The organism is Ignavibacteriota bacterium, assembly GCA_019637995.1.
Taxonomy (GTDB): Bacteria; Bacteroidota; Ignavibacteria; order Kapaibacteriales; family UBA2268; genus JANJTB01.
In genome coordinates, this window is the sequence record JAHBUQ010000001.1 from 1,441,785 (window position 1) to 1,499,455 (window position 57,671).

The 57,671-nt window shown below is 34.2% G+C and carries 51 protein-coding genes, 2 tRNA genes and 1 pseudogene (2 of these 54 cut by a window edge); 30 read left to right on the forward strand and 24 right to left on the reverse strand.

All coding sequences use genetic code 11. The annotated features are described in order from the left end of the window. Window positions 1–271, forward strand: the end of a protein-coding gene (locus KF896_05725) for a hypothetical protein (GenBank protein ID MBX3043198.1). 851 nt of this gene lie to the left of the window's left edge; 271 of the gene's 1,122 nt are visible here — the last part of the coding sequence; its start codon lies off the left edge, out of view; it ends in the stop codon at window positions 269–271. Between the two features lie 154 nt (window positions 272–425). Here KF896_05725 and KF896_05730 read toward each other — a convergent pair. Beyond that, window positions 426–498: transfer RNA gene (locus tag KF896_05730), tRNA-Met, on the reverse strand. 89 nt (window positions 499–587) lie between these two features. Between KF896_05730 and KF896_05735 the strand changes: the two genes are divergently transcribed. From KF896_05735 to KF896_05750, 4 genes are all read left to right on the forward strand, one after another. Then, window positions 588–4,304 carry a UvrD-helicase domain-containing protein gene (locus KF896_05735; GenBank protein MBX3043199.1) on the forward strand — a complete coding sequence of 1,239 codons (3,717 nt, stop codon included), beginning with the start codon at window positions 588–590 and terminating at the stop codon, window positions 4,302–4,304. A 35-nt stretch (window positions 4,305–4,339) separates the two neighbouring features. Beyond that, complete coding sequence (locus KF896_05740) at window positions 4,340–5,326, forward strand: aminodeoxychorismate synthase component I (protein MBX3043200.1); 987 nt, start codon at window positions 4,340–4,342, stop codon at window positions 5,324–5,326. Then, window positions 5,310–5,900, forward strand: a complete 591-nt coding sequence (locus tag KF896_05745; protein ID MBX3043201.1) for a hypothetical protein — start codon at window positions 5,310–5,312, stop codon at window positions 5,898–5,900. Before KF896_05740 ends, KF896_05745 begins: the two co-directional genes overlap by 17 nt. A gap of 77 nt (window positions 5,901–5,977) precedes the next feature. Further along, window positions 5,978–7,333: a serine hydrolase gene (locus tag KF896_05750; GenBank protein MBX3043202.1), complete on the forward strand. Its 1,356-nt coding sequence runs from the start codon at window positions 5,978–5,980 to the stop codon at window positions 7,331–7,333. 85 nt (window positions 7,334–7,418) lie between these two features. Here KF896_05750 and KF896_05755 read toward each other — a convergent pair whose 3' ends face one another. The 5 genes from KF896_05755 to KF896_05775 all read right to left on the reverse strand — a co-directional run bounded on the left by KF896_05755 (window position 7,419) and on the right by KF896_05775 (window position 11,633). Continuing rightward, window positions 7,419–7,772, reverse strand: a complete 354-nt coding sequence (locus KF896_05755; GenBank protein MBX3043203.1) for a DUF86 domain-containing protein — start codon at window positions 7,770–7,772, stop codon at window positions 7,419–7,421. Next, window positions 7,765–8,055, reverse strand: a complete 291-nt coding sequence (locus KF896_05760) for a nucleotidyltransferase family protein (protein ID MBX3043204.1) — start codon at window positions 8,053–8,055, stop codon at window positions 7,765–7,767. The genes KF896_05755 and KF896_05760 overlap by 8 nt, the downstream gene beginning before the upstream one ends. Window positions 8,056–8,428: 373 nt before the next feature. Beyond that, window positions 8,429–9,631: a 6-phosphofructokinase gene (locus KF896_05765; GenBank protein MBX3043205.1), complete on the reverse strand. Its 1,203-nt coding sequence runs from the start codon at window positions 9,629–9,631 to the stop codon at window positions 8,429–8,431. 338 nt (window positions 9,632–9,969) lie between these two features. After that, window positions 9,970–11,160 carry an aminotransferase class I/II-fold pyridoxal phosphate-dependent enzyme gene (locus KF896_05770; GenBank protein MBX3043206.1) on the reverse strand — a complete coding sequence of 397 codons (1,191 nt, stop codon included), beginning with the start codon at window positions 11,158–11,160 and terminating at the stop codon, window positions 9,970–9,972. Window positions 11,161–11,315: 155 nt separating this feature from the next. After that, window positions 11,316–11,633 (reverse strand): MGMT family protein, encoded by a 318-nt coding sequence (locus tag KF896_05775; GenBank protein MBX3043207.1) that lies wholly within the window; start codon window positions 11,631–11,633, stop codon window positions 11,316–11,318. A 151-nt stretch (window positions 11,634–11,784) separates the two neighbouring features. On the opposite strand from KF896_05775, the gene obgE reads away from it, so the two are divergent. The 5 genes from obgE to clpX all read left to right on the forward strand — a co-directional run bounded on the left by obgE (window position 11,785) and on the right by clpX (window position 17,870). After that, window positions 11,785–12,789: a GTPase ObgE gene (gene obgE / locus KF896_05780; protein MBX3043208.1), complete on the forward strand. Its 1,005-nt coding sequence runs from the start codon at window positions 11,785–11,787 to the stop codon at window positions 12,787–12,789. A 161-nt stretch (window positions 12,790–12,950) separates the two neighbouring features. Beyond that, window positions 12,951–14,228, forward strand: a complete 1,278-nt coding sequence (locus KF896_05785; GenBank protein MBX3043209.1) for a Y-family DNA polymerase — start codon at window positions 12,951–12,953, stop codon at window positions 14,226–14,228. Then, window positions 14,212–15,906 (forward strand): glycosyltransferase family 39 protein, encoded by a 1,695-nt coding sequence (locus KF896_05790; protein ID MBX3043210.1) that lies wholly within the window; start codon window positions 14,212–14,214, stop codon window positions 15,904–15,906. Before KF896_05785 ends, KF896_05790 begins: the two co-directional genes overlap by 17 nt. 99 nt (window positions 15,907–16,005) lie before the next feature. Then, on the forward strand, window positions 16,006–16,614 hold the full coding sequence (locus tag KF896_05795) for an ATP-dependent Clp protease proteolytic subunit (protein ID MBX3043211.1): 609 nt from the start codon (window positions 16,006–16,008) through the stop codon (window positions 16,612–16,614). A 5-nt stretch (window positions 16,615–16,619) separates the two neighbouring features. Then, complete coding sequence (gene clpX / locus KF896_05800; GenBank protein ID MBX3043212.1) at window positions 16,620–17,870, forward strand: ATP-dependent Clp protease ATP-binding subunit ClpX; 1,251 nt, start codon at window positions 16,620–16,622, stop codon at window positions 17,868–17,870. 240 nt (window positions 17,871–18,110) lie between these two features. On the opposite strand, the gene KF896_05805 is transcribed toward clpX, so the two are convergent. From KF896_05805 to KF896_05815, 3 genes are read right to left on the reverse strand one after another with little or no spacing between them, the layout of a single operon-like run. Further along, a complete protein-coding gene (locus KF896_05805; protein MBX3043213.1) occupies window positions 18,111–19,577 on the reverse strand; it encodes a lipopolysaccharide biosynthesis protein in 1,467 nt (488 codons plus the stop codon). Window positions 19,578–19,624: 47 nt separating this feature from the next. Then, window positions 19,625–20,464, reverse strand: a complete 840-nt coding sequence (locus KF896_05810) for a DUF4249 family protein (GenBank protein ID MBX3043214.1) — start codon at window positions 20,462–20,464, stop codon at window positions 19,625–19,627. Between the two features lie 12 nt (window positions 20,465–20,476). Further along, window positions 20,477–22,795 (reverse strand): TonB-dependent receptor plug domain-containing protein, encoded by a 2,319-nt coding sequence (locus KF896_05815; protein MBX3043215.1) that lies wholly within the window; start codon window positions 22,793–22,795, stop codon window positions 20,477–20,479. A 184-nt stretch (window positions 22,796–22,979) separates the two neighbouring features. On the opposite strand from KF896_05815, the gene KF896_05820 reads away from it, so the two are divergent. Beyond that, a complete protein-coding gene (locus KF896_05820; protein MBX3043216.1) occupies window positions 22,980–23,915 on the forward strand; it encodes a YitT family protein in 936 nt (311 codons plus the stop codon). Between the two features lie 33 nt (window positions 23,916–23,948). On the opposite strand, the gene KF896_05825 is transcribed toward KF896_05820, so the two are convergent. From KF896_05825 to KF896_05850, 6 genes are read right to left on the reverse strand one after another with little or no spacing between them, the layout of a single operon-like run. After that, window positions 23,949–24,758 carry a ZIP family metal transporter gene (locus KF896_05825; GenBank protein ID MBX3043217.1) on the reverse strand — a complete coding sequence of 270 codons (810 nt, stop codon included), beginning with the start codon at window positions 24,756–24,758 and terminating at the stop codon, window positions 23,949–23,951. A gap of 17 nt (window positions 24,759–24,775) precedes the next feature. Further along, the gene (locus KF896_05830; protein MBX3043218.1) at window positions 24,776–26,278 is read right to left on the reverse strand and encodes an oligosaccharide flippase family protein; all 1,503 of its coding nucleotides are present in this window, start codon (window positions 26,276–26,278) and stop codon (window positions 24,776–24,778) included. Next, on the reverse strand, window positions 26,268–27,242 hold the full coding sequence (locus KF896_05835; GenBank protein MBX3043219.1) for a class I SAM-dependent methyltransferase: 975 nt from the start codon (window positions 27,240–27,242) through the stop codon (window positions 26,268–26,270). Before KF896_05835 ends, KF896_05830 begins: the two co-directional genes overlap by 11 nt. A gap of 27 nt (window positions 27,243–27,269) precedes the next feature. Continuing rightward, window positions 27,270–28,169 carry a 4-hydroxy-3-methylbut-2-enyl diphosphate reductase gene (locus KF896_05840; protein MBX3043220.1) on the reverse strand — a complete coding sequence of 300 codons (900 nt, stop codon included), beginning with the start codon at window positions 28,167–28,169 and terminating at the stop codon, window positions 27,270–27,272. Beyond that, complete coding sequence (gene cmk, locus KF896_05845; GenBank protein MBX3043221.1) at window positions 28,170–28,847, reverse strand: (d)CMP kinase; 678 nt, start codon at window positions 28,845–28,847, stop codon at window positions 28,170–28,172. After that, complete coding sequence (locus KF896_05850; GenBank protein MBX3043222.1) at window positions 28,844–29,554, reverse strand: HAD hydrolase-like protein; 711 nt, start codon at window positions 29,552–29,554, stop codon at window positions 28,844–28,846. Before KF896_05850 ends, cmk begins: the two co-directional genes overlap by 4 nt. Before the next feature lie 203 nt (window positions 29,555–29,757). On the opposite strand from KF896_05850, the gene trxA reads away from it, so the two are divergent. The 6 genes from trxA (at window position 29,758) to KF896_05880 (ending at window position 35,466) form a co-directional block, all read left to right on the forward strand. Beyond that, window positions 29,758–30,081 (forward strand): thioredoxin, encoded by a 324-nt coding sequence (trxA, locus tag KF896_05855; protein ID MBX3043223.1) that lies wholly within the window; start codon window positions 29,758–29,760, stop codon window positions 30,079–30,081. A 12-nt stretch (window positions 30,082–30,093) separates the two neighbouring features. Continuing rightward, entirely contained in the window at window positions 30,094–30,387 is a 294-nt protein-coding gene (locus tag KF896_05860) for a 4a-hydroxytetrahydrobiopterin dehydratase (protein MBX3043224.1), read from the forward strand. Between the two features lie 24 nt (window positions 30,388–30,411). Beyond that, window positions 30,412–31,698 carry a phosphopyruvate hydratase gene (gene eno, locus KF896_05865; protein ID MBX3043225.1) on the forward strand — a complete coding sequence of 429 codons (1,287 nt, stop codon included), beginning with the start codon at window positions 30,412–30,414 and terminating at the stop codon, window positions 31,696–31,698. 28 nt (window positions 31,699–31,726) lie between these two features. Continuing rightward, the gene (locus KF896_05870; protein MBX3043226.1) at window positions 31,727–33,127 is read left to right on the forward strand and encodes a phosphoglucomutase/phosphomannomutase family protein; all 1,401 of its coding nucleotides are present in this window, start codon (window positions 31,727–31,729) and stop codon (window positions 33,125–33,127) included. Between the two features lie 153 nt (window positions 33,128–33,280). Continuing rightward, complete coding sequence (locus KF896_05875) at window positions 33,281–33,832, forward strand: RNA polymerase sigma factor (protein MBX3043227.1); 552 nt, start codon at window positions 33,281–33,283, stop codon at window positions 33,830–33,832. Continuing rightward, window positions 33,829–35,466: a T9SS type A sorting domain-containing protein gene (locus KF896_05880; GenBank protein MBX3043228.1), complete on the forward strand. Its 1,638-nt coding sequence runs from the start codon at window positions 33,829–33,831 to the stop codon at window positions 35,464–35,466. Before KF896_05875 ends, KF896_05880 begins: the two co-directional genes overlap by 4 nt. Window positions 35,467–35,543: 77 nt before the next feature. On the opposite strand, the gene KF896_05885 is transcribed toward KF896_05880, so the two are convergent. The 7 genes and pseudogenes from KF896_05885 to nusB all read right to left on the reverse strand — a co-directional run bounded on the left by KF896_05885 (window position 35,544) and on the right by nusB (window position 40,189). Continuing rightward, a complete protein-coding gene (locus tag KF896_05885; protein MBX3043229.1) occupies window positions 35,544–35,786 on the reverse strand; it encodes a hypothetical protein in 243 nt (80 codons plus the stop codon). Beyond that, window positions 35,776–36,045: pseudogene (locus KF896_05890) on the reverse strand (BrnT family toxin). The gene KF896_05885 and the pseudogene KF896_05890 overlap by 11 nt, the downstream one beginning before the upstream one ends. Window positions 36,046–36,297: 252 nt before the next feature. Then, window positions 36,298–36,861, reverse strand: coding sequence for a molybdenum cofactor guanylyltransferase (locus tag KF896_05895; protein MBX3043230.1), 564 nt, complete (start codon window positions 36,859–36,861; stop codon window positions 36,298–36,300). Between the two features lie 51 nt (window positions 36,862–36,912). Then, complete coding sequence (locus KF896_05900) at window positions 36,913–37,227, reverse strand: carboxymuconolactone decarboxylase family protein (GenBank protein MBX3043231.1); 315 nt, start codon at window positions 37,225–37,227, stop codon at window positions 36,913–36,915. An 11-nt stretch (window positions 37,228–37,238) separates the two neighbouring features. Next, on the reverse strand, window positions 37,239–37,862 hold the full coding sequence (locus KF896_05905; protein MBX3043232.1) for a molecular chaperone TorD family protein: 624 nt from the start codon (window positions 37,860–37,862) through the stop codon (window positions 37,239–37,241). 322 nt (window positions 37,863–38,184) lie between these two features. Further along, entirely contained in the window at window positions 38,185–39,510 is a 1,326-nt protein-coding gene (locus KF896_05910) for a hypothetical protein (GenBank protein MBX3043233.1), read from the reverse strand. A 193-nt stretch (window positions 39,511–39,703) separates the two neighbouring features. Continuing rightward, window positions 39,704–40,189 carry a transcription antitermination factor NusB gene (gene nusB, locus KF896_05915; GenBank protein ID MBX3043234.1) on the reverse strand — a complete coding sequence of 162 codons (486 nt, stop codon included), beginning with the start codon at window positions 40,187–40,189 and terminating at the stop codon, window positions 39,704–39,706. 1,936 nt (window positions 40,190–42,125) lie between these two features. Here nusB and KF896_05920 point away from each other — a divergent pair. The 12 genes from KF896_05920 to KF896_05975 all read left to right on the forward strand — a co-directional run bounded on the left by KF896_05920 (window position 42,126) and on the right by KF896_05975 (window position 55,345). Then, window positions 42,126–42,635: an OmpA family protein gene (locus KF896_05920; GenBank protein ID MBX3043235.1), complete on the forward strand. Its 510-nt coding sequence runs from the start codon at window positions 42,126–42,128 to the stop codon at window positions 42,633–42,635. 71 nt (window positions 42,636–42,706) lie between these two features. After that, complete coding sequence (gene ruvA / locus KF896_05925; GenBank protein ID MBX3043236.1) at window positions 42,707–43,306, forward strand: Holliday junction branch migration protein RuvA; 600 nt, start codon at window positions 42,707–42,709, stop codon at window positions 43,304–43,306. Between the two features lies 1 nt (window position 43,307). Continuing rightward, window positions 43,308–44,051 carry a hypothetical protein gene (locus tag KF896_05930; protein MBX3043237.1) on the forward strand — a complete coding sequence of 248 codons (744 nt, stop codon included), beginning with the start codon at window positions 43,308–43,310 and terminating at the stop codon, window positions 44,049–44,051. Window positions 44,052–44,195: 144 nt separating this feature from the next. Beyond that, window positions 44,196–45,968: a molybdopterin-dependent oxidoreductase gene (locus KF896_05935; protein MBX3043238.1), complete on the forward strand. Its 1,773-nt coding sequence runs from the start codon at window positions 44,196–44,198 to the stop codon at window positions 45,966–45,968. Between the two features lie 31 nt (window positions 45,969–45,999). Further along, complete coding sequence (gene nuoH / locus KF896_05940) at window positions 46,000–47,055, forward strand: NADH-quinone oxidoreductase subunit NuoH (protein ID MBX3043239.1); 1,056 nt, start codon at window positions 46,000–46,002, stop codon at window positions 47,053–47,055. A 76-nt stretch (window positions 47,056–47,131) separates the two neighbouring features. After that, entirely contained in the window at window positions 47,132–47,629 is a 498-nt protein-coding gene (locus tag KF896_05945; protein MBX3043240.1) for an NADH-quinone oxidoreductase subunit I, read from the forward strand. 82 nt (window positions 47,630–47,711) lie between these two features. Further along, complete coding sequence (locus tag KF896_05950; GenBank protein ID MBX3043241.1) at window positions 47,712–49,421, forward strand: M2 family metallopeptidase; 1,710 nt, start codon at window positions 47,712–47,714, stop codon at window positions 49,419–49,421. Window positions 49,422–49,570: 149 nt separating this feature from the next. Then, on the forward strand, window positions 49,571–50,419 hold the full coding sequence (locus tag KF896_05955; protein MBX3043242.1) for a T9SS type A sorting domain-containing protein: 849 nt from the start codon (window positions 49,571–49,573) through the stop codon (window positions 50,417–50,419). Between the two features lie 172 nt (window positions 50,420–50,591). Beyond that, complete coding sequence (locus KF896_05960) at window positions 50,592–53,081, forward strand: AAA family ATPase (GenBank protein ID MBX3043243.1); 2,490 nt, start codon at window positions 50,592–50,594, stop codon at window positions 53,079–53,081. After that, window positions 53,050–53,730 carry a ribulose-phosphate 3-epimerase gene (locus KF896_05965; GenBank protein ID MBX3043244.1) on the forward strand — a complete coding sequence of 227 codons (681 nt, stop codon included), beginning with the start codon at window positions 53,050–53,052 and terminating at the stop codon, window positions 53,728–53,730. The genes KF896_05960 and KF896_05965 overlap by 32 nt, the downstream gene beginning before the upstream one ends. Further along, a complete protein-coding gene (locus KF896_05970; protein MBX3043245.1) occupies window positions 53,731–55,206 on the forward strand; it encodes a dicarboxylate/amino acid:cation symporter in 1,476 nt (491 codons plus the stop codon). It begins immediately after the preceding gene. A gap of 65 nt (window positions 55,207–55,271) precedes the next feature. Then, window positions 55,272–55,345: transfer RNA gene (locus KF896_05975), tRNA-Val, on the forward strand. Window positions 55,346–55,522: 177 nt separating this feature from the next. On the opposite strand, the gene KF896_05980 is transcribed toward KF896_05975, so the two are convergent. Next, window positions 55,523–55,804 (reverse strand): hypothetical protein, encoded by a 282-nt coding sequence (locus KF896_05980; GenBank protein ID MBX3043246.1) that lies wholly within the window; start codon window positions 55,802–55,804, stop codon window positions 55,523–55,525. Window positions 55,805–56,239: 435 nt separating this feature from the next. Beyond that, complete coding sequence (locus KF896_05985; protein ID MBX3043247.1) at window positions 56,240–56,674, reverse strand: hypothetical protein; 435 nt, start codon at window positions 56,672–56,674, stop codon at window positions 56,240–56,242. Between the two features lie 111 nt (window positions 56,675–56,785). On the opposite strand from KF896_05985, the gene KF896_05990 reads away from it, so the two are divergent. Beyond that, window positions 56,786–57,671, forward strand: partial view of a hypothetical protein gene (locus KF896_05990; protein MBX3043248.1) — the 5' portion only. Its footprint extends 323 nt past the window's final position; the window shows 886 of its 1,209 coding nt (coding positions 1–886); its start codon is at window positions 56,786–56,788; its stop codon lies off the right edge, out of view.

The following is a 57,671-nucleotide window of genomic DNA, read 5'->3' on the forward strand; positions in this document are numbered from 1 at the left end:
AGGTAGTATGGCAGGTGCTTTATGGCAAATGACGACAAAGAAAAAGCATATCAACATAATGCGTATTATTGTTCTCGGCGTTCTTCCACAATACCAAAGAACAGGAGTTGATGCCGTGATTTATTACGAATCCGGCGAGCGGGCACATCAATTAGGAATGGATATTGGTGAAGCATCTTGGATTCTGGAAGATAACGACATGATGAACAGAGGTCTTACTACAACTATGAGTGGCTATGTTTATAAAAAATATAGAATTTACGAGAGATAGAAACTGATATTTAATATTGCCAAAGTATGAATATGTGTAGATGCAAAAATATTTGTTACTGCGAGAAATCAGAAGTCTCTTTTATTCTATGAATTATTAATGATATGTTACAAAAAAAAAGCAGAAATAATTCTGCTTTAAATGTATGTTTTTGTAGCGGGACTAGGACTCGAACCTAGAACCTTCGGGTTATGAGCCCGACGAGCTACCAATTGCTCCATCCCGCGATGTTTAGAATACAAAAATACGCATTTTTTTTGACATAACAAAACATTATCTTAAATTATATTTTTGAAACTTACAATTTTTGAAAATAATGTTAAAAACTGACTTTACTTTTACAAAAGATCAAACTCTTGCATTAATGAGAGACAGACATCTGGTAGTTACTGCCAATGCAGGAAGCGGCAAGACCAGTGTGCTTGTTGAGAAGTATTTGGATTTACTCCTGCATTTACGAAAGAAGAAACCTTATGATGCTATTCGTTCAATTGTTGCAATTACGTTTACAAGACAAGCGGCTGGTGATATGAAAGCGAAAATAACATCAAAAATAAGCAAACGAATGATTGAGGACCCGGGCAATCTGAAAATGTGGAAGCAGCTTAGAGAACAAATATCTTCTGCTAAAGTTTCGACTATTCACAGTTTCTGCAATAGTCTGCTGAGAGATTACCCTGTTGAAGCTGAAATTTCACCGGTATTCAGGGAAATGGATGAATATGAAAGCAATTATTTTGCTGAATTTGCGGTGGATAGTATAATTGACGATTATTCATCTGCTCTGCAAAATGGTAACTTCGATGAAAACATTGAAAATTATGCCGAATTATTAACAAGCGTCAGTATATCCAAATTAAGACAATTTCTTGTACAAATTGTTAAGGAGCCGGTTCTGCTGAGGAGTCTGAAAGATTTTTACAATAATAATCCTGAAGAAACCTATCAGATTTACCTTACTATATTTAAAGAATATTTTAAGAATAACATTAATGAAATTGCAGAGATATTTAATAATTCACACGATGTAATTGAATCTTCTGTCAAAAATTATCATGAAATAAAAATTGCTATAGATACTTTTACAGACCATGTCAAAAATAAAGATTTCGATATTTCTCTTGCAATTATCTACCTGAAAATTATCCATAATCTTAAAGTTGGTAATAAGAAGCTGACAAATTTCATTGTAGATGCATATTTTTCAAATACTGCAAAAAAGACAGAGTATAGGGATAAAATAAAAGAGATATTGGAAATTAATATTAATTACTTAGATGGAAATGATGATAGTAGTCTTTACTTAAAAAATATTTACTCATTTGTCGAACTTGCTTTGGAAGCAGATGCAAGACTTTGGGAAATGAAACATGAGCAGTCTGCTTATACATTTGACGACTTGCTGATATTGGCACTTAGACTTATGGAAAATGATGAAGTCAGGGGCAAAATCATAAAAGATTTAGATTTTTTGATGGTTGATGAGTTTCAGGATACAAATCATATTCAGTATGATATGGTTCGCAGATTAGTTCCACAACTTGCGGATACTGACTATAAGGATAGTCCAAAAGTATTTATTGTAGGTGATGCGAAACAGTCAATTTATGGATTCAGATCAGCTGATGTTTCAGTATTCAATCAAGCACAAACAGATATTGAATCTTTTAATAGAGCAGCTGTCAACGAAAAAAGATTATCCAGAAGTCCATATATTTTTGATAAATTTCAAGATGTCAGCGATTCTCAGTCCTGGGGTAGAATATCACTTGCCGATACATTCAGACTTTTACCCGCTGTTGCTCATTTTACAAATGCAGTTTGTAGTAATCTCTTCGATAGTAAGAAATCCGGCATTTCTTACGAAAAGCTTGTTTGTGGCAGAAGTTTAATACACCCACTAACAAATGACGATATTATCACTCATGAAAATGGAGCCATTAAATTTTTAGTAGCTATAAAACCACGTAAGGATGAATCTCACGAGTCGGATATATATCCTTCTGAAGAAAATCTTACTGCTGATTATATACAAAATATTATTAAAGGAAAATCTGTTTTAAAAATTCATAATGGTTCTGAATATATCAATCCTAATTATAAAGATATTGCTATACTTTGCCGCAAGAAAAGCAGCATTCAAAAACTTTCAAAAGTATTTATCGAGAAAAAAATACCATATTCAATAGTATCGGGAAAAGGATTTTATCAAACTCAGGAAATAAGTGATTTCCTGTCGCTACTAAATTTTATTACTAATCAAAATGACGATATTGGTATAGCAGGTGTACTGAAATCTCCGATGTTTAATTTGAATGATGGCGAACTGATGAATATTGCACGCCAAAAAGGCAGCACATTTTTTGAAAAATTTAAATCTTATCAAACCGATGTTGCAGATTCGGCATTTTTTATCAATCGCGCCCGGATAATTCTACAGGAACTAATTGATATTTCTTCTGTTCTTTCGGTTTCTGAACTTATTATCAAAATCATTGAATTAACTGATTATTTCGGCGCTATAGAAAAATTCGATGCACGGGAACAGATTAAATCCAATATTTCGAGACTTATTGAATCAGCTCGTGAATTTGAAAGTAAAGGCTATAAGAGTCTTTATGAATTTATTCGTCGGGCATACTCACTTATTGATTTCTCAAGTGAAGCTGAAGCGGCGTTTATAAGCGATGATAATGTAGTCCGAATAATGACAGTTCATGCTTCAAAAGGTCTTGAGTTTCCTGTTGTAATTTTATTTGATTCCAATTCAAGAGGTTCTGCGGATTCAGGCATTATCAAAAGTAAAAATCTTGGAATATCTCTTCCAATGATGCTTCCTGCTAATTCAGGAGAAGGCGAAAAATTCATACTAAATAGCGCTGATACAGTTGTTCAGAAAGTAGTGAAAGATGTTAAATCTAATGACGATTTGGCTGAAGAAGCCAGACTGCTATATGTTGCTATGACTCGCGCTAAATACCATCTTATCATTTCAGCGACTTTGCGACAAACCCAAAAAAGCTATTCCTTAGAAAAAAAGTCATTTTTTGGACTTATAACTAAATCTATTGATAAAAGCATTGATTTATTTGCAGAGCAAGATAATATCACGATTACAGACATACTTGATTTCACCGAAGGAGAAAATTTAAATCTCATTCAAAAAATCGAAATTATTCGGGAATGCACAGGTTTTGATAATGTAAAGGTTATTTCTGATATCCAATTTGAAAACATTTTTGAAAATAATTTAGATTATTACACTAATAAAATTTGCCCGGAAAACAGATTTGATATACTTTCAGCAACCAAGTACAGTATTTTTTTGAATGATTTTGATTCGTTCAGTAAAAGATATATTTTAGGACTTCCAGATAAACCCAACTTTATAGCTGATTACGATACTCCGGATGAGAATGAAAAATTTGAAGAAGTTCAAAAGGCAGACGGAACTCTCTACGGCTCAATTATTCACCGAATTTGCGAGCGGATAAATGAGTGGTGCAGCGATGCAAAAAGTGAAAATTACAACTCTTTAGAACTTGTTATCAATCAAACTTTGGAGGAATTCAATCAAACTGATAATGATTCAATTATCGAACGTGCTAATAGGGAAAGTAATATGATTTTAAAAAATCATTTTATTCAAGAAAATTTTGACAATTTTCAATACTCTGAATTTGAAAAAGAACTTAATATGCCACTTGCCGGCTCAATTATTACGGGAAATATTGATTTACTTTTAAAAAATCACGATAACAGTATAATTGAAGTTTGGGATTGGAAATCAAATCATGTCACCGATAAAAATGATGCGGATAAATTGCTTGAGCACTATCGCCCACAGCTTGAGCTTTATTTGTATTTGATTTCCAAGCTATATCAGCAAAAAGAGCGATACACAGGAAGGTTGCTTTTTACAATGGCTGCAGATATAGATTACTTCATGACTGAAATTAGTTTATCACAAAAGGATATTGATAATTTCGAGAAACAATTTACTGAAAAACTATTTGAAATAAAATCTTATTAATATCGAATAAGAAATTTTAATTATAATTCAAATTGATGAATTTAAATACTGAAAAAAACGATTTTATAAATAAAATGAACACATATGGAGGCGATAAAACTCCTTTTTTGTTCATTATTGATTTTGATTCTATTAAGCCTATAATTATTCCAATTTCGGAAATTAATCCCGAAGAGATAATTTTTCAAACTGAAATCTTAGACAATTTCAATCGAAATGAAAAACAATACCCTAAAGAATTCACATTTGAAAAATTTCCTATTTCATATACTCAATATAAAAAAGCCTTTGACCGGGTTATGGACAATATTCTTTCAGGGAATTCTTACCTTCTCAATCTCACTTTTCCTACAAAAGTAGAGACTACGTTGACTCTTATGGAAATTTTAAAGTATTCCAAGGCAAAATATAAATTGTATTTCAAAAATCAATTTATTTGCTTTTCGCCTGAGATATTTATAAAAATTATTGATGGAAAAATTTTCTCTTATCCTATGAAAGGCACTATTGACGCTGCAATTGAAAATGCAGAGGAAATTATTATGAGTGATGAGAAAGAGTTTGCAGAGCATAATACAATAGTTGATTTAATAAGAAACGACCTTTCAATTGTATCAAAAAAAGTACGTGTCTCAAAATTCCGATATGCTGATTATATACGGACAAATAATAAGAATCTGATTCAAATCAGCTCAGAGATTTGTGGCGAGTTGCCAAAAGACTGGCATCATAATATTGGCAATATATTCGGGAAATTACTCCCTGCAGGCTCGGTAACCGGAGCTCCGAAACAAAAAACAGTGGAAATTATCAATCAAGTTGAGGGCTACAAAAGAGGTTATTATACTGGTATATTTGGTGTGTTTGACGGTGAAAATATTGACAGCGGAGTAATGATAAGATACATCGAAAATATTGACGGCGAATTATACTTCAAAAGTGGTGGCGGCATTACATCGCAAAGCAATCCCGAAGCTGAATTTCAAGAATTAATTGATAAAGTCTATGTACCTGTTTTTTGAATCAATTAAGTGCATCAATGGTAAATTGGATAATATTGATTATCATAATAGCCGTGTCAGGAAAACTCTTGCGGCGTTTTATAATGGCTCAAGTTTTGATCTATCCGAAATAATTGTGCCCGATAGGTACAAAGTCGGTTTATATAAATTAAGAGTAATATATTCGGACAAAATAGAAAAATTCGAGCTTCTACCCTATCAAAAAAGAGAGATAAAAAGTCTGAAAATTATTGAAACAAACGATATTAATTATAATTATAAATATTTTGACAGAACTCAATTAAACAACTTTTTTTCAATGCGTGGCAAGTGTGATGATATAATAATTTTAAAAAATGGACTTGCAACTGATTCATCCTACTCAAATTTGGTTTTTGATGATGGCATAAATCTCTTTACTCCAAAAACATATTTACTTAAAGGGACAAAAATCAGCAAACTTATTGATGATAGTATTGTGAGTTTAAAGGAAATTAAAATAAGTGAATTTTATAATTTCAAACAAGTTCATCTTATTAATGCCATGCTTGATATTGGAGATACGGTAATTCAAATTGAGAATATTATTCAATAATTTTACCCCAAAATTAAACCTATTGAACAATTATTTGTCAAAAATATACTTTTTTTATTTTTTTAATGAGAGAAAAATTGATTCGAATATTACTTCTTATAGCAATTATAAGTTACAACAGCTTGTCAATAGAATTTGATGAGCATCTGAGAAATGATTTTCAGGATTTTCTTGATAATTTTCGAGAAGTTCATAATATTAAAGGTGTTTCTGTTTGTGTAAAATCTAAAGATGATTTGTGGCTTGGAACATCAGGAATTTCAAACGAAGAACAGCCCGTTCTCTCTGAAATGCTATTTGGAATCGGCAGTATAACTAAGACTATGACGGCAACTGTTATACTTAAATTATGCGAGGAGGGAGTAATCAATCTTGACGAAAAAATCGGCAAATGGTTTGACGGACATGAGTTTATTGATAGCGATATCACAATCAGACAACTTCTTAACCATACAAGCGGACTTTATGATTACTCTGCTAATCCTGATTATCACAATGCAATATATCAAAATGCAATGAGAATCTTCTCGCCGCGTGAGCTGCTGCAATTTATTCACAAGCCACTTTTTCCAAAAGGGACTGACTGGCAGTATTGCAATACAAATTATATGTTAGCCGGAATAATCATTTCCGAAAGCACCGGCAAAAAGGTATCCGAATTATATCGTGAATATATTTGGGATAATATTGGCTTAAGTAATACTTATCTCGCAGTTGAGGAGGAAATGACAGGTATTATAGCAAATCGTTGGGTGAATGAAAACAATCTAAGCAATATTCCCATCAATGCAGCATTCAGCGGCGCCTGGACTTCCGGCTCAGTCTTTTCCACTGCTTATGAAACAGCATTATTTGTGGAGGCGTTAAATTCTGCAGGGATTATAAATAAAGAAAGCTTAAACGAGATGTTTGATTTTGTGGCTGCAAGTGATTATGGGCTCGGCATCAGCAAGAAAATCATTGATGGATCTGAAGTTCGTGGGCATACAGGTTCAATAAGGGGATATAATTCAATAGCACTGTATATTCCAAAATATGAAATAACCATTGTTATCCTTGTTAATTCATCTCCAGCATCTCCAGTATTTCTGGCAGAGCGAATAATCAGGCATCTGAATCAAAATTACCCTTCGTCATATTTCAAGAAAAATGTAAAAAGTATTTTAAGCATTTTCCCAAATCCCGCTACAGATTTCATCACAATACAACTCAGCAACAAAGGGCTTCAGCCCTTTGCAGCAGGAGATAAAGTGCAGATATTTGATATGCTTGGATTGGAAGTCATATCCACCCAGTCAGCTTCGCAGCCACCCACGGGTGAGGGGAATTTAAGAATTGATGTGTCGCATCTGCCGGCAGGTGTGTATTTCATAAAAATAAATTGTAGCAATGGAGCTTGCTCCATTGTTGAAAAATTTGTGAAGCAATTGTAGCAATGGAGCATGCTCCATTGTTTATGCAAATAGATGTCCTACACTTCGCAGTTGTAGCACATCATAAAGCTATTTTCAAAAAACTTTATGATTGGGTTTCAATATTTTCGTACAAGGTTTCAACTTTTTTTAGTAGTGGATTTAAATCATTCTGAATGATATGCCAAACTAATTCGAAATCAATTCCAAAATATTCATGAATAATTCTATTTCTCAATCCTCTTAAACGTGCCCAAGGTATATCGCTATGTTGATTTTTAAAATCAACATCTATTCTGTTTGATGCTTCTCCAATAATTTCAAAATTTCTAACCACTGCATCTCTTGTCCGTTCGTCTATCACAAAAGTATCAAAATCATATCCATAAACATAATTATAAATTTTATTACCGGATTCAAGAATATCTTCAAGTAACAATTTTCTATGACGTTTAGACATAAAGCAAATCTCTTTCAATTTCTTTGAAATATTTATCTTTAATAGCTTTTGATGAAACTAAATCTACATTTTTTCCAAGAATTTCTGATAATTCATCTGCAAGGTCAATAAACCTAATACCTATCTGCTCGTTGAAATCTACCAGGATGTCCACATCACTGTCAAGATTATTATCTTTTCGACTATAAGAACCAAATAATGCCATTTTGTTAATGGGATATTTTTCCATCAGACTTTTTTTATTTGTCTGTAGTAAAGATAATATATTTTCTCTTGATAACATTTCGCTTTAACTTAATGTATTGCAAACTTATTTTATGACTATCAAGCCGAATTTTTCTTGTAATTTTTATATAAAATAAATAATTAAATATAGTTAAACAACAAAGGGCTTCAACCCTTAGTGATAAGACTATGTAGCCAAAACAGATGAGGCTGTCTGATAAGTACAGCCTTCCATATTTTTAAAAATAAAAAAGCTACCTCAAGATTAGATAGCCAAAACGATTAGATAAAATTAGAAAAAGTATCAGACTCAGTATTAACAACTTATGACTTCGTGAAATACATCTTCAAAAACCGGATTATTACATAAATCTGATACATTTACTATTATTTCAAAAATGCTTATTAAATATTATTTTTCTGGCAGTTTTCTACATATACCTGTGAATTATGCCTTCCTGAAGATTGAATTTTGCTTCAAAACTAATTGGCTCACGTCCGAAACAAACTCCCAAAGATTCATGAAAAGCAATTTCATCGAGGTCAACATATCTTTGCTTTATAGCTTCTGAAGTAGGGTAATAAGTAACATCATGACCTTCGACACCAACGACAGTAACACCATAGATACCCTTTTTCATCAAAAGCATTGCCGCACCACCCGCCTGTTTTCCGAATGTAACATCATAAGCACTTGTCTGTCCGGCACGCACAAGATGTCCAAGCTGAACTTCGCGAATCTCAGGATGCATATAAATATTTTCAACATATATTCCTTCCCTTTTAAGGACAAATTCCCAGTATGAGTCTTGCTTCGCAAAATTTTCTAATTGCCTTCTTATGTAACTGCCCACACCTGAAAGTCTTTTATGACCAAAAGAATCAAGTCCTGAATCATCATCTGTGAAATATTTACCATCTTTATTCTTGACACCTTCGGCTGCAACTATAATATATGTAGAACCTTTCACATCGCTTGTCATCAGACGGTTAATATATGTAGTTTTGAAGTGATTATAAACAATTTCATAATCTACTTCGACTTCGGGAATCAAAATACAATCTGCATCTGCACCAATTCCTCCTCGAAACGCTGTATGACCGGCGTATCTTCCGAATACTTCAATAATCAGGGCGCGATTATGAGTCAGACCAGTTGTTCGAAGCTCGTCAGTAAATTTGGAAATTCTGTTAATAGTTGAATCGCCACCAACTGAATATGTCTGCAAATCCAAATCCATTGTTTTCGGGACGTGCACACAATTTATACCTTCCTCGATTAAGTCCACAACGACCGAGCCTGTATCGTCACCTCCTGCAATGATTAGTCCGTCAATATTATGTTTTTTTAATCCACTTCTAATTATATTATATTTATCAGGGTCTTGAATTTTACTTATTTTTACGCGTGAGTGACCTGCTTCAGAGCCTGCAACGCCAGAATGAATTTTATCGGCTCTTGCGAAATCAATTACAACAGGCTCTAAATTATTCAAATTGTACAAACCGGCATAACCATTCGGTATTAAACACGCTTCAACACCAAGAGTATAGCCCATTCTCGCCGCACCTGTAATTACAGCGTTCAGCCCACCACAATCACCACCACTTGTTATAATGCCTATCCTTTTTATGTCTGACATCCAGCACCTTTTATTTAAAGTAAAAAAAATATAATACAAAATTAATAAGATTTATCCTAATATTAGCATTATTAATAGAATTTCTAAATTTTTATAATATATTTAGTATTTTTTCTACTGATTGATTGATTTTTATGGATATAATTGGAACAAGGAGATAATAAAAATTTATCATGAGAAGTTTAGGAAGGTTCAGGCATATTATATAAAAAATGCCACACTTATGTAAGTGTGGCAAAATTGTAGAAAACATACTCTTTTACCTGTTCTCAATTAACTGATATATCTATTCAAGTAAATTTGAAGTTTTTAAAAGAGTAGAAAAAGAACTAAATTAGTCCAAGTTCCTTTCCGGTAATTTTGAAAGTATCGAGAATCATGTCAAGATGCTCTGTTTCGTGAGAAGACATATAACTTGTTCTCATCATACTCATATTTGGCGGAACTCCGGGTGGGATAAATGCATTTACAAAAACCCCACGGTCAAATAGTTTACGCCAAGTTAAAAATGCAGTTTCTACTTGACCAACAACAACCCCGACAATAGCAGTTCGGCTGTCAAGAATATTGAAGCCTAAATCTTTAAAACCTTTTCGCATATAATCTGCATTTGCAATAAGCTTGGTAACGAGTTCGGGTTCTTTTTCAAGAATATCAAGTGCGGCAAGAGCAGACGCACAAGATGCAGGAGTAGGACTTGCAGAAAAAATAATTGCAGGTGAATTATGCTTCAGATAATTAATAACTCGCTCAGGTCCGGCAACAAATCCGCCAAGTGATGCAAAAGTCTTGGAGAATGTTCCCATTACCATATCGGTTTGATCTGTAACCCCATAGTGACTTGCTGTTCCCCGACCACCTTCACCAATTACACCTACTGAGTGTGCATCATCAACAAGAACACGAGCACCATATTTTTTTGCTACTTTAATTAAATCGGGCAGATTCACAATTTCACCTGAAACAGAAAATACACCATCAGTTACAACTAATTTTCCTGCTTTTTCAGGTATAGTTTTAAGAACTGTTTCAAGGTCTTCCATATCATTATGTTTGTATCTTTTGAATTCAGCAAAACCACCTTTTGCAAGCATAGCGCCATTCATTATACAGGCATGATTTTCTTTATCCGAGATAATATAATCACCACGCAAAACTAAAGCAGATATAACTCCTAATGCAGTTTGATATCCTGTACTGAATAATAATACTGATTCAAATCCAAGGAATTTTGCTAATCTTTCTTCTAATTCAATGTGCAGGTCAAGTGTTCCGGTTAAATACCGCGAGCCGGAGCAACCACTGCCGTACTTTTTAATAGCATCGTAAGCTGCTTGTTTTACAAGAGGATGGGCAGTTAATCCAAGGTAATTGTTGGAGCCTGCCATTACCATATCCTTACCTTCTACTCTTACAACAGGACCTTCGTTCTCTTCAATCGGATGAAAATAAGGATATAAACCTACTTCTTTGACTTCATCGGCTCTGGTATATGAAAAACATTTTTCAAATAAATCCACTAATTAACTCCATCTTTACTAATAATAAACTATACATTAACTGTTTCAATACTTACTATTAAAAAATAAATATTGAAATTCGACAAAAGCAAGAGTGCAAAATAACACTTTATTATGAATTTTTATAAGAAAATTTTATCTTTGATATATTTTTCTTAAGGTTTCCAAAGATATTTTTTAATATCAACGGCTTTATCAATAAAAGTTATACCTTCGGATTCGAGAAGTTCACGCATCATAGTTGGTGTTGGGTAATATCTCGCGCCAGATAATTCACCCAGACGATTAACAACTCTGTGATAAGGCATTTCAAGATTTTGACGATCTGCATTAAGAGCCCAACCGACCATCCTTGCTCCTGACCTAAGTCCGAGATGCTCTGCAATCAAACCATAAGTTGTGACGCGCCCGTAAGGAATACGCCTTACGACTTCGTAAACTCTCTCAAAATATCCGACTTCCTGATTATTCATCTAATAATTTCTAATTACTTCCATTTTATTGAATGGACGTCATATTTAAAAATAAATTGAAATATTATACAATACTTTATTTAGTAAAATGTTAATGTAAAATTAGTTCTGTTTACAAGAACTTAATTTTGATGATTTATTTAGAAATAATATGAAATTTATTGATTTAGCAAATATTAGCGTTAAAGCCGGTGACGGCGGGAACGGACACATTAGTTTCAGAAAAGAAAAATATGTGCCGCTTGGAGGACCTGATGGTGGCAATGGCGGAAGAGGCGGAAATGTAGTTTTGGTAACCTCACCTCACATGAATACCCTTATTGACTTTAAACACAAGAGGCACTTCATAGCTGAAAATGGTCAGCACGGCGGAAAATCCCTCAAAAGTGGCAGATGGGGAAAGGATTTGCTGATTAAAGTACCGGTTGGTACAGTAGTCAAGGATGCCGAAGATAATATTATCGCAGATTTATCCGAAAAAGACCAGGAATTTATTGTTGCAAAGGGTGGAAACGGCGGTTTCGGTAATGCTATGTTTACTACATCTACTAATCAAGCACCAAGAAATGCTAATCCGGGACTTCCCGGAGCTGAGCTCGAAATAACCCTTGAGCTAAAATTGCTTGCGGATGTTGGGCTTGTCGGATTTCCCAATGCCGGAAAATCAACTTTAATATCTGTCATTTCTGCTGCTAAACCCAAAATAGCTGATTACCCGTTTACGACATTAATTCCCAATCTCGGCATTGTATCGCTTAGTCCAGGTAACTCCCTTACAGTAGCTGATATACCGGGCTTGATTGAGGGTGCCGCTGAGGGAAAGGGACTTGGAATACAGTTTTTAAGGCATGTTGAAAGATGTAGTGTACTAATATTTTTGATTTCAGCTGAAAGTTATGACCCTGAATCTGATTACATTACCTTGCGAGATGAACTGGAAAAATATAATCCTGATATGGCACTGAAAAAAAGAATTATTTGTATAAGCAAAAGCGATATTCTTGATACTGATAAAATCAAAGAATTAGGAAAATTGAAATTCGGCGAAAAAAATACACCGAAGCTTCTTATTTCAGCTGCATCAAGCATGAATATTGATAAACTGAAATATTTGATGTTTGATTTATTCGAGCAGGAAAGAAAATATTTAATTTAAAGCCTTAACTTTTTTGCAAACTTTATCCTAAGCAATTTTAAGAATGCAGAGAAGAAAAATAATATTGATTTTGCTCGTATCAGTTTATAATAAATGAAAACTATTTTATATTTATGATTAGCGATTTTCGAAATTATATTACTACAATAATATAGAGTAATTTGAAGAAAAGAGTACCCATAGCGATAGTTGACTGTAATAATTTTTATGCATCCTGCGAGCGTGTGTTTAATCCTAAACTTGCCGGAAGACCCGTTGTTGTTCTTTCTAATAATGATGGTGTGATTGTAGCACTTTCAAATGAAGCAAAAGCAATAGGTATTAAATCTTTCTCACCATTATTCAAAGTCCAGGATTTAATCCAAAAGCACAATGTCGCTGTTTTTTCTTCCAACTATACCCTTTATGGTGATATTTCACACCGAATAATGGAAACTCTGAAGCATTTTTCACCCGATGTTGAAATTTACTCTATTGACGAAGCATTTATTTATTTGCGTGGATTTGACAACAAAGATATAGTCGAATATTGCAGAGAAATAAAACATACTATAAAAAAATGGGTTGGAATACCAGTCTCAATTGGTATTGCTTATACCAAAACACTTGCCAAACTTGCTAATCGCCGGGCAAAGAAGAATCCAATATTTGATGGAGTACTAAGCTTAATTGATAATCCTGATACTGAATCTCATTTGAAATCAACTGATGTAGCAGAAGTTTGGGGGGTCGGAAGGCAGTATACAAAAATGCTTCACTGCCACAAAATTAATACTGCTTATGATTTGTTAAAAGCCAATCAGAAATGGATTAAAAAACGGATGACTGTTCAGGGACTCAGGACAGTACTTGAGCTAAACGACATACCTTGTATATCTCCTCAATATGTGCCACCCGATAAAAAGGGTATAATTTCGTCAAGGTCATTTGGAAGGTATATCACCGAAAAGTATGAACTTGCCGAAGCAGTTGCAAGTTATGTAACAAGAGCCGCTGAAAAGCTCAGGCATCAGAATTCACTTGCTAATGTCGTTTATGTTTTTCTCAGAACTAATCCATTTAAAGATACACCTCAGTACCACAACGGCTGCCAGGTATTATTTCCGGTACCAACTAATTTCACAAACGAAATGATTGTTTATGCCCTTAAAGCATTAGACCAGATTTACAAACCCGGATTTTTATATCAAAAAGCAGGAATACTCCTAACAGGAATAGTTCCAAAAAGTACAGAGCAGGTTTCACTTTTTGATGATATTAATCGAGAGAAATTTCAGAAAATTTCTAAAGCTATGGATAAAATAAATTTTGATATGGGCTCAGGAACTATTACTTTTGCAGCTACAGGAGTGAGACGTGACTGGAAAATGAAACGCGAATTGAAATCTCCGCAATATACAACAAGATGGAAGGAAATACCCAATGTTAAAGCTATATGACGAGAAACTATCATGGCAACAGGAAATCCGATACCGCGGATATTTTTTGCTTTTTGCAGGAATCCTATACGGATTGTTCATAGGTAATGTTCATTTATTCGATTGGGATGAAATCAATTTCGCTGAAGCAGCACGGGAAATGATTGTTACTGGTGATTATTTAAACGTAAGAATTGATTTTCAGCCATTTCACGAAAAGCCCCCTTTATTCATCTGGATGCAGGCGCTATCTATGAAAATATTTGGTATTAATGAGGCTGCTGCAAGATTTCCAAATGTGATAATCGGAATAATTACTTTGTCATTTTTATTTAAAATCGGAAGACAGATTTTCGATAAAAATTTTGGATATATCTGGGCACTTGTGTATTTTGGCTCATTTTTACCATTTTTCTATTTCAAGTCAAGCATAATTGACCCAGCTTTCAATCTATTTATGTTTGGCGGTGTATATTATTTATTCAGATTTTCTTCTGAAAGTATTGAGAATGGACATAGAAATCTCAAATTTATACTTTTTGCTGGACTTTTCACAGCAGCAGCATTTATGACCAAAGGTCCTGTAGGATTTATGCTTGTTTTTATCCCTTGGGCTATTTTTTGGGGATTAAATATTAAAAATTTCAAATTGCCCGTTTCTGAAATTTTGTTATTCTCAGCAATTTCATTCCTTCCTGCAGTAATCTGGTATACGGCAATATTTATACAGCAAGGTGGCGGATTGATAAGTGAATTTATCTCTTATCAAATAAGACTTCTAACAACAGGTGATGCCGGTCACGAAGGACCTTTTTTCTATCATTTTGTTGTAGTATTTTTAGGTTGCTTTCCTGCTTCAATATTCATTTTCAGAGCATTCAAAAATCAGAATTCAGATACTGATTCGCAAAAATATTTCAAACAGTTTAATATAATCTTACTTGCTATTGTACTCATAATATTTTCTATTGTTAAAACAAAAATTGTACACTATTCATCACTTGCTTATTTTCCTGTTACATTTCTTGCAGCATATACTATGCACAAAATTATTACAGGTAAAATAACTAATAAAATAAGTACGGCAATTGGTCTTTCAGTTATGGGAATTTTAATGGCATTGCTTTTTATAGCATTCCCTCTGTTTTTGATGAATGTCGAATCATTTCTGCCACAAATCAAGGATGAACTTACTCTCGCTGTGCTTCAGTCAGATGTAACCTGGACCGGTTTGGAATTGCTTGTTGGTTTATCAATGCTTGTCGGAGTTATATTATTTATTGTGTATAATAACAGAGGTCAGTACCTCAAATCTTATTTTGCAATATTCTATTCATCAGCAGTCGCAATATTTATGTTTATGACTGTGATGGCACCCAAAATTGAAGCCTATACACAGCGTGCTAATGTTGAATTTTTCCAATCATTGCAAGGACAGGATGTGTATGTTCATACTCTTGGATATAAAAGCTATGCTCCTTTTTTCTACCAGCAAAAAGATTATCAAAATTCAAAATATGCACTAAAAATGAATGGCAGAGAGTATGAAGACTTCCTTCTGACAGGTAATATTGATAAGCCTGCATATTTTGCTGCAAAAATTGATAAAATCAAGCATTATATTGAGTTGCAGCCTGATTTAATCGAAATTTATCGAAAAAATGGATTCGTTTATTTTAAGCGACTGCAGAAAGAATAATGAATGCTACTCAACACCTAATATTTAACTTAATATAACGTCATAGTGTAATTATATCAATATTATTAATAATTTTAAGTACATATAATGAATAACCATTTGGTTCCAATAGTTGTAGAACAGACCAGCCGCGGCGAAAGGTCTTATGATATTTATTCAAGATTGCTCAAAGAAAATATCATTTTCATCGGTGGTCCGATTGATGATTATATGGCAACTCTTGTCATTGCTCAGCTTTTATTTTTATCAAGCGAAGACCCTAAGAAAGATATAAATTTATATATTAATTCTCCCGGTGGTAGTGTCACCGCTGGTCTTGCAATCTATGACACTATGCAATATATCAAAAACGATATTTCTACTATTTGTATCGGTCTCGGTGCGTCAATGGCTCAGGTTCTGCTTTGTGCAGGAACTGAAGGAAAACGATTTGCACTTCCTAATTCAAGAATTCTTATGCACCAGCCATCAGGCGGTACACAAGGTCAATCAGCTGATATCGAAATTTACACCCGTGAAATTTTAAGAATGAGAGACAGTTTATACACCATTATTTCAAAACATACCGGTATTGATGTTGAAAAGATCAAAATGGATGCTGATAGAGATAAGTATATGACATCAATCGAAGCACTTGAATACGGTATAATTGACAAAGTTTTAGAAAATATCTCCGAAACTGAAGAAAAGAAAGAAAGTAACAGCTAAAGATTATGGCAAAAAAAGATAATATCGAAAGATGCGGATTTTGCGGCAGGAATTCTCACGAAGTTGAAGGTATGATTCAGGGCGTGAACAAAACTTATATTTGCAATTTCTGCGTTGACAGTGCAAAAGAAATTCTATCCGGTGCTAACAGTCAATATATGCCCGAGCATGGTCAAACAGATAAAAAGCTGCCTAAACCAAGTGAAATAAAGAAATTCCTTGATGATTATGTCATTGGGCAGGATTTCGCTAAAAGAGTAATTTCTGTTGCAGTTTACAATCATTATAAACGTATTAACAATAAAGCAAAAAATAAAGAAGATGTTGAACTTGAGAAAAGCAACATTCTATTTATTGGTCCAACAGGTTCAGGCAAGACTCTTATCGCAAAGACTCTCGCCAAAATGCTTAAAGTGCCATTTGCTATTGCTGATGCAACAACAATTACTGAAGCAGGTTACGTTGGTGATGATGTCGAATCCATTCTTCTCAATTTACTTCAGAATGCTAACTATGATGTAAATCTTGCTCAAAGAGGTATTATTTATATTGACGAGATTGACAAAATTGGAAGAAAATCCGAATCAACATCAATTACCAGAGATGTTTCAGGTGAAGGTGTTCAGCAGGCGTTGCTCAAAATTCTTGAAGGTACAAGAGCAGGAATTCCACCGAAAGGGGGAAGGAAACACCCTGAACAATCACTTTTATATGTTGATACCACGGATATTTTATTTATCTGCGGTGGTGCATTTGTTGGCATAGAAAAAACTATAGCACAAAGAATGAAGAAATCCACAATTGGTTTTAATACCGGAAGCCAGGTCTTGGTTGAAGAGAATCTTGAACTTTTACGTCATGTCGAGCCGGATGATCTGTTGAAATTTGGATTTATTCCTGAGCTTATAGGAAGACTGCCTGTAATAGCTTCACTTGAGGAGTTATCTGACGAAGCTTATCTAAAAATTCTGACTGAGCCGAAGAATGCTATTGTCAAGCAATTCCAAAAACTCGTAAATCTCGAAAATGTTGAACTTGAATTTGCTGATGATGCACTCAAGGCTATTGTCGAAAAAGCTAAACAAAGAAAAACAGGTGCCAGGGCATTACGCTCAATTGTGGAAGAAGTAATGCTTGATGTTATGTTTGATATTCCTGACTATAAAGACCTTGAAACAGTCATTATAAACGAGAATGTTGTTAATGGAAAAGAAAAGCCTGAGTTGGTTTTCTCCAAAAAAATGAAATCAGCTTAAATTTTAAGATATAGTGATATTGTTATTGCTAAAATAAATGATTCATCATTTTCTCCATTTAGCGGCTAACTGTCAAGTCGGAATTTGTTTTATCACAATAACTCTTTGTTGATAAAATCATATTCCGACTTGCAGATGAAGATTTACTTTGTTTAAAGCCACGAATCCATATCAGTATTTCCCAAAAAATATGCATTGTTAACAACGAATGCTTGACCGGCTCAGCTCAAATACTTAAGTTCAATCCAATTTTCTTCGTAATGCTAATTTTTCTAAGACAATTGATTTGATTATTATGAAAGCTTCAAATTTCAGAAAATGACCGGCTGATAAAAACAATACGATACTTATTGCAGTATTTGCAAGCAATTGAACTGCATAATTGAAATCACTCATTAAAATATTTGAGAAATAATTTATTAAATAAATAAATCCTGCAAGCCCTAAGTATGGAATGAAAATTTTGACCTGCTCAGAGAATGAATAGTTGATTTCTTTTTTTGCTATTAAGAATCCAACCAACATAAAAACTAATGACACAAAAAACTGACCAATGACAATTAGCTGCAAAGAGCTGAGTGTAAATATTATTACAACAGTCTGAAAAACTTTTTTTGCAAGCTCAATTTTCATGTATAACTTTGATTTATCACGTGCTATAAGGATGTTGCCTATAGATGTAAATGCGGGCATGAACATTCCTTCGATTGTCAAAACAGCAAAAAGCGGAACTGCATCTAACCATCTTTCAGTAAAAAGCAGAACAAATAATGCTTCCCCATTTGCGGAGAGAAATGCGAGAATACTAAAATTAAGAAAACCCACCATTAGGAACACTTTTTTTAAGGCTGATTTTAGTGATTCAATTTCATCTTGCAAATTGCTAAAAACCGGTAGCATTACCTTATTAAGCGTATAAGTAAATTGCAAGGGGAATATTTCAGCAGTCTGACGTGCACGCATATAATAGGCAAGTTTTTCAGCTCTGAAAATTCTGCCAATCAGCATATAGTAAATTTCCATGTAAACAGCATTTACAGTATTTATAACAAGCAGTGGATTCGAAAACTTAAACAGACTTTTAAATGACTCCAAAGAGAATTTCCAGCCGTGACCCCACTTTCCAAAAATCCATAATTGCACAGTATTTGCGGCATTCTGAATTAATTGAATATAAACAAGAGCCCATAATCCCATACCGTAGTATGCCATGATTATTGCAGTTATACCAGCAAGTAATAAACTTGTAAGATTAATTCTTGCCCATAGCTTATAATTTAGATTTCTGCTGATTATTGCCTGCTGAACTATTCCAAATCCTGCTACAAGTGCATTTAATCCGAATATACGAATAGCAAATGTAATAACCGGCTCATCATAAAATTCTGCTATTAGCGGAGCTGTTATAAAAATTAACAAGTAGAATAAAATTGAAATAGCAATATTAACTATCAGAACTGTAGAATAGTCTTCATCAAGTGGGTTCCGCTTTTGGATAATAGCAGTTGAAAGTCCACTATCGGCAAGGACATTGCCCATCACAAAGAATATCGTCATCATTCCGATTATACCGTAGTCAACAGGCGGTATAAGTCTTACAAGGATTAATCCGATAATGAAATGAAGGAAATAGCTTCCGCCATTTTCAAACAGACTCCAGAAAAATCCACTAATTGCTTTATTCTTTATGTGATTTGTTTCGTTCAATTAATTCACTTATTAAAAGAGTCAATTACGTAACAAAACACATAATATTAATTAAATTTAAATATTGTTCTGTTTCTGCCAATAAATAACCCAAGTCCGCCTTTTACATTCCACTGAATATTCAAGCCCTCATTACCAAAAATGCCACCACTCATTGAGCCGTTATATCTGGTGTTGTAATAATTTAGATATTGTTCATCATAAGAATCAATAAAATATTCATAGTTCTTAATCATTCTGATAATTGCATCATAATTATTCATTCCGTCGCTAAATCCAAAATGAGCAAAAACTACTTTCAGCTTACCATCTTTATCTCTTTGATTATAATTATAAATACTGAAATCTCTGAAATATTCAAAACCTCTTTCTAAAAACCCGGTAATGTAAACATTTTTTGGTTTTGCGTCAATATAAGCAAATACTTCAATTACTTTTTCAGAGAATCTTATTTCAAAATCATAATAGATTGTTGTAGTATCATATTGTAATTCTACATTTTCCATTTGTTCAGGTATAAATGTAGAAGCTCGTGGATTATGATTCTTCCATTTTACATCAAGTTGGTATTGCTTTCCTGCAAGAAATTGAATATCATTATTATTGTACACATCACCGTTGAAGTTAAGTTTATAACTTTGGTTATCACTAATTATATTTACTTCAGCATCTGAAACCAAAGCTTTATTATAATCGTACTCATCTAAAGGGTTTAGTGTTCTTGTCAGATGGATACCTTCAAATTTTCCATTTGGTTCAATTACACCCCTTACAACAATTTGCTCTTTATATGGAAGTGAAACACCTGTTATCGTCTCTTCGCAGGAATTGATGAAAAGTCCTGCTAAGAATATCAAAATCAGCAATGAAAATTTATTTTTTATCATATTTGTAATCCTCTAAAATTGAAAACTAAAACCAATTGTTGGTATGAACGGGAAAAGTGTAACTTGTTTAAGTTGTTTCTCATATTCGCCTGTATTTTCATTATAACCATCTGTAATATACCATGCAAATGGATTTCTTCGATTATATACGTTATATAAATTGATTGAAAATTCCATCGGATAATCACTCCACTTGAATTTATACATAAAATTCAAATCAAGCTTGTGAAATGCCGGTAATCTTGCGCCATTTCTGTCTGTATATTGATACAGGTCATTTCCTCCGAAGTAATTTTCTCCTATTGGATTAAATCTGTACATTCCCGTTGGCATTGTGTATGCCTGTCCCGTACCATATACCCACGATGCACCGATTTCCCAACTTTCTGCAATATTGTAAGTTAGCACAAAACTTACGTCGTGTCTTCTGTCGTATCTTGGAGAAAACCATCTGCCACCGTTAAGCTCATCAAATTGTCTGCGTGTCCAGGCGAGTGTATATCCAACCCAACCAGTAAAAGAACCAATTCTTTTGTTCAGAAAAAGTTCAAGACCGTATGCCTCTCCCCTGCCCGCAGTGAACTGGTCTTCAATTGGAATGCCAAATGTAAAAATACTCTCTTCCTTATATTCATACAGATTTTGCATATCTTTGTAATATATTTCTGCTGAAAATAAATATTCTCCACCTGCAAAAATATGCTCAAGACCAAGTACTCCCTGCCAGCTTCTTGATGGTTTGATATTTTCAGTTGATGGAAACCATAAGTCCGTCGGCAAAGTTATATCATTTCTTACTATAAGATGTAAAAATTGATGAGCAACCGCAAAACCACCGGTTAATGATGTTCTGTCCGAAAGACTATATGAAGCAGAAATTCTCGGTTCAAAAGCAAAATAATCTCCACCCTGAAAATAAAATAGGCGGCTTCCAATATTTGCATTTAACAAATCTGTAATTTTCCATTCATCCTGCACATAAATTGCAGCTTCTAATGATTGAATTTCTTTTTTTGTTAAATTATCAATAAATTCGTTAGTAAAATCAAACGATAAATCAGAACGAAAATTATGTAAAATCGCCTCCACGCCTGATTTAATTGAATGATTCTTTGCAGGAAAATATTCGGCTTCGGCTCTTAGCATAAAATCTTTGATATGTGATTGTGTATTAAAATTTTCACTAATATTTCTTTCATTAAAAATTTCAGTACCAAAAGTGTAATCAGTATAAATAAAAGAAAAATTTGTAAATAATTCAGGTGATACTATATGCATCCATCTGATATTAGCAGTAGCGTTACCCCATGAAATATCAAAATTCTCATTAGAGTTACTTGGTTCTTTAAGAACATCACGCCCAAAAAATCCACTAACAAAAATCCGGTCTGATTCAGAAAGCTGATAGTTTACTTTTGCATTCAAATCATAAAAGTAATAAATTGGCACATCATCATTTGAACCGCCCTGAGCAAGCCACGTCAAAATATCAAGATACATCCGCCTTCCTGATACCATAAAAGAAGAATTTTTATCTATCGGGCCCTCAAGTGTTAGTCGTGAGCTTATCAGACTTATACCACCGGCTCCGGAGAATTTATCCTTAGTACCTTCTTTCATTGTCATATCAAGCACACTCGAAAGTCTGCCACCGTATTGTGCCGGAAATGCCCCTTTGATTAACTTTACATCACGAAGTGCATCAGTATTGAATACACTTAAAAATCCACCCAGATGCGAAGGGTTATAAACAATAACTCCATCAAGAAGATTCAGATTCTGGTCCGGAGAACCGCCACGCACATAAAGCCCGCTTGAAAGTTCAGTTGATTGCTGAACTCCCGGAAGTAATTGCAATACCCTGAATAAATCCTTTTCACCACCTAATGAGGGCATTTTATTAACAAAATCTGTTGAAATACTAACCTGCGATATTCTTGAAGATGCCGGCTGATCTTTTTCAGCAGTTACAGTGATTTCCTGCATACGAACATCTTCAATTTCCATTTTTATATCCAATCGAAGCGGCTCGCCTTCGCTTACAATAATTTTCTGAATATATGTTGCATATCCGACACCTCGTGCTACAAAATAGTATTCACCCGGAATTACTTTTGCAATTGAATAAAAGCCGAACTTATTTGTTATAGCTCCATTAAGTGGCTTTTTATCAGTAAAAATTGAATCTTTATAAAGTGCTACACGAAGAGATATTACACTTTCACCTGAAAGAGATTCAGTTACTCTACCTGAAACAGTCGAGCTTGACTGATTCTGAGCAAATATTGTGAAACTAAATAGAAAAATGATTAATACAGATAATCTTAGCATAAAATTATTATTTTGGGTAAATTAATCTGTCAAAATTCAAATCACGTTAAAATATTAAAAGAATTGCTGATAATTTTATCAAAATTTTTAAATTTCAACTTTTTATGATAATTTTTATTTTAATTGCACAATATTATGTTATTTTTGTAACTTAATATCTTTGCAATTAAAAAAATATATTATTATGATGGATAAATTAAAAATCAAGTTTCCTGTTACCGATTACTTCTTTATAGCTTTAGGTGCTGCCTTAATGGCAATCGGAATAGGAGTGTTTCTTGTTGAGGCAAAAGTAGTACCCGGCGGTGCAAGCGGACTTGCAATGATTACTTATTATGTAAGCGGTGGAAAAATTCCGGTTGGTGTTGCTATCTGGGCAATCAATGTGCCACTTTTCGCATGGGGATATAAGGAATTAGGTAAAACATTCGGATTGAGAACGTTTTTCGGGTTTACACTTGTATCGTTTTTCATAGATTTTTTCAGGGGCGATATTCCTTTTTTCGGGTTCATCAGACTTCACGAACTCGACGCTATAAAGTATTTAGCCGAAAATGATTTCTTCTTTCTGATACTTTTAGGAGCAGTTTTATTAGGAGTAGGACTCGGAGTTATTTTCAAATTTCGTGGAACCACAGCCGGCTCAGACATTGTAGCAAGCGTAATCCATAAGCGTTACGGCATGAAGCCGGGAACAGCAATAATGCTGATTGATTTTTTTGTGATTTCATTAGCGGGCGTTGTTATTCAAACTCAGGGATTATCTCCCGATATACCGGCATTATCATTAACTTTGTATGCAATGCTTTTGCTGTTTGTTTCCAGCAAGTTAATAGATGTAATAATTGACGGATTTGATTATGCGCGCGCTGCGTTAATTATTTCAGACAAATTTGATGAAATAGGTCATGCGATAATGAACGATATGAGCCGCGGAGCAACTGCTATTAAAACAAGAGGACTTTACCGCAATATCGAACGCGAAATGATATATACGATTATAACAAGAAAAGAATTAGGTGCTTTAACTGAATTAATAAAAAAAATTGACCCGACCGCTTTCATAATTATAAATAATGTTCATGAAGTACTTGGTGAAGGTTTCAGAAGAAGAATATGATTAGTTTGAAGAATTTGATTGGTTAGATGTTTTTCACCCTAAAGCAACATCTAACAACATCATAGTAGCAAAACCTAACATAGCGCCAATTGTAGAGAAATCTGTTTCATGTCCGGTTTGTGATTCAGGTATCAATTCTTCTACTACTACAAAGATCATAGCACCTGCTGCAAATGAAAGAGCAAAAGGAAGCAGTGGTTCAATAATTAGAATAAGATAAGCTCCAATTACTCCTGATATGGGTTCTACTATTCCGGACAGTTGCCCATAGTTGAATGCCTTGAATCTTGATAAACCTTCTCTTCGTAAGGGTATTGAAACAGCTGCACCTTCAGGAAAGTTTTGCAATCCAATACCTATGGTTAATGCAATTGCTCCTGTAAGAACTCCTATTTCAGGGTTCGTTGCTAATGCTCCAAAAGCTATACCAATAGCTAATCCTTCAGGAATATTGTGGAGGGTAATTGCCATTAGTAAAAGCATACTTCGTTGCCATGATGTTTTGATACCCTCAGCTTTATCAATTGATAGACCTAAGTGTAAATGAGGTAAAATCTTATCAATAAGCAACAAAAATGCACCACCTGATAAAAATCCTGTTACAGCTGGTATCCAAGGAATGTTTCCACTTTTTTCTGCCATTTCTATTGCCGGTTTCAGCAAAGACCAAAAACTTGCTGCAATCATTACACCTGCTGCAAAACCAAGCATAGAATTTAGGAGCTTATTATTGATTGACTTGAAAAAGAATACCATGGAAGATCCGACTGCAGTAACAAACCATGTAAATAATGTAGCAACAAATGCTAACAAAACAGGGTTATAGTTTAACAATTCTTCCATTATATTTTCTTTTTATATTAAATTTTTAAATTATCAGACATTTTATCTGACTTTTTGAAAAAGTTTCTGACAAATGAAATTTCACCCTTTGTGAAGAATCCAAATATTCTAAGAAATAGCAGAAATAATCCAACTCCTGACAATTTAATAATAAATTGCAGAAAATCACTATCAACTAAATTTACAAATTCAGTGATTAATATATATATTGATGCTGATATGATTATAATAATTACAACCCTTTTCCATTCATATTCCACTTTGAAATATGAACGACTGAAAAAATAAATTATCAACATTGCAACAAAATATGCAAGAATTATCGAATATGCTGAACCAATATATCCTATTTCAGGCACTAATTTCATATTTCCTGCGATATTGACAATAACAGCGGAAATTAGTGCTATTGCCGTTGCATAAGTTTTTTTGCCGATAATGGCACCAATTGAGAAGTTTACGTACAAGCCATAAAAAAAGTAAGCAATTAATATAAAAGGGATGATATGAAGTCCTTGCCAATAGATACTATTAATCAGGCTACCGCCCGGGAATGGAATCCTTACAAGATACTCCAAAAAAAATGACAGAGTCAGGAATAACATACCGGCTATTAGAGTGTAATAGGTCAGGACTCTGCCGAATAATTTTGGAGAATCACTTTCTTCGTAATGCTTTAAATAAAATGGTTGCCAAGCAAAATCAAACACAGCAACAAAAATCAGCATTGGCACAGCCAGTCTGTAATTAACTTGATAAGTAGTGATTGCAATCTCTGAATCCGTCAGAATTTTTAGGATTGGTCTGTCGGCTACTTGCAGAAATACCGATGCAAGCCCGGCGGGAAACACAGGCAGAGCAAATCGAATCATATCTTTTATCAAGGATTTATCAAAATCAAATACGAGATTTTCCAGGATGATTGGTATAAGCACTATAAATGCAAATAGATTAGCAGTTATTTGTGACCATAACGCACCTTCTGCCTGCATATCGTAATTAATGAGTAAAATCAAATGAAGTATCAATGAAGTTACAACAACTAAGAGCTTGAAAAGTGATAATCTTACAGCTTTTCTAGTTACTCTAAGAAAATTAAATGGAATGTTGGATAACACATCCAAAAAAGGTATGAAAGCTGCAAGCATTATCATATTTGAAGCGTAGGGAATATGACTGTATCCAGCAATTTCTACGAGATAGTTTGAATTCAGGATAATCAATAGTGTGACTAAGAATGCTAAAATATTTATTGCAAAGTATGAAATTGAGAATGCTTGACGCGATTGAACCTCATCATCGTGCTTGAAAAAGCGAATATATGCTGCTTCCATCCCAACCGAATAAAATACAGCCAGGATAGCAGAAAAAGATAAAAGATAAATCAGAAAATCAAATTGCGATGTAGAGAGAAAATTTGAGTAAACAGGTGTCAGCAGAAATGTAAATAGCCTTATGATAACTGAACTCATACCATAAATTATAGTATCTCCGGCAAGATTTTTTAATTTACTGAGCATTTTTATAAATGCCAAACATCATTAAACTTTTCTTTTCTATATTAATTAGTTCATCTTCAATCATAAATAATTTCGTTAGAAGACTTTTTGTTTCTTCATTTTGTTCATAGAAATTGTGGGCAATATCTTTAAGAATATGCATTAAAAGATTCCCACCATAGAACTTTTCATAAATCGGTTCGAAGTATTTTCTCAAAGCAGGTAATATGTTTTCTGAATCCACAGCTTCCGATGGATCAGATACAAACATTCTTATCAATCCGGGACCGGTAAATCTATTTTTAATTGATTTAGTTAAATATCTGGTTCTAAATTTTTCGGGAATTTCTGCTAATGTATTATTTGTATAATTTATTTGTATATCACTCCATTGAAGTCTTTTTGGTCCGATATATTCATTGACAACTAAAAACCCGTTATTTTTCAAATATTTTGAAGTTATAGATGGAAGTAATTTTACGACATTTTTAAAATGATGTAGTGAATTATCAAATAATATTACATCAAATTTTTCTTGATTAATATTCAGATTATTTACATCATTACAAATAAAAAAAATGTTGTCAAGTTTATTTTCTTTTGCCCTTAAGTTGGCACTTTTGATTCTTGAATAAGATATATCAACTCCAGTCACTTTGCTGAAAATTGGATTTGAAGCCAAATGCATTTCACGAGTTCCTTCGCCACAACCCAATGAAAGTAGCGAAACATTAGTTTTTGAATCTAAGAATTTTTCAACAAAAAATTTTTCATAAGTTATTTCGGGGTTACCGGTTATTATTTCATTCCATCGTTTGTATACTAAAGGTACACTCCACCAACCTGACCTTTGCATATCGCTTGAAAAACTTGATATTGTTCTCTTACTTGGGAATAAATTTATTTTGGATAACAAAAAAGATGAACCTCTCTGACGTATCCTTAAATAAGTTTCGATTATATCATCATATGTTATTAAATTCACTTAAATTCCGATTAAGAAAAAGAAATTCTAATTAAATTTATTCTCAATACATGATTTTACATTTTCCATATACCATTGAGGAGTGCTGGTAGCACCCGAAATGCCTACGGTTTCAGCATTCTCAAACCAAGCCCAGTCAATTTCACTCAAATCTTCCACAAAATAAGTTCTAGGATTAACTTTAAGACATGAATTATATAAACTCTTACCGTTTGAAGAATTTTTACCTGAGACAAAAATCATCACATCATTAGACTTCGCAAAATTAAGGAGTGGCTCTTCCCTACTTGTAACAGCTCTACAGGTAGTATCTCTTCCGATTAACTTACTTTCAATTTCACCCAAATCTATCAAATTATTAATTTTGGACTCTAAATACCCCTTAACTTCATGGAATAAGTGTTTATCCATAGTAGTTTGAGACATAAAAATTGTTTGACGCTCGAAATCATTAATCTGCTTAGCTTCTTCCAGAGTTTTTATTACAGTGCACTCATCATTGCAAACACCTCTGAGACCAATAACCTCAGCATGCTCTTTTTTTCCGAAAATTATAATTTTATAACCCAATTCATAATACTTTCGGACTCTGTTCTGCAGATTTGTAACAAGCGGACAAGTGGCATCAATTACATTCATTCCCAAATCAGCAGTTCTTTTGTAAGTTGACGGAGGCTCCCCGTGAGCTCTTATGATAACCTTAGCATTCTTGTCATTTTTAGCAATTTCCTCTAAGTCATCGTGTGTTATAGTTGTCAGACCTTTTTCTTCCAACCTGCTTATTTCTTTGGGATTGTGAATAATATGCCCAAGTATATAGGTTTTTGAATCATTTTTAGCAGCAAGATTTAATGTTTCTTCAGCAATATCAACTGTCCGAACCACACCCCAGCAAAATCCTGCTTTTTCATCTATCGTAACTTTCATTTATCCTACCTTTAATAAATCATTAGCCAAATTTAAGATGATTGACGTTTGTTCTTCAATTGTAATATTTGATGTATCAATTTCGATTGCATCATCAGCCTTTTTTAAAGGACTTATTTCGCGACTGCTGTCATATTTATCACGAGCTTCAATCTGCGAACTAATTTCATCAATTGATGAATCATATCCTTTGAGCTTAAGTTCCTTCATTCTCCTTTCCGCTCTGGCTTCAATAGATGCTATGAGATAAATCTTAAGCTCTGCCTGAGTAAAAACAACAGTTCCAATATCTCGCCCATCCATAACAACACCACCGGACTGCCCCATTAATCTCTGTTGCTCGACCATTTTCTCGCGGACATAAGCCATAGCACTCACCGGACTGACCAGTTTAGTTACGTCCGGTCGCCGGATATCATCACTTACGTCCCGACCATCCAAAATAGTTCTTTGCCCTAAGTCGCTTTGTCTTAACTCGATTATTATATCATCAACAACTTTGCTGACAGATTCATCATTGATATCCGTATTTGCTTCAATGCACGCAAGTGTAACAGCTCTGTACATAGCTCCTGTATCAATATAAATATATCCCAATTTTTCAGCTACAATTTTTGCCGTTGTTGATTTTCCCGAGCCTGCAGGTCCATCAATTGCAATAATAATTTTTTTCATCAATTTGAATTTAACAATGAATAAATAGTTTTCAATGAATAACTAGTATCTCCAAGGTCATTTAAAACTGCATCAGGAGCTTGAGAGTTCAACTCTTCATTCGTAAATCCGCCTGTTGCAACAGCAATTACTTTAATTCCGTTCTTTCTTGCACATTCGATATCTCTGTGCGTATCCCCGATTATAATAGTATTATGAGATGCAAATAGCTGTGTATTATAATGCTGATTGATTCTCATGATTGCTATGGGTGGCAGCATATTTCTGTCTTCAGAATCGCAACCGAAAGCACCGGTTGGAAAGTATGAGTCAAGCCCTGCAATACTTAATTTTAAATATGCATTTTCTAAAAAGTTTCCTGTTATAAGACCTAATCTGACTTCGTCATTTTCGCTAAGGGTTTTTATTAAATCAGGAACACCCGGTAGGACAGTAACATTTTCAGGTAAGGAATGCTGCTGAAACATAACAAGCATCTTTTTCCATATTTGAGGAATCAGTTCAATTGTATCCTGATATGAAATGCCAATATTTTCACTTATACTTCTTATTATCTGGAGGTCTGTCATACCGTGGAATTGAGGTATTGCTGAGTCCGGAACATCACGACCAAAAAGCTCTTTGAGCATTTCAGCAAATAACTGCTTGGCTATTCCATGCCTGAAATTTAAAATTGTACCATCTATGTCAAACAAAACAAGATATTTCATTATTTGAAAATTGTAAGAATTAAATAATGCATAAGACGTCTTAGTTTAACTAAGTATTTTTAATATTGAAAAACTTATAATATTTATGTTCATAAAAAAAGTTTGATTTATTTTCAAATATTATCAATTTTTATAAAAGAATTAGATTAATATTTTATATTTTTGTATATGTAATTTTTATGATTTTAAGGAGTTATTTTATAATGTCAAAACCACATCATCTCACAGATGCAGAATTTGAAAATGTAGTAATTAAATCAGATATTCCAGTATTAATTGACTTTTGGGCTGCATGGTGCGGACCTTGCCGTTTGATTGCACCAATAGTTGACGAAATGGCTGGAGAATATGAAGGCAAAGCCAAAATTTGCAAACTTGATGTTGATAACAACACCCAGGTAGCAAGTAAATATGGCATCCGCTCAATTCCTACTATTCTCATTTTCAAAAACGGTGAAGTAGTTGACCAGATAGTAGGTGCTGTTCCTAAAGCCCAAATAGTTGACAGATTGCAATCTCATTTATAATAAGGTTTAGAAATGTTCCGACCTGAATTATTGAAAGATGACGAAATCGCCGATTTATTGTCGGATTTCCCTTTTTGGAAAAAGGAAAATACATTAATTGTAAAAGAAATAGCCGCGTCTAACTTTGCCGCGGCTATCGGTATTGTCAACTCTGTAGCTGTTCTTGCAGAAAAAGCCGACCATCACCCTGACATACTAATTTACGGATGGAACAAAATTCGTATAATGTTATCTACTCACGATAAAGGTGGTCTTACAAAATTGGACTTTGAATTAGCTAAAAAAATTGATGAATTAAATTTTTAATAATATAAAAAATTGGAAAATAGAATGAGTTCTTTAATAACTGATGTCTATGCACGTGAAGTGCTTGATTCTCGCGGTAATCCGACTGTAGAAGTTGAAGTTTTACTTGAAGATGGCTCGATGGGACGAGCAATTGTTCCTTCAGGAGCAAGTACAGGTGAGCATGAAGCCCACGAGTTACGAGATGGCGACAAAGGCCGCTACCTCGGAAGAGGGGTGCTTAAAGCCGTAGATAATGTAAATGAGACTATTGCAGACGCCTTAGAAGGTATAGATGCTGCAGAGCAGTCGCAAATTGATAATATTCTCCTCGAACTTGACGATACTGATAACAAATCGAATTTAGGTGCTAATGCTATATTAGGTGTGTCACTTGCCTGTGCAAAAGCTGCTGCCGAGTTTCACATGCTTCCTTTGTACAGTTATATTGGTGGTATTCGTGCAAATACACTTCCTACTCCTATGATGAATATACTCAACGGCGGCAAGCACGCCGATAATACAGTTGACATTCAGGAATTTATGATTATGCCTGTTGGTGCAGAAACTTTTTCTGAAGCATTAAGAATGGGTACTGAAGTATTCCATAATCTGAAAAATGTTTTAAAATCTAAAGGTTACAGCACTTCAGTTGGAGATGAAGGTGGTTTTGCCCCATCACTTAAATCAAACGAAGAAGCATTTGATGTCATACTTGAAGCTATTGAAGCAGCCGGTTACAGACCTAATGATGATATTTTGCTTGCAATTGACACTGCCGCAAGTGAAATGTATGAAGATGGCAAGTATAAAATGTTCAAATCATCGGGTGATTTGCTTACTGCTGATGATATGATTAATTGGTATGTTGAACTTGTTAACAAGTATCCGCTAATATCTATTGAAGACGGTCTTGGCGAAAACGACTGGGAAGGCTGGAGCAAACTTACTCTCGCTCTTGGTAATAAAATTCAAATTGTTGGCGACGACTTATTTGTAACAAATCCAAATTTCTTAGGTCGTGGCATTTCTGAGCATATAGCTAATTCAATATTGATTAAAGTTAATCAAATTGGTACTTTGACTGAAACACTTGATACTATTAGTCTTGCACAAAGATACGGCTATTCAAACGTAATTTCACACCGTTCAGGCGAAACAGAAGATACAACAATTGCAGATATTGCTGTTGCTACAAATGCAGGTCAGATTAAAACAGGAGCTCCAAGCCGCACAGACAGAGTTGCTAAATATAATCAGTTACTCAGAATTGAAGATATGCTTGGACCTGAAGGCATTTATGCAGGCAGAAGTATTTTTAACAGACAATAATATATGAATAATTAATTAGAGTAAGAGAATGATTAAATTTGGAACAGACGGCTGGCGCGGACTTATTGCAAGAGATTTTACTTTTGAAAATGTTCAGAAAGTGGCATTAGCAACTGCCCGTTATCTGAAGAATAAATTCGGTGAGGATAATTTGAATGTCGTCATTGGGTATGATACAAGATTTCTTTCACGGCAGTTTGCAGAAGAAACCGCTTTAGTACTTGCTTGGCAGGGCATTAAAGTTCAGTTGACTGATGGAGTTTCATCTACTCCTCAGGTTTCTTATCATACTAAACAAAAGAATGCTTCTCTTGGAATTGTAATTACCGCAAGCCATAACCCTCCTATTTATAATGGTTACAAGGTTAAGGCTAATTTCGGTGGTCCTGCTAAACCTGAAGATATTACAGAACTTGAAGTTGAACTCAAAAAACTCTGGAATAAACCGCCTCAGTTTAAAATGAAAACTTTGAAAGAGTATATCAAACTGGGTTATATCAAAATTTTTGATGCAAAAGAATCTTATCTGAGATACATCAAAAAGAAAATTGATATTGAAGCTATTCAAAATTCAGGTTTCAAAATTCTTTTTGATCCCATGCACGGAGCAGGAATTGACACTATTCATAAACTTCTGCCTGGCGCAAGTGAAATTCATGGTGAATACAATCCATCTTTCGGTGAAATTGACCATCCTGAACCTATTGCTGAATGTTTGGGTACTTTGGCAGCGAAAGTTGTCGAAGGTAAATTCGATATTGGTGTTGCTTTAGATGGTGATGCTGACAGACTTGGGCTGATGGACCACGAAGGTAATTTTGTTGATTCGCATAAAATCTTCATGATTATGCTAAAATATCTTTATGAAGTCAAAAAGAAACGCGGTGCTGTTGCCAAGACTGTATCACTCACTACAATGGTAAATCTGTATTGTGAAAAGAAGAAGATTCATCTTTTTGAAACTGCTGTAGGATTTAAGCATATTGCAAAACTGATGGTAGAGGAAAAAATCTTAATTGGTGGTGAAGAATCAGGCGGATTAAGCTCGATTGTTCATATACCTGAACGTGATGGATTATTCAATTCTCTGATGATACTTGAAATTATGGCTGTCCGCAAAAAATCTTTGAAAGAGCTGTGTGATGAGCTTGACGAAGAATTTGGCGTTCACCGTTTCAGCCGCAGAGATGTAACAGTTACAGAGGAATTGAAAGAGCAGATTCTGAAAGCGGCGGGCTCTAATCCAACACAATTGGGTAAATATCCTGTCATCGGTACAAATTTCACAGATGGTTTTAAATTCTTTGTGGATAAGGGCTGGCTTTTGATTCGTGCATCCGGCACCGAGCCATTGATAAGATTCTACGCTGAAGCTGATTCAGTCACCAAAGTTGAAGAACTTCTTGACTCCGGAATGAAACTGAAGTAATTCATTCCATTATTTAATGCATATCAGACTCCGAACTTTTCTATTTAAGGTTCGGAGTTTTTTAAAATATGCCTATTTAAAAAACAATTTGCAACTTATTTCAATCTTGTGCATCTATTTGTTTGGACAGAAAATTACAGGACAAAAATTGTTTTGAATTCCAAAGAAAAACAGGAAAAATTCTTAGAGTTGTTTCATGCTTTAAATGATTCACTCTATATGTATGCACGGGCTTTGGCAAAGAATAGCGAAGACGCTGAAGACCTTGTTAGTGATACTATTCTTGTCTGTTATGAAAAATTTGATAATCTTAGAGATTTAACCGGATTCAAAGGATACGTTTTTAAGACAATCAGGAGCTTACACAGGCAAAAATACCGCAGGTCGTGGCTTTTTGGATTCTTCGATGAAAAAAGTTCTGATAATATCGTTTCTTCAGAACCGGCACCTGATTTACCATACGATATTGGCATTTTATACAAAGAAATAAACAATTTACCCGAATTGCAAAAGGAAGCGGTGGTATTATTTGAAATTTCGGGGTTTTCGATTAGGGAAATCATGCAAATACAAGGTGGTACTGAATCAGGAGTGAAATCAAGAATAAAACGAGGAAAAGAGAAGCTAAGGTCATTGATGATGGTTCACCATTCTGATAAGGATTTTTTAGTATTTGCTGAACGAAGCGAAGAGGTAGAAAAATGAATTTTAATAATAAATCTTTAGAAAGCTATTTTAAATCTGCAAGGAATCATAAATCACCGATTACCGATGAGAAAATGCGACATCTTATCGAAAACAGTGATAATTTTCCTTCATCGAATTTTATTAACAAACGAAAAGGAATCCTGACTATGACTTTATCATCATTAATTATTGCCGGACTGATTTATTTCGGTCTGAATACCACATCTTTTGAGAATATTTCAAATGTTCAATCAAATATTGAGATAACTTATGACCATAATATTAGCAACAAACTGAATGTGGAACATCAATCAGCAGCTCATTCAGAAATACCAATTGAATACGAACAAACTACAAATGACGCTACTAAAACTTTGCAGAAGGAATACAATCAAAACGATAAAATTCAGGGATTAAATTCTATAACTTTAAATGAAGATTATTTAGAAGTGTTTGGTGTTTCAATTGATACAAAAAATCAAAATGGAGAAATAATTACAGGTATTGGATTCAGCACAAAAATGAGTCCAACAGCTGCGATTTATTCAGTGTACACACTATCTCACGGCTCTACACACAGATTTGACAAAATTACTGAAAATGATACAACAAAGCATATCAGATTGGCTCCTGAAGCATTAACAAACTTTAAAGGAGGGATTTATTTATATTCAAGTAATATTTTTATCGAGAGTAATGAGTTAGACGAGTTTTTTCCGTTTAGAAGTGAGTTTAATGATTTTATGAATATTAACTTTCATTCTTCGATAAGTGAATTTATAATTCCGGAAAATATTAAATTGAATTTAAGTAAATTACAAAGTATTTTCAAAGAATTTTCTTTTAAGAATGACGGTCAAGATGAAATCAACAATGAAATAAAATTACTGCTCACCAAAATGAATGAATATTTCCAAAAAATCAAAGTGGATTTATCATTCAAGGATACGAGTTCAACTTCAAAACATGATATGACATTTACATTTTTTAAAGATGAATCCAACAAAGACAGTTTGTCAAATGAAGATATCAAATACTACGATGACTTAGGTAGCAATGTTCAATTTGTTCAGCATCCGGTTAGAATGATTGATTTTCTGAAAATTGATTATCCCGTACTTTCGGCTAAAGTTGAATTAATTAATGAGCAGTTTCAAAATTACGTTTTCTCCAACAAAATGGTAGCTATCGAAATTCCCACAAATAAAGATAAAACAGAAGGTTTTATATTTTGGTACAAACCATCTCAGGAGCTTATTGAATTGCTACCGGCTAAATACAGCAAACAACTCGCAAAGGAATTTAAATTACTTGAAAAGGAAGAAGCTATATGCGGTGCTGATATTAACGTAGAAGAAACATACCTTGATATTTGGAGAACTTGTAGTGGTTCAATTGAGAATTTGAGAGTTTTCCCAAATCCTGTGGAAACTGAACTCACAGTCAAGTTTGATTTAAAAGAATCAAGAAATATTCAAATTTCAATATATGATTTGGAAGGTAATAAAATCATGGATTTGAAAAAAGCCGGCTATAATTCTGGGATTAATACTGAATTTCTTGACTTGACAAAATTAGTTCCGGGAATTTATATAATAGCTGTTCAAAGTAACAATAATGAAATTACAATGCAAAGAATCATAAAAAAATAACGAAAGCTTCTGAAATATAAAACAAAAAAAAAAGCCCTCATCATAATCCGGTGAGGGCTTTTTCATTAAAAAATATTTTATCTTATTATAGCAAGTGATTTAAGTTGAAGTCTTAGAAATTGATTTAACTGCTTAGAATTTTTGAAATGGTATGCTAAATCACTGTCCAAATTGATGGGAACTGTTTTTCGTAGAGGATTATCAATTTGTTTCAATTTGGAGAAATCAATTTCCAATGGCAACTCATCATTCAAATCCACATCCTGTTCAATGTTTGGATTTGAATTTTTTTGTATAATCTTTTTGGAATTATTTTTCATGATAATTTTTCTCCTTTTTTGTTGCCTTTCTTGAACTTATAATTCTAACCTTTTGTTCTCTCATAGTGAAATTGACGATAAGCAAAGTATTTGATTTTGAATAACCTCTAACAATATATCTCAATTCATTTTGGGAATGGAAAATATCCTAATATACTGCGAATGGGTCGTCAAATACAGTAGCGGCATCTACAAAGCTAACTCCATGCTTGTTGAAGTTTGATTCAGCTTTCGCTATATCCCATTCAAATTCGTACAATTATCCACCCAAAAATATTAAAAATAAACATTTTCATGATAATAACAAAATTATTTGAAAGAATATAGGTTTTGAATGATATGTTTGGATTATCCAATATTATATATTTTTGCTTTATAGGGTTATTTCAGTTTTCGGAGTTAATGTCTTGGATTGTGCCATTAATCAGTATTTTTTGCAAGCCGACTTTATTGCCATAATTGCAATTTTGAGCAAGTAATATCTAAAATGGGAAAGAAGCTGTTGGATATTTCAGCTCAAATTTCTAAGGATTAGTTGGGCATCGGCATAATTTTCCGCAGTATTTATATTATAGAAAAAGTGCGGATGATAGAATGGCAATTCAGTAATTTCAACAACCTTTGAGTTTGTATTCTCGAGCAAATCCCGCATAGATAATTTTACTTTTGGCTTGTCATCAATTTTTACATCATTAACCATTTGCTCAATTTTGGGAATTATTTTCTTTGAATAGAATCCAAACAGATATTGATTTCTTCCATTTTCAGAAAAAATAATAATATCATGCTGAAACAAATTATCTTTCAAAAACATGATTGCATCAGGATTGAAAAACGGGATGTCGCCACCAATAATAAAGCTATTGTATGTTTTGGAATTTGAAAGTGCGGAATGTATCCCTGCAATTGGTCCTATTGATTGAATTATATCTTTATATACTTGGCAATCCGGAATATAGACATTTTTAGAATTGCTGATAATTAAAATATTCGAAAAAATTTCAGAAATTTTAGAATGAATATACTCCGGTAAGTTGCTATTAGCGAAAGGTAACAGCAACTTATCGGTTTTCATTCGGGTGCTTTTCCCGCCTGCAATAATAAAGCAGTCAAAATTAAGCATTGATTACTGATTACCTAAAATATCGTCAACCCATGTCATTGCCATCATCATAGCAGGCATTCCAAGAGTTGGAAGTGCAAGAAGGACAGTCTGACGGATTTCTTCGGCATTACAGCCGGCTGTTAACGCTTTTCTTACGTGGGCATGAACTGCACCTTCAAGACGACCACCAATTGCAAGAGAAAGCTTAATCAAACTACGGGTTTTATTATCCAAAGGTCCCGCATTGTGAACGGATGAACCAAGCTCTTCATAAGCTTTCATCACTTCAGGGTAATTTTTGCCAAAATCTGTGAATTGTTTTGGAATAGTATCCATAATGTAATTCCTTAATTATTAAATGGTTTATATATTTTGTAATCGTTAACAAAATGTTCCAAACATTTTGCAAGTTCTGTATAAAAGTCATTAATTGGAAATTCGTATATTTTTTTGCAGAAAATTGGAATCCAAACTGCAAAATGTTTATTGAAAAATTCAGTTTCACGCTCGTAGAAAAACTTCATTTGCTCTAAATCATTATTATTGATGCTTTCAAGCAAATGAAAATTGAGATGATACAAAAATTCTAATTCTATAACTAAATGGTCAGGCATATCCTTCATTTCTTCGTCATAGCCGACACCTGTTTCATTATAAAATCTGAGAACCCATTCGGTAGTGTCATTCATTAATGTTCTCTCGCCAAAATATACAGAACTATAAGGATGAGCTATTGCCTCAAATGGTCCCATGAAAATTTTTGTATAATCAGCAAGATTTTCTATTTCACTTTTTTGATTATAAAGTTCATTTAGTTTTGTAGCACTTTCAAATGCATTATCCGAAAAGTCTTTTAGTGCATTTTGAAGGTGTATATAAATATCTTTACCGGCAAGAATATCATTTTCGGGCTGACAGAATAATGCTGTTAGGATATTTATTGCCTGAATTTTTTTTGTGATTAATTCCATAATCAATATTTTTATGAATAAATAAAAAACCGTCAAAGTCATTTGCATACTTTGACGGCATTCAAATGAAATATTGTTATCTTGAGATTACAATATTTACTGTTTCAGTATGCGAGCCGGCTCTGCTGCTAAATTTCATAATCCAATGCAGTTACAAGAGAGTCATCAGTTTCAGGAATTAGGGTAATCAATCGTGACCATTTAAAGTTGTATCAGGTAAGAATTGGGTCAACAACCTAAAGAAGTAGATACTTAACATTATCGAAGTCATAATCCCTACATTTGAAGTATCTTTATGTTTAAATTGTACTTCCTTTCTCAGCTATGGAGTAAGCACAATAGTAACTTTTGTCATATCGGTAATTGCATCATAAGATATCATATTCTCTTTACTTTTCTTAATTGGATAATTATTTTCAAAATCCCGATTATAAACTGAAACAGAATAGTTATAAGTAAATGAAAAATCATCCTTTGTCAGAATAAATTCTGCTTCCAACTCACCTGTTACAGGATTTATTTTGTAAGGAATTCCTGTTTCGGTTTTGAAAAACAAATTCAGTTTATTATATACTCCAAAGCTATTAGAACCAATAGACTTTTCCTCTGATAACTGATTTATATGTAATGTATTGGTAGCTGAGTGAATTATAAAAATTGCTGCAAATCGTGAATAATATGGAGCATATTTATCTCCTGTCAAAATAACTTTGCAAAATTTAACAAGATTATTAAAATTAATTTCTTCATTACATTTACTAACAAATGGAGGCGACGCGTTATCAACAGCAAGTATAAATTCTAAATTTAAATTCTTTTCTAAATCATTCGTATCAATTCGCTTGATGGTATAATCGGGATTATACCACTCAACAATTTCGTTGGTTCCAATTTGCAGATTTTCAATTTTCACATTACCTGTCCGAAAATTAAATTCAGCATTATCTTTGAAAAAAAACTCGATAATTTCAATATCGTTTAATGATTCCACTTCAACAGTATCAGGAATATGCGCCAATGTAAATGGATGTGCTATAAAACGAAAACCTCCATCAGAACTAAAGATTTGAGGTGTTTCACTGAAATTATTATTAAATGGTTTGCTTAAAAATATCTCGTTATTAAACATAATAAATGGATATTTAATGAATTCTGAAAAAGCATTTTTTTGTATCAAAATAACATAAAATCCGTCTGATAAACTTTTAACAGGCAGATTCAAATTATTAACACCATCTTGAAGATTCAAATTATTCTTTGCAATTTCTTTGCCGCCAATATCTACGATAATGAGCCTGCCCAAATTTATGCCGGTATTATAAATAGTTAGATTAAAACAACTTTGAGAAAAATTTATATCCATCAAATTCAAACCATTTTTGATTTTATTATCTTGTTTAATACTTGTTAAAATTAATTCTTCTTTATTAATCACATTATTAAAAAAATCAAGCGTATATCCGGTTTGATAATTAGTTATTTCCAACTTCTTTATTGATTTTGGTATTTGATTTGAATGCGATTTAGCTCTGTAAGAAAAACCGTTGAATTCTATAAGCTCACTCTGTGAAAAGAGATTATAGGAAAAAAAGCATAAAATCAATATAACAAAACAAATATTGGAAATCATTTTTTTTGACTTTTCCATTTTCATTTCCATTATTAATTGTCAATTATCAAAAGTAAGTATTTTTCTTGTAATAAAAAAAAAGAATAGTTGAAAATCATAATATTTAAAAATGATTATTATTAATTTGAATAATATAATGCGGAAACCGGCTATTTTATTTAAATTGCCGATACAAAAAAGCTCTAATACTTGTGAGTACTACAGTAAAACTCTATTTTTCAATTAGTCCTCTACCTTTTTTTATAATCAACTCTTCGTTTTTCAATTTGATGAATAAAGCATCTAAAACACCGTTGACAAAATAACCGCTTTTGTTAGTAGAGTATTTCTTGGCTATATCAATAATTTCGTTGATGGTAACTTTGGGAGGAATTTCTTCAAAATACTGAAATTCGGCACGTGCAATATGAATTAAAATTCTGTCAATTAGATTTATTCTTTCCAACTCCCAGTTATTCGACATACCTTTGATTCTTTCGTCAGTATCCATTGATGAAATCAGGACTTTTTCAATCAAATTCTTTAGGAAATTCAGGTCACCGGATGACCATTTAATTGGAATATCTGCTTCGAGTTCAAATACTTCCTCAGGTTTGAGAATTTTATCTTTAAGAATTTCTTCAACTTCATCTCCAAAATTGAATTCTCTGTCAACAGAGTGGGATATAATGGTTTCGAGGTCAGACTTGGATAGCATGTATGCAAAAAGAATTTGCAGAACTTTTTCTCGGGCAAGCCTTCTGCTGCCTCTGACAACTTTCGTCTTACTTAATGGATATATATTCGATAAATCTTCAGTCACTTTATTCGTTTTATGTTAAGGAACACCAAAATTTTAAACACGAATATTCATTGATAATAGTTTGTATATCATGTTTATTTAAATATTTATTTATTTTTTTTAATGTAAATAAGTGATTATATTTGTAAATTCTTAATTAAGTATTTGAGATTTTTATTTATAGAAAATTCATTAAGCAATATATATTTGAGAAATCATGAAAAAACTTGTACTTGTTATGTTTATATTCTCAAGCTTAGGTTTGCAGTCTGAGTCCGATAGTCTTAAGAGCACTTACGGATTTTACATTAATTTTTTGCTTAATCTTCATGATGCTGATTTCAGCCGCATTCCTGACTGTCCCAGCTGCTCTCCGGGCTTCAGGACAGGTTTGGGCTTTGGTCCGGCTTTTGGTCTGCTATACGAGTACCCGCTTAAAAGAAATTATTCCATAGGAGCAAGAGCATCATTCCAAAATATAAGCGGACTTCTGAAAGCAAGTGAAATTACAACAGTTATAGTTAATAGTCAGGATGTAACAGGGGAGTTTGAGCATACAATTGACGGTAGTTTGACTATTGCGGGACTTGAGCCTTATTTTCTGTACAAGCTCAATGATAATATTAGCCTTTCATTAGGATTAAATTTTTCGACATTAATTTCAAAAGATTATTCGCAGAAGGAACAGATTGTTCGCCCAGCAAACATAGGAACTTTTGTTGATGAAAATGGAAACGATACATTCAGCCGGACAAGAAACGAGTTTTCAGGAGAACTTCAGGCTGCCTCAAGCATCTTCATAGCACCTGTTATCGGAGTTTCATACAAATTCCCATTAAATAATAAAGGTACATGGAATGCTCATCCTGAGTTGAGTTATCAACTTGGCATAACTAATATTGTTGATGACCCGCTTGTAAACCGCTGGACTGTAAACTCGCTCAGAGCAGGTATTGCAATAAAATATACGCCTGAATACCGCAAACCCAAAATTAGGCAATATGAAAAAATTGAAAAAATTGATACTTTATACTTAGAAAATGAATTAATAACATCTAACCAATTTAAATCGGGACAAGCACTTTTAACAAAATCAGTTGATGAAAACGATGATTTTATAATTGAAACTGAAAAAATATTTCGTACTGATACAATTTTCAGTCCACGTAGTTATGCTCTTTCTGCAACTATATCTGCTGTTGGGCTGACAGATGATTTTGAAGAAGTGCCTAAACCAAAATTTGTTATTGAGGAATTTTCTACTTCAAGACTTCAACCGTTACTGAATTACATTTTTTTTGATTCTCTGAGCAGTGAAATTAATCCAAGATATTCACAATTAAGTAAAAACGAAGTCAGCAGATTCAGTATGGATTCATTATTTGATTCGGATGTTATTAGCACATATCACCAACTCCTGAACATTATCGGCAAGAGAATGATTGAATTCCCTGAAGCAAATATCACTCTCATTGGTTGCAATGACGGCTTGATAGAAAAAGATTATGGCGATTTGTCAGCACTCAGAGCTGAATCTATAAAAAAATATTTAACTGAAATATGGAATATTTCTGATAGTAGAATTATGATAACAGCACAGAACTTACCAGAAAAAGCCTCAACCCCTATAACTGATCATGAAAAAGCGCAGGAAAACAGGCGTGTTGAAATTAATTCCAATAATCCTGAAATAACAAAACCAGTTTTTGCGACGTATAATTTTAGGACAACAAGTATTCCGGGAATTAGATTCAAGCCGGATATTAATTCCGAAGCCGGTTTGAAAAGCTGGGAAATTGATGTAACTCAAGATAATTTCACACTTAAAAGATTTAATTTTGGGGAAGGATTTATGGAAAGTGTTGACTGGATGCTTGACGAAGACAAACGTAGTATTCCTGTTTTGGATAAACCTCTTGAATTTACTCTTACTGCATACGATATTAAATCAAACAAAGCAGTATCTGACAAGGGCATAATCGAAATTGAGCAAATTACTGTTCAGAAAAAACGAACTTCAGGTGTGGCAGATAAACAAATTGACAATTATAGTTTGATACTTTTTGATTTTGATAAATCTGATATCAGCTTCAATAATAAAGAGATTATTGGTTTTGTTAAAAGCCGACTAAACGCTGACTCAAAAGTTGAAATTACAGGCTATACTGACAGAACCGGAGATGATACGTACAACAAGCGTCTTTCAGAGCGTAGAGCCTCTACTGTGAATGGAGAACTGAAACATAAGGGAAGCACATTCAAGGGCATTGGAAAAGAAATTCTCCTTTATGATAATGATTTTCCAGAAGGCAGATTTTATTGCAGAACTGTAAATATTAGAGTAGAAAACGAAATTAAGTGATTTATCGGAAATATTTTTATATTTTTGTACCGGTTGCTTTGATACATTATTTAAAACTATAAAGATATAAGATGATAGCAAGTTTGAACGGTAAATTAATAAGCAGAAGTACCACTGCTGCTGTCGTAGAATGCGGCGGTGTAGGGTATTTTGTAAATGTGTCAATAGCAACATCCGATAAATTGCCTGAAATCGGACAGAATGTTTTTTTACTTACAGTTTTCCAAATGCGGGAAGATGCAGTAAACCTGTATGGATTTTCATCAGAAAGTGAGCGTGAAGCTTTCAATATGCTGACTTCAGTATCAGGTATAGGTGCAAAAACATCATTAGGAATACTTTCATCTGTATCACCCGAATCACTTTCAAATTTCATAATTAACCAAAATCTGCCGGCACTTCAGAAAATGCCAGGTATTGGTAAAAAAACAGCTGAGAGACTTTGCTTTGAGCTTCGCGACAAAGCAATTAATCTCTTAGGTTCCGACAGTTCAATTAGTCCGGTTACCCCGAATCAGGCAATTGTCAATGAATCAGTTGCTGCTCTGATTGCTCTCGGATATAACAAAAATACTGCCGAAAAAGCTGTGAAATCTGCTCAAAGCTCAATTTCAGGCGAACTTAAAATTGAAAATCTTATAAAAGTTGCTTTAAAATATACGATGAATTAATATGCTTATAATTCCATCATTTGAACTCGAAAATGGCGTTTGTACGCAATGTATCAGCGGTGAACCCGGCACCGAATCGTTATACACAGAATTGCAGCATAAACCTGAAGAACTTATCAAGCTACTTCGCAGAGAAAATTTTAAAGCACTGCATATAATTGACAAAGACTCACTTATCCATGGTAAAGAAATTGATTTTGGACTAATTCAAAAAATTACCAGTGCTGTTGATATTCCGGTTGAGCTTCATGCTGATTTCAAAAGCCTGACCGACTGCAGTCTTGCCTTCGAAGCAGGGCTTTACAGGCTTGTTTTGAGCAATGAACTTCTTGCAGATGTGGAATGTTGTCGTGAAATTATAGCTGAATTCAAACCTTCCAGAATTTGTTTTGCCGTAATTATAGAATCAGGTAACCTTTATAACGAAAAATTACGTAATATTTTTTCTCCACAGGAATTATTGGAAAATCTTCAAAAATCCGACGCAAAAAGGATACTTATAGGTACGAATGAAAGTATATACTTACATTCTGATTTTGACAGATCAATTTTTGATATTATTGCAAATAATCATAATATCAAATTTACTTTGTATGGTGGTATAAATACACCTGAATTACTTTGGGAAATAAATTCTAAAAAAACAGTCAATATTGACTCTGTAATTATTGGTCAGGCAATATTCAGCAATGCTTTTCCATGTCAAAAAATATGGCGTTTGATAGAAGCTGAATTAGAAAAATAATAAAAATCTTACTTTTTCGATAAATCATTTTTATTACCAAAGATTTTTTTCGTATTTTGCAATGTTTTTTAGTGCAAAAAGAGAAAATCTAAATTTTTTTTGTATTTTTCAATTTGAAATTAATTAGTATTGGAGCTTAACCTGATGCCTCATATTTTCATAGATGGTAAGAAAATTGAAACAAAGCCGGGTAAAACTATCATTGAAGCAGCCTACGATAACGGATTTCAGGTGCCGCACTTTTGTTGGCATCCGGAGCTTTCTGTTGCAGGGAACTGCCGAATGTGCCTTGTCGAAGTTGGTATGCCGAAGAGACTTCCCGACGGTTCGAACGAAGTTGACGACAATGGTAATCCCGTAGTTACTTATTTCCCTAAACTTCAGATTGCTTGTGGAACTCCGATTACTGATGGTATGTATGTAAATCTTAATAAACCAAAAGTAATCGAAGCTCAGGAAGCTGTAATGGAATTCCTTTTGATTAATCACCCGCTGGATTGTCCTATTTGTGATGAAGCCGGAGAGTGTAAACTTCAGGAGTACGCTTTCAACCATTCTTCCGGTAAGAGCAGATTTGAAGAAACAAAAAATCACAAAGATAAACGCCAGAAATGGGGTCCAAACGTAATGTATGATGCTGAGCGTTGTATTTCTTGCTCACGCTGCATACGCTATGCTAAAGAAGTAGCTAAGCAGGATGTTCTTACATTCGTACAGAGAGGCGACCATGTTACTATTAAGCTTTCCGAAGGGACTGAATTTGATAATCCATATTCAATGAATGTTATTGAAATATGTCCTGTTGGTGCTCTAACAAGCCCTGACTTCAGATTCAAATCAAGAGTTTGGGATATGAGTTTCAATGATTCGATATCTTTTGCAGATTCAACAGGAAGTAATACAAAATTAGGCGTTCGTAATAATGAAATTCTCCGCGTTCAGCCACGGACCAATATGTTTATCAATAAATATTGGCTAAGTGATGATGCCAGATTAAATCATTACGAATTTGTCAATAAAAACAGAATTTCCGAGCCTTCAATCAAAGTTGATGGTTTGAATCAGGTCGTTTCGTGGCAGGAAGCATATCAGGAAACTGCCAAAAGATTAGGGAAATTCAAATCAAATGAAGTATTTTTCTTGTCTTCTGCTAAGGCTACAAACGAAGATAATTATATATTTCAGAAATTTGCCCGTCAGATATTTAAATCTTCTAATATTGACTTTTTAACGCATATTGACAAATCTTTTGAAGATAAGTTCCTTGGTGTTGCCGACAGGACACCGAATACAAACGGTGCTATCGAAACCGGTGCAAAATCTATTGAAGGAAGCCTTAAAGCTGCTGACCTTGCCGAATTGATTGACAGCGGCAGAATCAAAGCATTATTTGTAATGGAAGAGGATTTCAGAAATCACGAGCATATAATCGGACACCTTGAGAAATTGGATTTATTGGTTGTGATGTATTACAACAATAATAAGATTACTGAAATTGCCGATATTGTGCTTGCAGCTTCTACCTATGCAGAAATTGAAGGTACCTACACAAATAAAGACAAGCGTGTTCAGCACTTAACACCTGCACTTATTACGAAAGAAAATTTGCGGTTTATGGGTATGAAAATGAGTCGCTTGGATAAATTCGGGGCTTTCAATGACAGGTGGACACAGCATGAAGCCAGAAATTGCAAACAATCATGGAGAATTATCGCCGGAATTGCAAATGCAATGGGAGCAGCATGGAAGTATGCAAATTCTGAAGCCGTATTTGACGAAATTGTTGAAAAAATTCCGTCATTCAAATATATGAGTTATGATAAATTAGACTTACATCAGGGATTGGTTTTAAACAGAGCCGACAGACCTGACAATGTTATGCACATTTATGAATCTCATGTGATGAAACCAGATTAAGAATATTAACAATAAATTTTTATAGAATAATATGCCCGAAATACTTTGGATTGTAATTGAAGCATCAGTCAAAGCGCTTGCATTAGTTGCAGGTATTCAGCTTATGGCTGCTCTGAATGTATATCTTGAGAGAAAAATTTCTGCATTTGCGCAGGGACGTATAGGTCCAAATCGTGTAGGACCTTTTGGAACTTTGCAACCTTTTGCAGATGTATTCAAATTATTTATGAAAGAAGATATTGTGCCAAAAAATGCTGATAAATTTTTTCATGCATTGGCACCTGTTCTTTCGTTAAGTATAGCTATTGCAGTTTGGGCTGTGATTCCTTTTTCAAGCTATATTCAAATCGGTGATAGAATCATATATTTAGGTATAGCACCCGATATAAATATCGGTTTACTTTACATACTGGCTATGACATCAGTTGGTGTTTACGGGATTACACTTGCCGGCTGGTCGTCAAATAATAAATATTCGCTTTTGGGTGGACTACGTTCAGCTGCACAGATGATTTCTTACGAACTATCTATGGGGCTTGCTTTAGTCGGAGTTGTTCTCATTACAGGTTCTCTTGCAATGAATGATATTGTAAATGACCAGGTAAACAACTGGGGTGGCTGGAGATGGAATATATTCATACAGCCTGTTGGTTTTATAATATTCCTCATTGCATCATTTGCGGAGACAAATCGTGCTCCGTTTGACCTTCCTGAAGCAGAGCCTGAACTTGTCGGTGGTTTCAATACTGAATATTCCGGTATGAAATTCGGTATGTTTTTCCTTGCTGAATACGCAAATATGACAACTTCGGCTGTTCTTATCGTTTTGATATATCTTGGCGGTTGGGCATTACCTGTACCCCCTGAAACTTTAGGACTTGAGCAGGGCTCAATTCTCCTTGCAGCAGCACATTTTGGAGTATTCTTTGCAAAAGTGCTATTACTACTTTTCTTCTTCATTTGGGTCAGATGGTCAATTCCAAGATTCCGTTATGACCAGCTGATGAATTTAGGTTGGAAAGTATTGCTACCACTTGCATTGTTGAATGTATTAGTAACAGCACTTGGAGTAATTTTTCTTAAATAATTAATATTTAACAAAAACGGTTGAATCAGAACAAACCGAAAATAAGTTAAGTTAAATAAATGGAAAAGGTTGTGTTATGAATAACACTAAAAATACAGAATCTGAAAGAATGAATTTTTGGGAAAAATTATATATTCCCGAGATAGCACGTGGCCTTGGCTTGACTTTAGCCGAGATGTTCAAACCCAAGTTTACAAGACAGTATCCTGAAGAACGTTGGGAGCCTGAAGGTTCTTACCGTGGAAGACCTGTTCTAGTAAATGAAGAATCCGGCGAACGTTGTGTTGCTTGTGGATTGTGCTCCAGAGTTTGCCCGGCGCTTGCTATTGAAGTGCAGGCAGGGGAAACCGAACGTGAAAAAGAAAGGTTCCCTACTAAATTTGAAATTAATATGCTCAGATGTATTTATTGCGGATTCTGCGAAGAAGTTTGCCCTGAAGAAGCAATTGTTATGAGCAAAGACTACGAACTTGTGTTCCAAAGTCAGGATGATGCAATTATGGACAAAGAAAAACTTCTTGTACCTGTTGCACAACTTCAGGACAGACTTGAGTTTCTAAGACAATACAGATAATAATATTTTTGGAAACTTCACTTTTGAACTAATAATTTAGGGTGAAGTTTTTAATATTTCTAATAAATCAATGGAGTTTGTGATGAAAATCAGAAACATAATTCTATTTTTTGCGGCTGCTTTTTTATTAAGTTCGTGCAGCGAAACCAATCAGGATATTTCAAAGGATGTTACAGCTATGGATACCGAATACAAAGCTTTTTACGATGAAATAACGGGTGAAATCAGCAAGGCATATACAGATATGGCTCTTGCTTATTTTGATGCATCTACAAACAGTAACCCTGAGAATTGGGAAAAAGTTAATCAATACGATGTTGCTTTGAATGCGATTCTTTCAAATAAAGATACATTTGAAAAAATTAAATGGTATAAGGATTCTGCTACTATTAAGGATGAACTTCTCAGTCGCTCTTTGGATTTAATTTATCTTGATTTCTTGTCAAAACAAATTGATACTGCTAAACTCAACCAACTGTCAAAAATGCAGAGCGAAATTGAGCTTAAATACTCAGGTTTCCGTGCTAAAGTCGGCTCTAAAGTTTATGATGACAACCAAATTGAAGAAGTATTAAAAACATCATCAAACCAAAAATTACTCAAAGATATTTGGGAAGCTCATAAAAATATTGGACCACTTGTTAAAGATGATATTATAAATCTTGTCAAACTTCGTAATGAAGTTGCCCGAGAGCTCGGTTTCAATAATTATCATGAAATGTCACTCAAGTTGTCAGACCAAAATCCTGAAGATATTTCCAAGCTTTTCGACGAATTAGATGCTTTGACAAAAGATGAGTTCATGAAGCTCAAAACTGAGATTGATGCTATGCTGACAGCTAAGCACAAAATTCCAGCCGAAAAGTTAATGCCATGGCACTATCAGAACCGCTATTTTCAGGAAGCTCCAAAAATTTATGAAGTTGACCATGATTCATTCTACAAAGAGCGCGATGTAGTTAAGCTTACCGAAGATTATTTCCGCTCAATCAATCTTCCAATTGAAGATTTAGTTGCTAAAAGTGATTTGTATCCAAGAGAAAATAAAAATCAGCATGCTTATTGCATCAATATTGACAGAGATAAAAGAGATATTCGTGTGCTTTGCAACGTAACAAATAATGCTCGTTGGATGGAAACAATGCTCCATGAGTATGGTCATGCTCTTTATGAAAATCATTATGCAGACGACTTGCCTTGGGGACTTAAATCTCCTGCTCACATTTTTACAACTGAAGCTGTTGCGATGATTTTTGGCAGATTTGCTCTAAACCCAACATGGATGCAGGATATGCTCGGTATTTCAGATGAGCAGAAAGAAGCAATTGCAGAGGAAAGCCGCAAGATGCTTAAACTTCAGCAACTTGTATTCAGCCGTTGGTCACAGGTTATGTACAGGTTCGAAAAATCTATGTATGCCGACCCTGACCAGGATTTGAATAAATTATGGTGGGATTTGGTCGAGCAGTACCAAATGATTAAGCGTCCCGAAGGTCGCGATATGCCTGATTGGGCTACAAAAATCCATATTGCAACTTCACCTTGCTACTATCATAACTATCACCTTGGAGAGCTTCTGGCTTCTCAGCTATTTTTTACAATCAGCGAGAAAGTTTTGAATGTTGACCCTGCTTCTAATCCAAGTTTCCATGGAAAACCTGAAGTCGGTGATTTCTTCATAAAGAAAATATTCAACCCCGGAACCCGCTACCAGTGGAATGATATGATTGAACGTGCTACAGGTGAAAAACTTACTGCTAAGTATTACGCTAAGCAATTCGTAGAAAATTAAATTGTAAATAATTTGCATTTACTTCGCTCCAAATAATTGAAACAAGGATTTCATTTCTTTTGGAGCGATTTTTTTTTTATTAATCGAAACTATTATTTTTTATACACGTATATGATTTATTGGTGATTAATTAATTTAAAGGTTTAAACATGAAAAAAGTTTTTTTTCTTATGATTGCAGTTCTTGCATTCTCAATTACTTTGAAGGCTCAGGAATTTGATTTTGTATCTGCCAGGCAGGCTCACACAGTCTTAGTAAGCGGAGTTCCTAATCTTGATGATGAATATGAATTGTTTAGTGTAGTTGCTTTGCACTTTCCAATGTTTGGTATTGAATTAGACTTCGAGACAGGGAATGCACAGATGTGGAATTTCTCTTTCAAATCAAAAGACATAAACGATGAAAGTCTTTATGAATATACTATTTTTAGAATAAACGGTGAATTTACTTATGAACTTTCAGTTGCTGAAGACGAATATGTACAGGAAAATCGTACTTTAGTTAATACATGGAAAAATTCAACTGTTTTTGCTGATGAGTATAAAAAAAGCACTGCTTTAACCAACTTTTATATCGAAAATTCTGAATCAATTGATTTAATAATATATGAATTATTATATGCCGATGAGTTGGATACTGATATTTGGAGTGTATATTTATTCAGTGGAGAAGAAAAATTTATTGGATGTGCTTATCAGGCAACAACTCTTGAATTGATAGAATGTCTTGATAACACAACTTCAGTCGCTGATAAACTTGCCCGTGCTACCAAACTCTTTCCACAGCCTTCGAAGGATTATCTGAATATTGAACTTCCTTTTACAGGAGATGTCAGACTCGAACTTTACAATACGAATGGTATAGTTCTTAAATCAATGAACCTCAACACAAATGGCGATGTTCAATTCAATACTTCAGACCTTACAACCGGAGTTTACAACCTTGTCATTAAGAACAATAACTCTACATTTTCAAAGAAGGTTATTGTAACAAGGTAAGCATTGCATCATATCAGAAATGAAAGAGAATTTATCAAAATTAAATCTTAGCAAAGTTTTTTTACTACTTCTCCTCAAGAAATAAAATAATTTCTTGGGGAGTTTTTTTTGTAATCTTGTGTTAATTAGTTACTTTTGTTGTTTATATTATTTGAAAAAGTATTACAAAATTATGCAAAAGAAAAGAACCAGCAAAAAAGATTTGAAATTTCCTGAATTTCTAATTGATGCAAGTAAACTCAGATGGACATGTCCTGAAGATGTATTTGATTTCAAATCTACTGCCGAGCTTAAGCCACTTGACAGAATAGTAGGACAGGAGCGTGCTATAGAAGCTATACGCATGGGTGCAGAGCTTAAAGCAAAGGGTTACAACATTTTTGTTACCGGTTTATCAGGAACCGGCAGAACTACTACTGTTAAGCAGATTGTTGAAGATAATGCCACATCTTGCCCAATTACTTATGATTATTGTTATGTGAATAATTTTGATAATCCTGATAACCCAATACTTCTTACTCTTCCGAAAGGCAATGCAAAAATTTTGTCAAATTCAATGGATGAAGCGATTTCTTTTCTTAGAGTGAGACTTCCGAAATTGTTCGAGGAAGAGGCATATCAGATTGCCCGCAAAAAAATTATTGATGAATATCAACAAAAAGAGCGGGAAAGCCTCAATGATTTTGACAAAAAGATTAAACCGCTTGGATTTATACGTGGTCAGCTCGAAAATGAGCAGGGTTTTGTGCAGCCTGAGGTTTTTCCCTTGATAGATGGAGAGCCAGTTGCGATCGAAACACTTGATGAGCTTGCCGAACAAGGCAAACTAACTAAGAAAAAAGTTGCAGAGCTTAAAAAAACCTGGAAAAAGCTTCACGATGAAGTTTTTGAGTTATCGAGAATAAGTATGAAACTAATTCAGGAATTTCGTAAAGATTTGCTGAATAATGATAAAATGTCGGCTGAGACTGTTGTAATTTCAGCTTTTTCAGAAGTTGAAACAAATTTTGCAAATCACGGTTTGGATAATTATTTAATTAAAGTTAAAGAATTTATACTTGATAATTTGAATATTTTTGTTCCTGCACCTGCGCCTGTTCCGGTACTTGCTGAAGTCGAAAATAAGAATGATAACAGTGACTTTTTCAATCAGTTTAAAGTGAATGTAATTCTTGATAATACTAATACTGTCCAGGCGCCTGTTGTTATCGAAACTACTCCAACTTATAACAATCTTTTCGGTACTATTGAGAAAACTTACGACCAACGAGGCTTTTGGAAAACAGATTTTACCAAGATTAAATCAGGTTCTCTTCTAAAAGCAGATCAAGGATTTTTGATTGTCAATGCAATAGATTTATACACTGAGCCGGGGGTTTGGTCAGCTCTAAAGAGAGTTCTGCTGTATGATAAATTGGAAATACAACCTTACGACTCATATTTTCAAATATCGCAATCATCTATTAAACCCGAGCCGATTCAAATTAATGTAAAAGTCATTGTGATTGGTGGGCAAACTTTATATAAATGGCTTTTTGCAAATGAAAAAGAATTCAAGAAAATTTTCAAAGTTAATGCACAATTTGATTATGAATCTCCAAAATCTGTTGAAATGCTTGAAAATTATGCAAGATTTATTGCCAAACTCAGCAATGAAGAGGAACTGACACATTGCTCACCTTCCGGAGTTGCAGCAGTTATTGAATGGGCTGTTGAAGAAGCCGGCTCACAGAATAAAATTATACTCAAATTTTCAGATGTTTCGGATTTACTTCGTGAAGCAAGCTTCTACTCAAGAGACAGTAAAATTCCCCTGATAAGTCGTGAGGATGTACAAAAAGCTATAGACTGGCGTAAAAAACGCAATGACTTGATTGATGAAAAATTGCAAAATGAAATTATCGAAGGGACCATTCTGATTGATACTGAAGGAGAAAAAGTAGGAATAATAAATGGCTTAACGATTTATAACAACGGAATATTTGCATTTGGTAAGCCCGCAAGAATTTCTGCAAATGTTTCTGCAGGGACATCCGGAATTATCAATATCGAGCGTGAAGCTGATATGAGCGGTAAAATTCATAACAAAGGTGTGCTAATTATTTCGGGATTCCTAAGAGAAAAATTTGCAAGAAAAACAACTCTCTCACTGACTGCATCACTTGCTTTCGAGCAGAATTACGGCGGCATTGATGGAGATAGTGCTTCAGCAGCTGAAATCTATGCTATACTTTCTGCCCTGACTGAAAAACCGATAAAACAGGAAATTGCTATAACAGGCTCAATGAATCAAAAAGGTGATATTCAGCCAATCGGTGGAGTAAACGAGAAAATTACCGGATTCTATGAAATATGTAAGTCCCGCGGTCTTACCGGTAATCAGGGATGCATTATTCCTAAAACAAATGTTAAGGATTTGATGCTTAACAATGAATTAATTAGCGACTGCAAAGCCGGAAAATTTCATATTTGGGCAATTTCAAATATTGATGATGGGGTTGAAATTCTATTCGGAATTGCCGCCGGAAAATTGTCAAAAGACGGAAATTATACAAAAGATTCTCTCTATGCAGCTACTGTAGAAAAACTTAATGAACTAGTTGAAATTGTGAAACCAAAAAAAAATATAAATGCAAAATCAAACACTAAGAAAACCGATTAAAATTGCTCCTTCTCTTCTCTCTGCAAATTTTGCAGAGCTGGGAAGTGATGTGCGGAAATGCGATATAGCAGGTGCTGATATAATTCATCTCGATATTATGGATGGACATTTTGTACCGAATATAACTTTCGGACCTCAAATCGTAAAGTCTATCAGAGGATATACTCAGCTTCCTTTTGATGTGCATCTTATGATAGAAGATGCAGACAAATATATTCCTGGTTTTATTGATGCCGGTGCTGATATGATTTCTGTTCATGTTGAGGCAAGCCGCCACCTTCACAGATCGCTTAGCCTTATCAAATCATTTGGCAAGCAGGCAGGAATTGTTCTGAATCCCGTCTCCCCTCTTGAATATGCATATGATGCTGCAGAGTATTGTGATTTTATACTGTTAATGTCAGTAAATCCGGGATTTGGCGGACAAAGTTTCATTCCTTCATTTCTCAATAAATGTGATAAATTGGCAAATTATTTGGATAATAATGGCTTGAATCATATTGAAATTGAAGTTGATGGTGGAGTTAAAGCTGATAATATTGCAAGTGTGGCAAGTGCAGGAGCTAATATAATCGTCAGCGGCTCGGGCGTTTTCAAAGGCGATATCGGAAAAAATATAATGGAATTAAAAATAAATTCGCAAGTATAAATGATGAAAAAATTCCCGCTTCATTTACAAATACTATTGGCGTTATTTCTTGGTGGAGTTTTCGGTTCGATTTTCAGTATTGATGAAAATACTTTGGAAATTGAATTTCGCGAAAATAATAAATATCATCAGGTAATAATTAAAAATTGGGACAAAATTAATTTTGTTAATGAAGCAGGCGAATTAATTATTTCGCATATCAACCAAACTTCCATAATTAAACATTTCAGCAAAAATTATAAAACCAATCCAGCCGAAATAATTATCGTTCAAAATGGGACTGAGACACAATATTCAAATGTAATTGATATAACCAAACAGCAAACTATTGCAACTGTAATCAAGCCAATCGGAGATATTTTTATACGGTTATTGAGTTTTCTTGCGATTCCGCTTGTTATTGCATCGCTTGTTGTTGGTGCGGCAAGTCTTGGGGATGTCAAAAAATTAGGTAAAATCGGTCTGAAAACATTTACTTTTTATATCGTGACAACCGCAATAGCAATTACTATTGGGCTAATTATTGCCAATGTCATTCGCCCGGGTGAGCAGCTACCGGTAGAGTCTAAACAAAGGCTGATGGAATCATTCGAAAGTGATAGTCCTGCTACGAATATTTCTCAAAATCTTGATATAGATTTGATTGATTTTATTGTTAAAATTGTCCCCAAAAATCCATTCGATGCTTTAGCCAATGGCAATATGCTACAGATAGTATTTTTCACCGTATTTTTTGGAATATCGCTGACATTTGTGAGCGAAAATGCACGAAATTCTGTTCTTGGTGTATTCTCCGGTACAAGCGACACATTAATTAAAATGGTCGGATTTGTAATGTTGCTTGCACCCTACGGAGTTTTCGCTTTGATATCTGCAACAGTAGCTGACTTTGGCTTTGAGATAATTTCCACTCTTGTTTGGTATATCTTTTCTGTGCTTTTAGGATTATTCTTGCACATGTCACTTGTATATCTTCCAATTGTAAAAATATTTACCAAAGTACCCGTTAAAGACTTCCTGCTTGCAATGCGAAATGCTCAGGCAATTGCATTCTCGACCAGTTCGAGTGCTGCGACCCTTCCCGTAACAATGGATTGCGTCGAAAACAATCTCAATGTACCAAAGAAAATCTCCGGCTTCGTTTTGCCACTCGGTGCTACAATCAATATGGATGGTACAGCGCTCTATCAGGGCGTAGCTGCGGTATTTATTGCACAAGTTTACGGAATGGACTTAGGTCTCACAGAGCAACTCACAATTGTATTTACGGCAGTTTTGGCATCAATTGGCACCGCGCCTGTACCGGGCGTCGGTATAATTATGCTTGTGATGATTTTGCAATCAGTCCATATACCGGCGGAAGGAATAGCATTAATAATAGGTGTTGACCGAATTCTTGATATGGCACGCACAATTAATAATATCACCGGTGATGCAGCAGTGACCATTGCAGTTGCTGCCGGAGAACAAGATTAGATTTTATTTTTGTAGTAACGAAATTTTTCGTATTTTTGTACACTTAAAAATTGCAATCCAAAATTGGGCTCTTAGCTCAGCTGGTTAGAGCGCTACGTTGACATCGTAGAGGTCGCTGGTTCGAATCCCGTAGAGCCCACAATATTATTCCCTTGAAAAATCCTGTAAAAGCTGAATCAAAAAGCTAATGCAGGATTTTTAATTTTAAAATATTAATCAATTCCAAACAGTATTACGATGAATTTTATTACATTATAAATAACAATATTCGATAACACTAATCGGTTCTATTTTATAGTTTAATTGTCATGCATTTTTAGGACAAGACATTCCACTCTTTGAGGGGTGGCAGCGAAGCTGACGGGGTGGAAATGACATCCAAGCCAAGCATATCGAATATCTGTACTTTTTCTGCTACAAACCCATCAACCCTGCGGTTAACCGTAGGGTTGATTTCAGGGATAGAAATTGTAATATAATCACTCGCCGGATTAGGATAAATATTAAAATATTTACCGTATGAAATCTGTGGTATGCTTTCTTCTTCTACCGAACTAATGACTTTTTTTCTTGTTCTCCATAAATCCATGTATTTCATTGCATAAAGTTTGCCATCGTGTCCGAGTTGCCTTTCCTAAGCCCCGACACCCGAACCCCAATTCTCAAATAACAATAATTTAACAATAAACTCCGTTTTAACCCCTGTAAATGTTACAAATTTCCCTTTTATTTTTGATATTTTATTTTCAGAAGATGATTGAATATTGTTCTTTGAAAATTTATTGATATTTCTTAGTTTTAATTCAGATTTTACTCAGTATAAGTCAAAAAAAGTTTTTTTGATTTAATAATATTATATTTTTTAGCTCTCAAAAGTTAACTATTTTTATTCAGAATATGTTTTGAAATACTAAATAATAGTTTCTTTCTGCTCGAAATATATATTTTTATAATTGAAAGAAATTATTTTCCTAATGAATTATGTTCAGATTTCGGTTGAAAGAGTTTCGATTAGGTCAAAATGTGTAGTATTTTAGTTAGAATTACATTTTTTTTCTGCGAAACTCATTCGGAGTTCTGCAAAAACCTTTCGGAGTTCTGCAAAAACCTTTCGGAGTTCTGCAAAAACCTTTCGGAGTTCTGCAAATACCCTTCGGAGTTCTGCAAAAACCATTCGGAGTTCTGCAAAAACCATTCGGAGTTCTGCAAATACCTTTCGGAGTTCTGCAAAAACCATTCGGAGTTCTGCAAAAACCATTCGGAGTTCTGCAAAAACCTTTCGGAGTTCTGCAAAAACCTTTCGGAGTTCTGCAAAAACCTTTCGGAGTTCTGCAAATACCTTTCGGAGTTCTGCAAAAACCATTCGGAGTTCTGCAAAAATCATTCGGAGTTCTGCAAATACCTTTCGGAGTTCTCCAAAAACCATTCGGAGTTTTGCAAAAACCATTCGGAGTTCTGCAAATACCATTCGGAGTTCTGCAAAAACCTTTCGGAGAGATTTTGAATTGAAACTATTTAATATATGTGCTTTTCATTCAAATTAATTTATTTTTTATACTATTTTAAAGGTGGTTACATGATGGAAAACTCGATTATTGTCAGAAAATATAACCTTTCTGACGGCGACCTGGCACTCTTTGCCAACACTTTAGTTATTGCTATGACAAGGGATTTGACTGAATTTGAGTCTTACGGAGTTACTGCACTCAAAATCAGTGATTTGAATGATTTGATAGATGAATTTCAGGCATTACCTGATGATGATATTTATCTGGCAGATTATAGTTACGCAATCGAACAGCGTGATGAGCTGAGAAGAACAATCGAAAATGTCTTACGAAGTATTTCGGCTCGTGCAAAATCTGTATATGGCAATAATACGGCTAAATACAGAGCATTAAAATCAGGTTCAATTACGAAACTGACTGACAGTGAATTTTTAGTAGAAGCAAGACAGATCCACAGTTCGGCTGAAACAAGCCTCGCAGACCTAACTGCCGAGGGTGTTACAGCTTTGTATCTCACGACTTTGGAAGGAAATATTGATGATTTTGAAACTTCAATCAAAACAGTTTCCGACAAGAAGATCATACGTGATGATGCCGCTGAAACAAAGGTTTTGAAGGGTAATGAATTGTATTCTTTAGTAGTTAAATATTGTGATTACGGTAAATTGATATGGAATAATGTCAGTCCGGCAAAATATAACGATTACGTCATTTATGAATCTTCTTCTCCGGGCTCTCTGACCGCTCCGACAGGGCTGGGATTTTTCTTCCCTAACACGAATTTCTTCTGGGATGCGGTGAATAATGCGACTTCTTACAATCTGGAGGCATCTACCGACGGGACTGATTTCTTCGAGATTTATTCAGGCGCCGAGCCGGAATTCAGCTATACTCCGATTCAGGAAGGATGGATGTGGTATCGGGTTCGTGCCAGAAATGCAGGCGGTTTTGGTCCCT

Excerpts from the sequence above, each read along its gene's own strand:
- KF896_05735 (MBX3043199.1), top strand. The coding sequence starts at position 588 with ATGTTAAAAACTGACTTTACTTTTACAAAAGATCAAACTCTTGCATTA.
- KF896_05740 (MBX3043200.1), top strand. The coding sequence starts at position 4,340 with ATGAATTTAAATACTGAAAAAAACGATTTTATAAATAAAATGAACACA.
- KF896_05745 (MBX3043201.1), top strand. The coding sequence starts at position 5,310 with ATGTACCTGTTTTTTGAATCAATTAAGTGCATCAATGGTAAATTGGAT.
- KF896_05755 (MBX3043203.1), bottom strand. The coding sequence starts at position 7,772 with ATGTCTAAACGTCATAGAAAATTGTTACTTGAAGATATTCTTGAATCC.
- KF896_05760 (MBX3043204.1), bottom strand. The coding sequence starts at position 8,055 with ATGTTATCAAGAGAAAATATATTATCTTTACTACAGACAAATAAAAAA.
- KF896_05775 (MBX3043207.1), bottom strand. The coding sequence starts at position 11,633 with ATGAATAATCAGGAAGTCGGATATTTTGAGAGAGTTTACGAAGTCGTA.
- obgE (MBX3043208.1), top strand. The coding sequence starts at position 11,785 with ATGAAATTTATTGATTTAGCAAATATTAGCGTTAAAGCCGGTGACGGC.
- KF896_05790 (MBX3043210.1), top strand. The coding sequence starts at position 14,212 with ATGTTAAAGCTATATGACGAGAAACTATCATGGCAACAGGAAATCCGA.
- clpX (MBX3043212.1), top strand. The coding sequence starts at position 16,620 with ATGGCAAAAAAAGATAATATCGAAAGATGCGGATTTTGCGGCAGGAAT.
- KF896_05810 (MBX3043214.1), bottom strand. The coding sequence starts at position 20,464 with ATGATAAAAAATAAATTTTCATTGCTGATTTTGATATTCTTAGCAGGA.
- KF896_05815 (MBX3043215.1), bottom strand. The coding sequence starts at position 22,795 with ATGCTAAGATTATCTGTATTAATCATTTTTCTATTTAGTTTCACAATA.
- KF896_05820 (MBX3043216.1), top strand. The coding sequence starts at position 22,980 with ATGATGGATAAATTAAAAATCAAGTTTCCTGTTACCGATTACTTCTTT.
- KF896_05825 (MBX3043217.1), bottom strand. The coding sequence starts at position 24,758 with ATGGAAGAATTGTTAAACTATAACCCTGTTTTGTTAGCATTTGTTGCT.
- KF896_05830 (MBX3043218.1), bottom strand. The coding sequence starts at position 26,278 with ATGCTCAGTAAATTAAAAAATCTTGCCGGAGATACTATAATTTATGGT.
- KF896_05840 (MBX3043220.1), bottom strand. The coding sequence starts at position 28,169 with ATGAAAGTTACGATAGATGAAAAAGCAGGATTTTGCTGGGGTGTGGTT.
- KF896_05850 (MBX3043222.1), bottom strand. The coding sequence starts at position 29,554 with ATGAAATATCTTGTTTTGTTTGACATAGATGGTACAATTTTAAATTTC.
- trxA (MBX3043223.1), top strand. The coding sequence starts at position 29,758 with ATGTCAAAACCACATCATCTCACAGATGCAGAATTTGAAAATGTAGTA.
- KF896_05860 (MBX3043224.1), top strand. The coding sequence starts at position 30,094 with ATGTTCCGACCTGAATTATTGAAAGATGACGAAATCGCCGATTTATTG.
- eno (MBX3043225.1), top strand. The coding sequence starts at position 30,412 with ATGAGTTCTTTAATAACTGATGTCTATGCACGTGAAGTGCTTGATTCT.
- KF896_05870 (MBX3043226.1), top strand. The coding sequence starts at position 31,727 with ATGATTAAATTTGGAACAGACGGCTGGCGCGGACTTATTGCAAGAGAT.
- KF896_05880 (MBX3043228.1), top strand. The coding sequence starts at position 33,829 with ATGAATTTTAATAATAAATCTTTAGAAAGCTATTTTAAATCTGCAAGG.
- KF896_05885 (MBX3043229.1), bottom strand. The coding sequence starts at position 35,786 with ATGAAAAATAATTCCAAAAAGATTATACAAAAAAATTCAAATCCAAAC.
- KF896_05895 (MBX3043230.1), bottom strand. The coding sequence starts at position 36,861 with ATGAAAACCGATAAGTTGCTGTTACCTTTCGCTAATAGCAACTTACCG.
- KF896_05900 (MBX3043231.1), bottom strand. The coding sequence starts at position 37,227 with ATGGATACTATTCCAAAACAATTCACAGATTTTGGCAAAAATTACCCT.
- KF896_05905 (MBX3043232.1), bottom strand. The coding sequence starts at position 37,862 with ATGGAATTAATCACAAAAAAAATTCAGGCAATAAATATCCTAACAGCA.
- KF896_05910 (MBX3043233.1), bottom strand. The coding sequence starts at position 39,510 with ATGGAAAAGTCAAAAAAAATGATTTCCAATATTTGTTTTGTTATATTG.
- nusB (MBX3043234.1), bottom strand. The coding sequence starts at position 40,189 with ATGCTATCCAAGTCTGACCTCGAAACCATTATATCCCACTCTGTTGAC.
- KF896_05920 (MBX3043235.1), top strand. The coding sequence starts at position 42,126 with ATGGAAAGTGTTGACTGGATGCTTGACGAAGACAAACGTAGTATTCCT.
- ruvA (MBX3043236.1), top strand. The coding sequence starts at position 42,707 with ATGATAGCAAGTTTGAACGGTAAATTAATAAGCAGAAGTACCACTGCT.
- KF896_05930 (MBX3043237.1), top strand. The coding sequence starts at position 43,308 with ATGCTTATAATTCCATCATTTGAACTCGAAAATGGCGTTTGTACGCAA.
- KF896_05935 (MBX3043238.1), top strand. The coding sequence starts at position 44,196 with ATGCCTCATATTTTCATAGATGGTAAGAAAATTGAAACAAAGCCGGGT.
- nuoH (MBX3043239.1), top strand. The coding sequence starts at position 46,000 with ATGCCCGAAATACTTTGGATTGTAATTGAAGCATCAGTCAAAGCGCTT.
- KF896_05945 (MBX3043240.1), top strand. The coding sequence starts at position 47,132 with ATGAATAACACTAAAAATACAGAATCTGAAAGAATGAATTTTTGGGAA.
- KF896_05950 (MBX3043241.1), top strand. The coding sequence starts at position 47,712 with ATGAAAATCAGAAACATAATTCTATTTTTTGCGGCTGCTTTTTTATTA.
- KF896_05955 (MBX3043242.1), top strand. The coding sequence starts at position 49,571 with ATGAAAAAAGTTTTTTTTCTTATGATTGCAGTTCTTGCATTCTCAATT.
- KF896_05960 (MBX3043243.1), top strand. The coding sequence starts at position 50,592 with ATGCAAAAGAAAAGAACCAGCAAAAAAGATTTGAAATTTCCTGAATTT.
- KF896_05965 (MBX3043244.1), top strand. The coding sequence starts at position 53,050 with ATGCAAAATCAAACACTAAGAAAACCGATTAAAATTGCTCCTTCTCTT.
- KF896_05970 (MBX3043245.1), top strand. The coding sequence starts at position 53,731 with ATGATGAAAAAATTCCCGCTTCATTTACAAATACTATTGGCGTTATTT.
- KF896_05980 (MBX3043246.1), bottom strand. The coding sequence starts at position 55,804 with ATGAAATACATGGATTTATGGAGAACAAGAAAAAAAGTCATTAGTTCG.
- KF896_05985 (MBX3043247.1), bottom strand. The coding sequence starts at position 56,674 with ATGGTATTTGCAGAACTCCGAATGGTTTTTGCAAAACTCCGAATGGTT.